Source organism: Methylobacterium sp. D54C (genome assembly GCF_053345595.1).
The window spans coordinates 1-54,834 of record NZ_JBKFAK010000019.1 but is presented as its reverse complement, the minus strand read 5'-3'; the positions used below and the strand labels follow the sequence as shown (position 1 = coordinate 54,834).

General features: G+C 73.6%; 52 protein-coding genes, 1 tRNA gene and 2 pseudogenes (1 of these 55 only partly in view). 21 read left to right on the top strand and 34 right to left on the bottom strand.

From position 1 onward, the window contains the following. A protein-coding gene (locus tag ACLBYB_RS25390; protein ID WP_447700438.1) for a DNA-3-methyladenine glycosylase family protein crosses the window boundary here: on the bottom strand, positions 1-108 show its 5' end (the start). The gene continues 594 nt to the left of window position 1, outside the view; 108 of the gene's 702 nt are visible here — the first part of the coding sequence; its start codon is at positions 106-108; its stop codon lies off the left edge, out of view. Between the two features lie 141 nt (positions 109-249). Between ACLBYB_RS25390 and ACLBYB_RS25385 the strand changes: the two genes are divergently transcribed. From ACLBYB_RS25385 to ACLBYB_RS25375, 3 genes are all read left to right on the top strand, one after another. Next, the gene (locus tag ACLBYB_RS25385) at positions 250-807 is read left to right on the top strand and encodes a metallophosphoesterase (protein ID WP_447700437.1); all 558 of its coding nucleotides are present in this window, start codon (positions 250-252) and stop codon (positions 805-807) included. Positions 808-874: 67 nt separating this feature from the next. Then, positions 875-1,201 carry a hypothetical protein gene (locus ACLBYB_RS25380; protein WP_020094807.1) on the top strand — a complete coding sequence of 109 codons (327 nt, stop codon included), beginning with the start codon at positions 875-877 and terminating at the stop codon, positions 1,199-1,201. Beyond that, positions 1,194-1,610: a hypothetical protein gene (locus ACLBYB_RS25375; protein ID WP_447700436.1), complete on the top strand. Its 417-nt coding sequence runs from the start codon at positions 1,194-1,196 to the stop codon at positions 1,608-1,610. The genes ACLBYB_RS25380 and ACLBYB_RS25375 overlap by 8 nt, the downstream gene beginning before the upstream one ends. A 236-nt stretch (positions 1,611-1,846) precedes the next feature. Here ACLBYB_RS25375 and ACLBYB_RS25370 read toward each other — a convergent pair whose 3' ends face one another. Beyond that, the gene (locus ACLBYB_RS25370) at positions 1,847-2,608 is read right to left on the bottom strand and encodes a sigma-70 family RNA polymerase sigma factor (protein WP_020094805.1); all 762 of its coding nucleotides are present in this window, start codon (positions 2,606-2,608) and stop codon (positions 1,847-1,849) included. 106 nt (positions 2,609-2,714) lie between these two features. Next, the gene (locus ACLBYB_RS25365; RefSeq protein ID WP_447700435.1) at positions 2,715-3,719 is read right to left on the bottom strand and encodes an SDR family oxidoreductase; all 1,005 of its coding nucleotides are present in this window, start codon (positions 3,717-3,719) and stop codon (positions 2,715-2,717) included. 130 nt (positions 3,720-3,849) lie between these two features. On the opposite strand from ACLBYB_RS25365, the gene ACLBYB_RS25360 reads away from it, so the two are divergent. The 6 genes from ACLBYB_RS25360 (at position 3,850) to ACLBYB_RS25335 (ending at position 10,166) form a co-directional block, all read left to right on the top strand. Continuing rightward, positions 3,850-5,034, top strand: a complete 1,185-nt coding sequence (locus ACLBYB_RS25360) for a YihY/virulence factor BrkB family protein (RefSeq protein WP_103985985.1) — start codon at positions 3,850-3,852, stop codon at positions 5,032-5,034. A 364-nt stretch (positions 5,035-5,398) separates the two neighbouring features. Further along, entirely contained in the window at positions 5,399-6,109 is a 711-nt protein-coding gene (locus tag ACLBYB_RS25355; RefSeq protein WP_042672072.1) for a Crp/Fnr family transcriptional regulator, read from the top strand. A gap of 113 nt (positions 6,110-6,222) precedes the next feature. Continuing rightward, a complete protein-coding gene (locus ACLBYB_RS25350; RefSeq protein ID WP_447700434.1) occupies positions 6,223-7,509 on the top strand; it encodes a LarC family nickel insertion protein in 1,287 nt (428 codons plus the stop codon). Beyond that, positions 7,506-8,324: an adenine nucleotide alpha hydrolase gene (locus ACLBYB_RS25345; RefSeq protein WP_447700433.1), complete on the top strand. Its 819-nt coding sequence runs from the start codon at positions 7,506-7,508 to the stop codon at positions 8,322-8,324. Before ACLBYB_RS25350 ends, ACLBYB_RS25345 begins: the two co-directional genes overlap by 4 nt. Next, positions 8,321-9,001 (top strand): nickel pincer cofactor biosynthesis protein LarB, encoded by a 681-nt coding sequence (gene larB, locus ACLBYB_RS25340; protein ID WP_082557874.1) that lies wholly within the window; start codon positions 8,321-8,323, stop codon positions 8,999-9,001. The genes ACLBYB_RS25345 and larB overlap by 4 nt, the downstream gene beginning before the upstream one ends. A gap of 55 nt (positions 9,002-9,056) precedes the next feature. Continuing rightward, on the top strand, positions 9,057-10,166 hold the full coding sequence (locus ACLBYB_RS25335) for an aldo/keto reductase (RefSeq protein WP_020094797.1): 1,110 nt from the start codon (positions 9,057-9,059) through the stop codon (positions 10,164-10,166). Positions 10,167-10,325: 159 nt separating this feature from the next. On the opposite strand, the gene ACLBYB_RS25330 is transcribed toward ACLBYB_RS25335, so the two are convergent. Then, positions 10,326-12,602 (bottom strand): xanthine dehydrogenase family protein molybdopterin-binding subunit, encoded by a 2,277-nt coding sequence (locus tag ACLBYB_RS25330; protein WP_447700432.1) that lies wholly within the window; start codon positions 12,600-12,602, stop codon positions 10,326-10,328. A gap of 241 nt (positions 12,603-12,843) precedes the next feature. Further along, positions 12,844-13,413 (bottom strand): PepSY domain-containing protein, encoded by a 570-nt coding sequence (locus tag ACLBYB_RS25325; protein WP_020094795.1) that lies wholly within the window; start codon positions 13,411-13,413, stop codon positions 12,844-12,846. Between the two features lie 236 nt (positions 13,414-13,649). Here ACLBYB_RS25325 and ACLBYB_RS25320 point away from each other — a divergent pair, with 236 nt between their 5' ends. After that, on the top strand, positions 13,650-13,898 hold the full coding sequence (locus tag ACLBYB_RS25320) for a hypothetical protein (protein WP_026605197.1): 249 nt from the start codon (positions 13,650-13,652) through the stop codon (positions 13,896-13,898). A 4-nt stretch (positions 13,899-13,902) separates the two neighbouring features. On the opposite strand, the gene ACLBYB_RS25315 is transcribed toward ACLBYB_RS25320, so the two are convergent. Continuing rightward, the gene (locus tag ACLBYB_RS25315) at positions 13,903-14,679 is read right to left on the bottom strand and encodes a 3-hydroxyacyl-CoA dehydrogenase (protein WP_091682588.1); all 777 of its coding nucleotides are present in this window, start codon (positions 14,677-14,679) and stop codon (positions 13,903-13,905) included. A 352-nt stretch (positions 14,680-15,031) separates the two neighbouring features. Between ACLBYB_RS25315 and ACLBYB_RS25310 the strand changes: the two genes are divergently transcribed. Further along, entirely contained in the window at positions 15,032-15,760 is a 729-nt protein-coding gene (locus tag ACLBYB_RS25310; protein WP_447700431.1) for an SGNH/GDSL hydrolase family protein, read from the top strand. Further along, on the top strand, positions 15,757-16,074 hold the full coding sequence (locus ACLBYB_RS25305; RefSeq protein ID WP_447700430.1) for a hypothetical protein: 318 nt from the start codon (positions 15,757-15,759) through the stop codon (positions 16,072-16,074). The genes ACLBYB_RS25310 and ACLBYB_RS25305 overlap by 4 nt, the downstream gene beginning before the upstream one ends. An 11-nt stretch (positions 16,075-16,085) precedes the next feature. Here ACLBYB_RS25305 and ACLBYB_RS25300 read toward each other — a convergent pair whose 3' ends face one another. Beyond that, a complete protein-coding gene (locus tag ACLBYB_RS25300; protein ID WP_132367844.1) occupies positions 16,086-16,859 on the bottom strand; it encodes a GNAT family N-acetyltransferase in 774 nt (257 codons plus the stop codon). A 341-nt stretch (positions 16,860-17,200) separates the two neighbouring features. On the opposite strand from ACLBYB_RS25300, the gene ACLBYB_RS25295 reads away from it, so the two are divergent. Then, positions 17,201-18,262, top strand: coding sequence for a GNAT family N-acetyltransferase (locus ACLBYB_RS25295; protein WP_447700429.1), 1,062 nt, complete (start codon positions 17,201-17,203; stop codon positions 18,260-18,262). A gap of 111 nt (positions 18,263-18,373) precedes the next feature. Here ACLBYB_RS25295 and ACLBYB_RS25290 read toward each other — a convergent pair whose 3' ends face one another. Further along, complete coding sequence (locus ACLBYB_RS25290; protein WP_447700428.1) at positions 18,374-19,036, bottom strand: sigma-70 family RNA polymerase sigma factor; 663 nt, start codon at positions 19,034-19,036, stop codon at positions 18,374-18,376. Positions 19,037-19,380: 344 nt separating this feature from the next. On the opposite strand from ACLBYB_RS25290, the gene ACLBYB_RS25285 reads away from it, so the two are divergent. Beyond that, positions 19,381-19,776 carry a DUF3307 domain-containing protein gene (locus ACLBYB_RS25285; protein ID WP_042671032.1) on the top strand — a complete coding sequence of 132 codons (396 nt, stop codon included), beginning with the start codon at positions 19,381-19,383 and terminating at the stop codon, positions 19,774-19,776. A 34-nt stretch (positions 19,777-19,810) separates the two neighbouring features. Here the strand turns inward: ACLBYB_RS25285 and ACLBYB_RS25280 are convergent, their stop codons facing one another. From ACLBYB_RS25280 to ACLBYB_RS25205, 16 genes and pseudogenes are all read right to left on the bottom strand, one after another. Next, complete coding sequence (locus ACLBYB_RS25280; RefSeq protein WP_447700458.1) at positions 19,811-22,066, bottom strand: cyclic nucleotide-binding domain-containing protein; 2,256 nt, start codon at positions 22,064-22,066, stop codon at positions 19,811-19,813. A gap of 281 nt (positions 22,067-22,347) precedes the next feature. Next, positions 22,348-22,617, bottom strand: coding sequence for a hypothetical protein (locus tag ACLBYB_RS25275; RefSeq protein ID WP_012318328.1), 270 nt, complete (start codon positions 22,615-22,617; stop codon positions 22,348-22,350). A gap of 141 nt (positions 22,618-22,758) precedes the next feature. Continuing rightward, entirely contained in the window at positions 22,759-23,934 is a 1,176-nt protein-coding gene (gene ssuD, locus ACLBYB_RS25270) for an FMNH2-dependent alkanesulfonate monooxygenase (protein WP_447700427.1), read from the bottom strand. Between the two features lie 117 nt (positions 23,935-24,051). After that, on the bottom strand, positions 24,052-24,939 hold the full coding sequence (locus ACLBYB_RS25265; RefSeq protein WP_447700426.1) for an ABC transporter ATP-binding protein: 888 nt from the start codon (positions 24,937-24,939) through the stop codon (positions 24,052-24,054). Beyond that, positions 24,939-25,721, bottom strand: a complete 783-nt coding sequence (ssuC, locus tag ACLBYB_RS25260) for an aliphatic sulfonate ABC transporter permease SsuC (RefSeq protein WP_020094782.1) — start codon at positions 25,719-25,721, stop codon at positions 24,939-24,941. The genes ACLBYB_RS25265 and ssuC overlap by 1 nt, the downstream gene beginning before the upstream one ends. Next, positions 25,721-26,764, bottom strand: coding sequence for a sulfonate ABC transporter substrate-binding protein (locus ACLBYB_RS25255; RefSeq protein WP_447700425.1), 1,044 nt, complete (start codon positions 26,762-26,764; stop codon positions 25,721-25,723). The genes ssuC and ACLBYB_RS25255 overlap by 1 nt, the downstream gene beginning before the upstream one ends. 18 nt (positions 26,765-26,782) lie before the next feature. Beyond that, a complete protein-coding gene (locus tag ACLBYB_RS25250; protein ID WP_447700424.1) occupies positions 26,783-27,754 on the bottom strand; it encodes an aliphatic sulfonate ABC transporter substrate-binding protein in 972 nt (323 codons plus the stop codon). An 8-nt stretch (positions 27,755-27,762) separates the two neighbouring features. After that, complete coding sequence (gene msuE, locus ACLBYB_RS25245) at positions 27,763-28,335, bottom strand: FMN reductase (RefSeq protein WP_234080845.1); 573 nt, start codon at positions 28,333-28,335, stop codon at positions 27,763-27,765. Between the two features lie 457 nt (positions 28,336-28,792). Then, complete coding sequence (locus ACLBYB_RS25240; RefSeq protein WP_447700423.1) at positions 28,793-29,038, bottom strand: hypothetical protein; 246 nt, start codon at positions 29,036-29,038, stop codon at positions 28,793-28,795. Between the two features lie 259 nt (positions 29,039-29,297). Further along, on the bottom strand, positions 29,298-30,338 hold the full coding sequence (locus ACLBYB_RS25235; RefSeq protein ID WP_447700422.1) for a sensor histidine kinase: 1,041 nt from the start codon (positions 30,336-30,338) through the stop codon (positions 29,298-29,300). After that, the gene (locus ACLBYB_RS25230; protein WP_447700421.1) at positions 30,325-31,833 is read right to left on the bottom strand and encodes an ATPase domain-containing protein; all 1,509 of its coding nucleotides are present in this window, start codon (positions 31,831-31,833) and stop codon (positions 30,325-30,327) included. The genes ACLBYB_RS25235 and ACLBYB_RS25230 overlap by 14 nt, the downstream gene beginning before the upstream one ends. A gap of 274 nt (positions 31,834-32,107) precedes the next feature. Then, positions 32,108-33,658, bottom strand: coding sequence for a carbohydrate porin (locus ACLBYB_RS25225; protein WP_447700420.1), 1,551 nt, complete (start codon positions 33,656-33,658; stop codon positions 32,108-32,110). Positions 33,659-33,729: 71 nt separating this feature from the next. Further along, entirely contained in the window at positions 33,730-34,656 is a 927-nt protein-coding gene (locus ACLBYB_RS25220; protein WP_447700419.1) for a Gfo/Idh/MocA family protein, read from the bottom strand. A gap of 1 nt (position 34,657) precedes the next feature. Then, on the bottom strand, positions 34,658-35,638 hold the full coding sequence (araD1, locus tag ACLBYB_RS25215) for an AraD1 family protein (RefSeq protein ID WP_447700418.1): 981 nt from the start codon (positions 35,636-35,638) through the stop codon (positions 34,658-34,660). 72 nt (positions 35,639-35,710) lie between these two features. Beyond that, positions 35,711-35,959, bottom strand: a pseudogene (locus ACLBYB_RS25210) (aldehyde dehydrogenase (NADP(+))); the annotation flags it as partial. Positions 35,960-35,980: 21 nt separating this feature from the next. Continuing rightward, positions 35,981-36,301: pseudogene (locus ACLBYB_RS25205) on the bottom strand (aldehyde dehydrogenase family protein); the annotation flags it as partial. A 147-nt stretch (positions 36,302-36,448) separates the two neighbouring features. On the opposite strand from ACLBYB_RS25205, the gene ACLBYB_RS25200 reads away from it, so the two are divergent. Then, positions 36,449-37,189, top strand: a complete 741-nt coding sequence (locus ACLBYB_RS25200; RefSeq protein WP_205833513.1) for a FadR/GntR family transcriptional regulator — start codon at positions 36,449-36,451, stop codon at positions 37,187-37,189. A gap of 66 nt (positions 37,190-37,255) precedes the next feature. Here the strand turns inward: ACLBYB_RS25200 and ACLBYB_RS25195 are convergent, their stop codons facing one another. Together ACLBYB_RS25195 and ACLBYB_RS25190 are read right to left on the bottom strand one after the other, a co-directional pair. Next, positions 37,256-39,055 (bottom strand): IlvD/Edd family dehydratase, encoded by a 1,800-nt coding sequence (locus ACLBYB_RS25195; protein WP_447700417.1) that lies wholly within the window; start codon positions 39,053-39,055, stop codon positions 37,256-37,258. Then, positions 39,052-40,215 (bottom strand): aldose epimerase family protein, encoded by a 1,164-nt coding sequence (locus tag ACLBYB_RS25190; protein ID WP_447700416.1) that lies wholly within the window; start codon positions 40,213-40,215, stop codon positions 39,052-39,054. The genes ACLBYB_RS25195 and ACLBYB_RS25190 overlap by 4 nt, the downstream gene beginning before the upstream one ends. 161 nt (positions 40,216-40,376) lie before the next feature. On the opposite strand from ACLBYB_RS25190, the gene ACLBYB_RS25185 reads away from it, so the two are divergent. Together ACLBYB_RS25185 and ACLBYB_RS25180 are read left to right on the top strand one after the other, a co-directional pair. Then, a complete protein-coding gene (locus ACLBYB_RS25185) occupies positions 40,377-41,702 on the top strand; it encodes a sugar MFS transporter (RefSeq protein WP_447700415.1) in 1,326 nt (441 codons plus the stop codon). Between the two features lie 26 nt (positions 41,703-41,728). Beyond that, positions 41,729-42,592: an SMP-30/gluconolactonase/LRE family protein gene (locus ACLBYB_RS25180; protein ID WP_447700414.1), complete on the top strand. Its 864-nt coding sequence runs from the start codon at positions 41,729-41,731 to the stop codon at positions 42,590-42,592. A gap of 253 nt (positions 42,593-42,845) precedes the next feature. On the opposite strand, the gene ACLBYB_RS25175 is transcribed toward ACLBYB_RS25180, so the two are convergent. Both ACLBYB_RS25175 and ACLBYB_RS25170 read right to left on the bottom strand, forming a co-directional pair. Further along, complete coding sequence (locus tag ACLBYB_RS25175; RefSeq protein ID WP_056527261.1) at positions 42,846-43,067, bottom strand: DUF6894 family protein; 222 nt, start codon at positions 43,065-43,067, stop codon at positions 42,846-42,848. Positions 43,068-43,765: 698 nt separating this feature from the next. Further along, positions 43,766-44,446, bottom strand: a complete 681-nt coding sequence (locus tag ACLBYB_RS25170; protein ID WP_091682655.1) for a DUF4142 domain-containing protein — start codon at positions 44,444-44,446, stop codon at positions 43,766-43,768. Positions 44,447-44,780: 334 nt separating this feature from the next. Here ACLBYB_RS25170 and ACLBYB_RS25165 point away from each other — a divergent pair, with 334 nt between their 5' ends. After that, a complete protein-coding gene (locus ACLBYB_RS25165; RefSeq protein WP_447700413.1) occupies positions 44,781-45,836 on the top strand; it encodes a LacI family DNA-binding transcriptional regulator in 1,056 nt (351 codons plus the stop codon). A 12-nt stretch (positions 45,837-45,848) separates the two neighbouring features. On the opposite strand, the gene ACLBYB_RS25160 is transcribed toward ACLBYB_RS25165, so the two are convergent. The 3 genes from ACLBYB_RS25160 to ACLBYB_RS25150 are packed head-to-tail and all read right to left on the bottom strand — an operon-like array spanning position 45,849 to position 49,685. Then, positions 45,849-47,597, bottom strand: coding sequence for an ABC transporter ATP-binding protein (locus tag ACLBYB_RS25160; RefSeq protein WP_447700412.1), 1,749 nt, complete (start codon positions 47,595-47,597; stop codon positions 45,849-45,851). Between the two features lie 13 nt (positions 47,598-47,610). Continuing rightward, entirely contained in the window at positions 47,611-48,417 is an 807-nt protein-coding gene (gene fhuF, locus ACLBYB_RS25155; RefSeq protein WP_447700411.1) for a siderophore-iron reductase FhuF, read from the bottom strand. Continuing rightward, entirely contained in the window at positions 48,414-49,685 is a 1,272-nt protein-coding gene (locus ACLBYB_RS25150) for an MFS transporter (RefSeq protein WP_447700410.1), read from the bottom strand. Before ACLBYB_RS25150 ends, fhuF begins: the two co-directional genes overlap by 4 nt. 225 nt (positions 49,686-49,910) lie before the next feature. Between ACLBYB_RS25150 and ACLBYB_RS25145 the strand changes: the two genes are divergently transcribed. Both ACLBYB_RS25145 and ACLBYB_RS25140 read left to right on the top strand, forming a co-directional pair. Then, the gene (locus ACLBYB_RS25145) at positions 49,911-50,129 is read left to right on the top strand and encodes a hypothetical protein (RefSeq protein ID WP_020094759.1); all 219 of its coding nucleotides are present in this window, start codon (positions 49,911-49,913) and stop codon (positions 50,127-50,129) included. A gap of 375 nt (positions 50,130-50,504) precedes the next feature. Continuing rightward, complete coding sequence (locus tag ACLBYB_RS25140; protein WP_447700409.1) at positions 50,505-52,253, top strand: HWE histidine kinase domain-containing protein; 1,749 nt, start codon at positions 50,505-50,507, stop codon at positions 52,251-52,253. Positions 52,254-52,432: 179 nt separating this feature from the next. Here ACLBYB_RS25140 and ACLBYB_RS25135 read toward each other — a convergent pair whose 3' ends face one another. The 3 genes from ACLBYB_RS25135 to ACLBYB_RS25125 all read right to left on the bottom strand — a co-directional run bounded on the left by ACLBYB_RS25135 (position 52,433) and on the right by ACLBYB_RS25125 (position 54,499). Then, complete coding sequence (locus ACLBYB_RS25135) at positions 52,433-52,822, bottom strand: phage holin family protein (protein ID WP_012318288.1); 390 nt, start codon at positions 52,820-52,822, stop codon at positions 52,433-52,435. 79 nt (positions 52,823-52,901) lie between these two features. After that, positions 52,902-53,321 (bottom strand): RNA polymerase sigma factor region1.1 domain-containing protein, encoded by a 420-nt coding sequence (locus ACLBYB_RS25130; RefSeq protein ID WP_447700408.1) that lies wholly within the window; start codon positions 53,319-53,321, stop codon positions 52,902-52,904. 86 nt (positions 53,322-53,407) lie between these two features. Continuing rightward, complete coding sequence (locus ACLBYB_RS25125) at positions 53,408-54,499, bottom strand: acyltransferase family protein (RefSeq protein ID WP_234080860.1); 1,092 nt, start codon at positions 54,497-54,499, stop codon at positions 53,408-53,410. A 177-nt stretch (positions 54,500-54,676) separates the two neighbouring features. Between ACLBYB_RS25125 and ACLBYB_RS25120 the strand changes: the two genes are divergently transcribed. Next, positions 54,677-54,753: transfer RNA gene (locus tag ACLBYB_RS25120), tRNA-Arg, on the top strand. Positions 54,754-54,834 lie beyond the last annotated feature (81 nt).

Sequence of the window (54,834 nt, the reverse complement as noted above, 5' to 3'; positions counted from 1 at the left end):
CGCCGGCGGCTCGACCCGGATCGGACCGGCCCGCTCCAGGGCGGCCCGCAGCGGCGGATGGGCGCGCGCCGCGTCCAGGAGATGGGCGTAGATGGCGGGATCCAGCATCGCCGCAGCCTTACCGGCCCGTGGGGCTTCCCGGAAGCGGGCCCGAGTCGGGCTGGAAGCGGGCCCGAAGCGGCGGTGCGGCCGCGCGCCCCGCGCCGGCCGGCCTGGACGGGACGCGCCCGCGGCCCAGGTCTCGACACCATGGCGATCTTCTTCACCGCGGACACGCATTTCGGCGACCCGCACATCCTCCGCCACCGCGGTGCTCGGTTCGGCAGCGTCGAGGCCCACGACGAGGCCCTTGTCGCCGGCTGGAACGCCGTGGTCGGCCCGGAGGACGTCGTCTGGCACCTCGGGGACTTCGCCGCGCATGCCAGCCGGGCGCATTGCGCGGCGATCTTCGCGCGGCTGAACGGCGCCAAGCGCCTCGTCCGCGGCAACCACGATTCGAACCGTGTCCTGGACCTGCCCTGGGCCGAGCCGCCGGTGGAGAGCGCCCGCCTCTCCGTCGCGGACGCGCGCGGGCGGCCGCACCGCCTGTTCCTGTCGCACTACGCGCACCGGGCCTGGCCGGGCCTGTGGCGGGAGACGCGCCACCTCTACGGGCACAGCCACGGCTGGCTCGCCGACACCACGCGCTCCTGCGATGTCGGCGTGGATGCCTGGGACGACCGCCCGGTCACCCTCGACGCGATCCTGGTGCGCCAGGACGCGGCCGCTTGCGTGCCGGAGGAACTCGCGGCCCACGGCCTGCGCTGATGGGCGGGGACCGGCGCGCTATATCGTGCGCCGGAGCATCGACAGCCCGGCAGGAGGCCGCATCGCCATGACCGACATCCCCGCCCCGCCGCCGGGCCCGGCCGACGCCGCGACCCGGGCCGCGACTCAGGCCGCCACCGAAGCCGCCACCGAACTCGGCCTCGGGACCGACTGGGCCGCCCTCGGCGCGCCGGACTGGGACCGGGTCTGCCGCCGGGCCGGCGCGATCCTCGCCGGGCAGGGCCAGGCGCCGGCGCCCGGCTGGGACGGGGCCCTGGCGCGGGCCCTCGGCCGCCCCGATCCCGCGGCCGCGCGGGACGAGCTGGCCCGCGACGCGGCCAACACCGTGCTGGCCGAGAAGGGCGAGGTCTTCGCCCCGGAGGACGATGCCTGAGGCGGACGACGAGACGCCGCCGGTCGTGCCGCCGGTCGTGCCGCCGGTCGTGCCGCCGGTCGTGCCGCCGGTCGTGCCGCCGGTCGTGCCGCCGGGCGGACCGGTGGTTGCCGCGGCGGGGGTGCGGGCCGATGTAGGAGGCATGCCTTATCCCGAACACCGGCCTGAACCGCGGCCCGAGCACCGGCGTGCCGCCCCGAGACCGACCGAGCGCTACGCCCCCGGCGCGGCACCCGCCGCCCTGCGGGTGATCCCCATCGCGGGCGGCCCGACCCTCGACGCGCAGACGCGCGTGCGGCTCGGCCACCAGATGCGGGCGATGTACGATCCGGTGATCGACGAGGCGTTGGATCCCCGGCTGGCGGAGCTGCTGCAGCAGCTCGATGCGGATCGGGGCGGCTCGACCTGAGATCGGGGGCGGGGGTGTCCGGCCCGCGCATCCGCTGCGGCTTCCGGTGAAGAGGCTCCCATCGGTGGATCGGGGGGGTGTCACACCGATGGGAGCCCGGCCGAGTCGACGGATCGACCCAACCCGCCCCATATCGCCCAGGCGGCGGCCCGGGCGCTTTCACCTAAGTCAATTTGCTTGCGAATACGGCCGTCGAAGTGTCGAATTGGCGTATTCGATCGTGAGAATCGTCGCGATCAGGCCGAGGTGCCGGTCACCGAGAGCATGACCCCGTCGCTGCCGATCTCGTCGCCGCCGTAGCCGAGCATGCGCGCGAGTTGCTCGCGGGCGCGCCAGACCCGGCTCTTCACGGTGCCGATCCGGCAGTTCATGACGACGGCGGCCTCCTCGTAGCTCAGGTTCTCGATCGCCACGAGGACCAGCGCCTCCCGCATCACCGGCGCGAGCCGATCCAGGGCCGCGCGCACGTCCTGCAGGTCGAGATGGCCCCCCTGCTCGGGGATGCTGGTCAGCCGGTCGGCGTAGCTGCCGTCGGTGTCGGCGACCTCGCGGCCCTGCTTGCGGTGCTGGCTGTAGAAGACGTTGCGGAGGATCGTGAACAGCCACGCCTCCAGGTTGGTCCCGGGGGTGAATCCGCCGCGGCCGCGCCAGCCGCGCAGCAGGGTGTCCTGCACGAGATCGTCCGCCGCGGCCGGGTCGCGCGTCAACGAGACCGCGAACCGGTGCAGCGCCGGCACCACCTGCAGCAGGCCCGCGCGGAACGTCCTGTCGCGCTCGCCCTCGGCCTGCGCGAGGGCGGTCTCCAGGCGCGCGAGCAGGTCGGCGAAGGGGTTCGCATCCCTGTCCGAGTCGAGGTCGATCCGGTCGTAGGCGCGACCGAGGAGCGTGCCGAGATGGGCGCGCACGGCCTCCGGCAGGCCGAAGCGGGTCTCGTCCCCGGCCTCCTCTGCGACATCCGCGATGGGATCGAGGAGCGATGGGCCTTCGGTGTCGGGCATTCGGTCCGGTCGTCGGCGGGCGGGCCGGTCAAGCCCAGAGGACCGGTTGTGGCGCGCCCCGGCCGCCCATGCCGCAACATGGGTTAACGCCTGTCCCGAACGGGGCTCAGCCGCGGGCGCCGAACCGCCGCGCCGCCGCGAGACCGGCGAGGACGGCCGCGCAGGCCCCTGCGGCGGCGAGCCCCGTGCCGAGGGCCGTACTCAGGGTTCCGGCATCGGGGACGCCCTTGCGCGAGCGCCAGCCGCCGTCGGCCCGCGTGCCCTCCGGCGTCGGCGCGCGCAGGGCCCCGTGCGTGCGCGGCCCGGGTTCGGCCCGGTCGAGGGCCCACCGGAACCCGGCACCCATCAGGTGCTCGGTCGGGTACGGAGCCAGCGCGTAGCCGACCTGCGCGAGGCGGGCCGGCCAGCCGACCGCGACCTCGTCGCGCGGGTGGCGCGTGAGGCGGAGATAGGTCTCCGCCACGGCCTCGGGCGCGTAGTACAGGTGCCCGGGATTGAGCCGCCGGCCGCTGACATTGGCGCCGTGCTCCAGGCCCGGCGTGTCGACGATGGCGGGAAATACGGCGCAGACGCGGATGTGGCGGTGCCGGGCGAGTTCCTGGCGCAGGCTCGCCGAGAAGCCGCGCAGGCCGAACTTGCTGGCCGTGTAGGCGGCGGCGAAGGGCGTCGGCGCCCAGCCGCCCATCGAGACCGTGTTGATCAGCGTCCCCCGGCCGCGGTCGAGGAAATGCGGCAGCACCGCGTAGGCCCCGTTCACGGCGCCCAGCAGGTTCACCGCGATCGTCTGCCGGTGCAGGTCCAGGGGAGCGTCCAGCAGGGGGCCGAATACCCCCACCCCGGCATTGTTGATCCAGACGTCGATGCCGCCGAAGGCCCGGAGTGCCGCCCGCGACAGGGCGTCCACCGCCTCGGGCTCTGTGACGTCGGTGGCGACCGCGACGGCCTCGGCGCCCGACGCGCGCAGGTCGCGGGCGATTCCGTCGAGCACGTCGGCCCGCCGCGCCGCCAGCACCACCCGGGCGCCCCGCGCCGCGAAGGCCTCGGCCGCCGCCCGGCCGATGCCGCTCGAGGCCCCGGTGATGACCACCGTCCCGCCGTCCAGGCGTGCCATGCCGGTTCTCCGCGTCGTGTGTCGTCGAGTTGCAACTGCACGGCGAACCCTTCCCCGCGCCGCGGCGTTCCCCCTCACAGCTGCGGCCATTCGGACGCGCCCGTCTGCCCGAACCCTTCCGAGGTCGCTGATGCCTGCCCCCGATTCAGCCCCCGCCAGGGCCGCCGCGCCCGAGGGAGGCGCCTCGACGGTCTGGACCCTCGCCCTCGCCACCGCGCTGATCGGCATCGTCGCCCTTCCCCGCCGGTCGGCGCGCGGCGCGGTCGGTGCCTCGGTCGACCGTGCGCCCGGCCGGTCCGCCGACCGGGACGGGGCGCGCCGGACGTCGCCTGCGCATGCGGGACGGGAGGCCCACGCCGTGGCCCGGGCCGAGGCCGATCGCGGGCGGCAGGCCTCGACGCCGACCGAGATCCCCGCCAAGGGCTGGAAGGACATCGCGCTGCGCGCCTATCACGACATCGGCGAGAACCGCCTGTCGCTGATCGCGGCCGGCGTCACCTTCTTCACGCTCCTGGCGATCTTCCCGGCGGTGGCTGCCCTGGTCTCCTGCTACGGCCTCGTGGCCGACGCCTCGACCATCAACGACCAGCTCGCCAGCCTCCAGGGCATCCTGCCCCAGGGCGCCCTGGAGATCGTCGGCGACCAGGTGAAGCGGCTGAACGAGCAGGGCAACACCACCCTCGGGTTCAGCCTGCTCATCAGCATCGCCCTGTCCGTGTGGAGCGCCAATGGCGGCGTGAAGCACGTCTTCGACGCCCTCAACCTCGTCTACAACGAGCGCGAGAAGCGCAACTTCCTCGTCCTCAATCTCGTCTCCCTCGCCTTCACGGCGGGGGCGCTCCTGTTCCTCCTCTTGGCGCTGGCCGCGGTGGTGGTGGTGCCGGTGGTGCTGGAATTCGTCGGGCTCGGCGCGGACGCGTGGTGGCTGGCGCTGCTGCGGTGGCCGGTCCTGCTCCTGGCAGTGCTGCTCGGCCTCGCCCTGCTCTACCGCTACGGGCCGAGCCGGGACGCGCCGCGCTGGCGCTGGGTCACGCCCGGGGGCGCCCTCGCGGCCGTGTTGTGGATCGTCGCGTCGCTGCTGTTCTCCTGGTACGTCGGCCATTTCGGCAGCTACAACAAGACCTACGGCTCGCTCGGCGCGGCGATCGGCTTCATGACCTGGATCTGGCTCTCGACCATGATCGTGCTGGCCGGCGCCCAGGTGAACGCCGAGATGGAGCATCAGACCGCCGAGGACACGACCGTCGGCGAACCGCAGCCCCTGGGCACGCGCCGGGCGCGCATGGCCGATACGGTGGGCGCCGCCGCGGAGTAGCGCGGCGCCCGGCCCTCAGCGGGGGCCGGCCTCCTGAGCGAAGGGGGGCTCGCGGAGCGCGTCGCCGGCGAGAACGCCGACTTAACACAGGTTGGCGCGCGTTTTTCTGCTGCAGGCACAAGCCGATCAAGAAGATCCGGACTTCGATGTTCGGGCGACGGTTTGGCCCCCTGCCGATAGAAATATCCGTGCCTCATTATTTGACCGATACCCATGGCGGCGCCGTCGTTCGGGACGCTTCGGATGGGCGCGACGTCGCCCGATCCCCCGCGGCCCCCCGCTTCGGCGACCTCCCCGGCGCCTGTCCCGGCGACTGCCCGGCCGCCGGCACGCCGGCGCCGCGGTGATCTGACCGGAGGCGGACGTGGACAACCCGTTCGTACGGAAGATGGAGCGGCATGTCCGGCTCGCGCCCGAGGACCGCGCGATCCTCGACGGGTTGGGGCGCCTGCATGTCCGCCACGTCGCGGCCCGGCAGGATATCGAGGGGCAGCAGAGCGACCCGTACCACACGCACCTGATCCTCGACGGCTGGGCCTGCCGGTACAAGCAGTTCCCGGACGGGCGGCGGGCGATCGTCGCGCTGCTCCTGCCGGGCGACCTGTGCGACCCGTTCGTGTTCCGCCGGGCACGCATGGACCACGCCATCGGCGCGCTGACACCCGTCACCGTCGCGCGGATCGCCCCGGAGCAGATCGGCGACGCGGTCCGCGGCCGGCCCGCCGTCGAGGAGTGCCTGTGGCGGGAGCTGCTCGCCGCCACCGCGATCCACCGCGAGTGGATCGCCAGCGTCGGCCGGCGCTCGGCGATCGAGCGGCTGGCGCACCTGTTCTGCGAGCTGCACCTGCGGTTGACGCGCGTCGGCCTCGCGGACGGGACGACGCTGCCAATGCCGGTGACCCAGCCCGACCTCGCCGACGCCCTCGGCCAGACGAGCGTGCACATCAACCGCACCCTGAAGGAGCTGCGCACCGGCGGCCTCGTCGCCCTGCGCAGCCGCCGCCTGACGATCCGCGATCTCGACGGGCTGCGGGAGCGCGGGCTGTTCGATCCGGCCTACCTGCAGCTCTCCTGAGCGGCGCGGGCGATACGCCGCGGCACCGGAGGCCGCGTGCGCCTTGCCGCGGGGCGGCCGCGGCCGATCTGAGGTGGACCCGTCACCCGCCACCGGCGCCCGCGCGACACACGATGCACATCCACCTCGACGCCCTCGGCGGCGTCGCCGGCGACATGTTCGCCGCCGCCCTGCTGGACGCCTTCCCCGAGCATCGGGCCGGCGTGTCCGCCAGCGTCCGGGCGGTCGACGCGCGCATCGCCTGCGCGGTCAGCGCGCACAACGATGGGATCCTCAGCGGCGCGCGCTTCACCGTGTCGGCGCCCGGGGCGGAGCCCGGGCCCGCGCCGCACCGGCACGCGCATACCGGGCAGCACGACCATCCGCATGCTCACGATCACAGCCACGATCACGGCCACGATCATGCCCGCGACCACGGCCACCGTCCCTGGTCGGAGATTCGCGCCGCGCTGGAGGCGGCGGATCTCGCGCCGGCGGTGCGGGCGCACGCGCTCGGCATCTTCGGGCACCTCGCCAAGGCGGAGGCCCGCGTCCACGGCATCGCGGTCGACGCGGTGGCGTTTCACGAGGTCGGTGCCGCCGACTCGATCGCCGACATCGTCGCCGCCGCCCACTTGATCGCCGCCCTGGAGGCGCGCAGCTGGAGCGTCTCGGCCCTGCCACTGGGCTCCGGCCGGGTGCGGACCCAGCACGGTCCCCTCCCCGTCCCGGCCCCCGCCACGACGCTGCTGCTGGCGGGCTTCGCGACCCTCGACGACGGGATCCCCGGCGAGCGCGTCACCCCCACCGGCGCGGCGATCCTGCGCCACCTCTGCGGCGACGATCCCAGGCGCGGTCGCCCCCGGGGGATCCTCGGGCGCACCGGCATCGGCTTCGGCACCAAGGTCCTGCCGGGCCTGAGCAACTGCCTGCGCGCCCTCGTGCTGGAGGACGGCGCCGCGTCCCGCCCGGGCCGGCGGGATCTCGCGGTGATCGCCTTCGAGGTCGACGACCAGTCCGGCGAGGATCTCGCCACGGGCCTCGACCGGCTGCGCGCCGAGCCCGGCATCGTGGACGTCGTGCAGATGCCGGTCATCGGCAAGAAGGGCCGGATGATGGCCCGGATCCAGGTCCTGGTCCGTCCGGAGAGCCTGGAGGCGGCGGTCGCGGCCTGCTTCCGGGAGACCACGACCATCGGCCTGCGTTACCACCCCGTGGAGGGCGCGGTGCTCGCGCGCGCCGCCCGCACGGTCGAGCACGAGGGCCGGTCGGTTCGCGTGAAGATCGTGGCGCGGCCGGGCGGGCGCACCGCCAAGGCCGAGGCCGACGACGCCCGCGACCGTCCGGACCACGCGGCCCGGGCCGCCCTACGCCGCGAGGCCGAGCGCCTCGCCCTGGAACAGGAGCAGGAGGAGCGGTGACGCGCCAGCATCTGGAATCCGTCCTCGCCGGGCTCAGCCCCGTCGCGGTGGCGGTGAGCGGCGGGGTCGACAGCCTGACGCTCGCCACCCTCGCCCACCGGCTGGCGCCAAGCGCTACTCTGGTGGTCCACGCGGTCTCGCCGGCCGTGCCGGAGGAAGCGACCGCGCGCGTGCGCGCCGAGGGCGCCCGCGAGGGCTGGTCCTTACGGGTGATCGAGGCCGGCGAGTTCGCCGACCCGGCCTACCGGGCGAACCCGGTCAACCGCTGCTTCTTCTGCAAGACCAACCTCTACGGCGCGGTCCGGCGCGTCACCGACCGCCAGATCCTGTCGGGCGCGAACCGCGACGACCTCGGCGAGTACCGCCCCGGCCTCGACGCCGCCCGGGAGCACGGCGTGCGCCACCCCTACGTGGAGGCCGGGTTCGACAAGGCGTCGGTCCGGGCGCTCGCCCGCGACCTCGGCCTCGGGGCCGTGGCGGAATTGCCGGCCGCGCCCTGCCTGTCGAGCCGGGTCGAGACCGGCATCGCCATCGAGCCGGAGACCCTGACCTTCATTCACGCGGTCGAGCGGCTGGTCGGCGGAGCGCTGGCGACCGACGGCGCCGGACGGGCCGTCCGCTGTCGGGTCCGCGCCGAGGGCGTGGTGGTGGAACTCGATCCGGCGAGTCTCGCCGCCCTCGACGCCGAGGATCGCGAGACGCTCGGGGCGGGCATCCGGGACATGGCGCCGGCCCGTCTCGCCGGCCCGGTCCGCTTCGCCCCCTACCGGGTCGGCAGCGCCTTCCTGGTCGAGCCGCGGGAGGCCCGGGCGTGAGCATCTCCGAAGAGTTCACCCTCGATTTCGCCCGGCCCGAGCGGATCGGGCTGGAGGAGGCGATCTTCTGCGCCGGCAAGAGCCCGGAGCAGATCGACGCGATCCTGGAGGCCGCCCGGGCGCGCGGCGCCTCGCTGCTCCTCACCCGCCTCGACCCGGAGAAGCGCGACCGGCTCCGGGACGCCGCGCGGCTCGATTACTGCCCGGTCTCGCGCACGGCGGTGTTCGGCGAGGCTCCCCGGATCACCGGCCCGGCCCGGGTCGCGGTGGTGGCGGCCGGCACCTCGGACGTGCCCGTCGCCCGCGAGGCGCTGCGAGTGCTGGCCTATGCCGGACGGGCGGCCTCGCTCTTCGCCGATGTCGGCGTCGCCGGCCTGTGGCGGCTGACGTCGCGGATCGAGGAGATCCGCGCGCACCCGGTGGTGATCGTCGCCGCCGGCATGGACGCGGCTTTGCCCAGCGTCGTCGGCGGCCTCGTGGCGGGCGCGGTGATCGCGGTCCCGACCTCCGTGGGCTACGGCGTCGCGGCGGGCGGGCGCGCCGCGCTCGATGCCGTGCTGGCGAGCTGCGCGCCGGGCATCACGGTGGTCAACATCGACAACGGCTACGGCGCCGCCTGCGCCGCCCTGCGCCTGCTCCACGCGGCGGGACGCCTCGCCACGGGGACCGAACGATGACGCGGCCCGACGCATTACCTCCCCTCACCAGGACATCCTCGAACGGAGACAGCCGATGGAACGCCGCAGCTTCCTCCAGGGCGCCGTGCTCGGCGCGGGCCTCGCGGGCGCCGGCAGCGCGGGTGCGGCCGTGAACGCCCCCGTCCTCCCCGGCAACCGCCCGCAGGACCCCGCGGACCTGCCCTTCGTCACCGATCCCGGCGAGCGCCGGGGCGAGATGCTCTACCGGTCGTTCGGGAAGAGCTCCGAAAAGATCTCGGCGATCGGCATGGGCGGGTTCCATCTCGGCAAGAGCGCCGTGACGGACGACGAGGCGACGCGGCTGATCCATGCCGGGATCGACCGCGGCATCACCTTCATGGACAATTGCTGGGACTACAACGAGGGGCGCTCCGAGCTGCGCATGGGCGCGGCCCTGGCGCAGGGCGGCTACCGCGACAAGGTCTTCCTGATGTCCAAGATGGACGGGCGGACCAAGGAGGAGGCGCTCAAGCAGATCGACCAGTCGCTCCTGCGCCTGCGCACGGACCGGATCGACCTCGTCCAGCACCACGAGATCCTGCGCTACGACGACCCGGACCGGGTCTTCGCCGAGGGCGGCGCCATGGAGGGCTTCCTGGAGGCGAAGAAGCAGGGCAAGCTACGCTACATCGGCTTCACCGGCCACAAGGACCCGCGCATCCACCTGCAGATGCTGGAGGTCGCCGCCGAGCGCGGCTTCCACTTCGATGCCGTGCAGATGCCGGTCAACGTGATGGACGCGCATTTCCGCTCGTTCAGCCACCTCGTCCTGCCCTATCTCGTGCAGAACGGCATCGCGCCGCTCGCCATGAAGACCTTCGGCGACGGGGTGATCCTGAAGGCGGACGCGCCGATCAAGCCGCTCGAGTACCTGCACTTCTCGCTGAACCTGCCGGTCTCGGTGGTGATCACCGGCATCCAGAACCAGCGCGACCTCGACCAGGCCTTCGAGGCGGTGAAGACCTTCAAGCCGATGGACAAGGCCACGGTGGCCGAGCTGCTGTCGCGCTCGAAGCCCTACGCGCTGGAGGGCAAGTACGAGCTGTTCAAGACGAGCGCGACCTTCGACGGCACCGCCAAGAACGCGGCGTGGCTCGGCGAGGACGTGGCAAGCGTGAAGAAGCTCGCGCCGACGATGGAGTAGGCGGCGGGCAAGCGTGTCCGATATTCCCCTCCCCCTTGCGGGGAGGGGTTAGGGGTGGGGATGGTTCAGAAGGAACCGCCGAGCCCTTTCCGGCCCCACTCCCACGCGGGATCTGCGATCCCCAAACTCCTCCCCGCAAGGGGGAGGAGAGTCAGCCCCTCACGCCACGTCCTCCAGCCGGATCGGCAGGCTGCGGATCCGGCGGCCGGTGGCGTGGTGGATCGCGTTGGCGATGGCCGCGTTCACCCCGATGATCCCGAGCTCGCCCAGGCCCTTCAGGCCCAGCGCATCGACCTGATCGTCGGGATCGGGCACCAGCAGCGCCTCCACCTCCGGCGCGTCGGCCGCCGTGGGGACAAGGTACTCGGCGAGATCCGGGTTGCGGTAGGCGGCGCCGTCCACCACCGTCTCTTCGAGCAGCGCCGAGCCGAGGCCCCAGATCATCCCGCCCATGAGCTGGCTCCGCGCGGTCAGCGGGTTGAGGATCCGCCCCGCCGCGAAGGCGCCGGTGAGCCGGGCGACGCGGATCTCCCCGGTCTCGGCGTGGACGTGGACCTCGGCGAACTGCGCGCCGAAGCCCCAGGAGACGGCCTTCCCGCCCCCACCGAGGGCGAGCCCGATATGGCCCTGCCGCAGGCCCGCGAGCGCCTTCTCCCGGTTGCCGCCCGCCGGCACGAACTCCGCGACCGTCTCGACGTCTTCCGGGCCGACGGCCTCGCCGAGCGCGATCCCGGCCCCGTCCGGCGCCGCGAGCCGGTCGCCCGCGAGGCGCAGGCTGCCCGGATCGCGGCCGGCGAGGCGCCCGCCCTGCCCGGTCGCGGCCTGCGCCAGGCTCTCGCGGATCTGGCGGCAGCCGAGCGCCAGGGCGCTCATCAGGCTGGTGGTCGTGCTCGACCCGCCCGAGATCCCCGCCGCCGGCAGGTCGGTGTCGCCGAGCCGGACGGTGACCCGCTCCACCGGCACGCCGAGCCCGTCCGCCGCGCCCATCGCCAGCAGCGTGGTGATGCCGTTGCCGATCTCGTGGTGCGCGCAGGCGACCTCCGCGGCGCCGTCCGGGCCGAGCCGGACCCGCAGGGTCGCGGCCGCGATCTTGGTGGGCCGCACCGAGGTCGCGCAGCCGAGACCCACCCGCCAGGGCCCGTCGCGCATCGCGCCCGGGCGCGGCACCCGGCGCGACCATCCGAAGGCCCTGGCGCCCGCGTCGAAGCAGGCCATCAGCGGCCGGGTCGAGAACGGTTTTCCGAAGACCGGATCGACCGCCGTGTCGTTGAGGCGGCGCAGCGCGATCGGGTCCATGCCGAGCGCGACCGCCATCTCGTCGACGGCGCTCTCCAGGGCGAACAGGAACGGCACCTCCGGGGGCGCCCGCATCGGCCCCGGCGTGTTGCGATCGACCCGCACGGCCCGCTCCTCGGTGCGGATGTTCGGGCAGGCGTAGAGGCTCGCCGTCACCTCCGCGCCCTCCATGACGAAGGGATCGAAGCGCGACGTCACGGTCTCGGCCTCGTGGACCAGGGCGGTGAACCGGCCCGTCCGGTCGGCGCCGAGTCGGATGCGGTGGCGCGATTCCGGCCGATAATTGGCGATGGTGAAGCACTGTCGCCGGCTGGGCACCAGCGAGACCGGCCGGCCGAGGTGCCGCGCTGCGAGCGCGACCAGCGCGGTGTGCTGCGACAGGGCGAATTTCGAGCCGAAATGGCCGCCGATCAGCCCCGCCACCACCCGCACCTGCGCGGGATCGAGCCCGAGCTGCGCCGCGAGCCCGTGCTGCACGGCGCCGACGTAGCGGGTCGGCTCGTGGACGGTGAGCCTTTCGCCGTCCCAGGCGGCCCGGGTGGTGAACAGCTCGATCGGGTTGTGGTGCTGGACCGGCGTCGCGTAGCGCGCCTCGACGCGGAGGGCCGCGTCCCGGAAACCCGCCTCGGCGTCGCCCCGGGCGATATCCTCGTGCTGAGCCTTCAGGTCGGCGAGGCGCACCGTCTCGGCGCCGGTGGCGTCGAAGCCGCCGGCGGCGGGCTCCTCCGCGTAAGCGACCTTCACCGCACCGGCCGCCGCTTCGGCGGCCGCCTGACTCTCGGCGACCACGAGGGCCACGATCTGGCCAGCATAGGCGACGGCGTCGGAATCGAGCGGACGGTGCGAGCTGTTGGCGTACCCGCCGGCCATCAGGTGCTTCACCGGCGCCACCGCGCCCGCGAGGTCCCGGTGGGTGAAGATCCGGAGGAGTCCCGGCACCCGCTCGGCCGCCGCGAGGTCGAACCCGGTGATGCGGCCCCGGGCGATGGTGCTGGTCACCAGGGCCGCGTGGGCCGTGTCGCGGTCCGGGCCGGTGAGGTCGGAGCTGTAGAGCGCCCGGCCGGTGACCTTGTCGGGTCCCTCGACCCGGGTGTGGGGCCGGCCGAGACGGCCGTCGGTGTCCTGCGCGCCGGCGTCCATGCCGCCCTCCCCGTTCGCGGCCGCTCGGGCCGCATCGCAAGGGGGAATCGCCGTGAGGGCTCGACGGCTCCCCGGACGGTGGAGCGACAGGATGCAGCAACCGACCCGGTCGTCCTCGCGAGCGCAGCGACGCGACCCAGGGCAGCGCGCCCTGGATAAGCGTGGCGCTGCCTGGATTGCTTCGCTCCGCTCGCAAGGACGGAGCGGGCTGCGGCAGCCTTCATCGCCGCAGCCCTAGATTTCAGTTCAGGACCTTGCCGTCCGGTCCGACCTTGACCTCCTGCTCCTTGTCGGCGCCGGCGACCTTGATCTCGTACTGGACCGAGGAGCCGTCCTTCTCGACCTCGGCCTCGTAGGCTTTGCCGCCGCCGGCCTTCTGCTCGGCGATGGCCAGCGCGTCCTTCAGCGAGGTCTTGGCGTTCTGGAAGTCGGAGGCCTTCAGCCGGGTGAAGTAGCGCTCGAACGGCTGGTTCTCGGTCTTGTAGAGGGCGCCGGTATCGGCGTTGATGCCGTACTCGACGAGCTTGCCGCTCGGGTAGACGACCTTGATCGCGTAGTGGGCCGGATCCTTGCTGCCGGCCTTCTCGAAATCGGCGTCGATGGCGCGGCCGCCCTTCTCGTCGCCCTGCGACTCGGCGGTGGCCAGCGCCTGGGCGAGGCCGACCTTGGCGACCTTGGCGACCTGCCACTCCTTCATGTTGCTGTCGGCCTTCGTGGCCGGCTCGGCGGGCGTCGCGGTGGGCGTCTGGGCCAGGGCGAGGCCGGTGGAGAGGGCGAGGAGGCCGGCTGCGGCGGTGAGACGGGTGATCATGGCGGTGTGTCCCTTCGCGGGTTCGTTCACGGATGCGTGAAACGTCGGGTCCGGAAATCCGGTTGCCCGCGATCGGGAAAAAATTCGGGTCCCGTCGCCCGGACGGGGCCGGGTCGGCGCCCGGGGCCGCGCGGGGCCGACGGCCCGGCGAGACGGACGGCCGGCGCCCCTGTATGACACGCGGGCGATCCGGCGCGCCCTCGGGGACGGCGGACGTCCCCCCGATGGAGCAGGCCATGACCGCGCACGAGCCCGAGCCCCTGGACGAGTTCACCCGCCTGCACGCCAAGCTGTCCGCCCTGGAGATCGTGCTCGGCGTCCTGATCGGTCGGCTCTCCGAGGAGAACCCGGAGATCCGCGAGGACGTGAAGCGCGACGTGGCGGCGATCCTGTCGGACCTGCCGATCGACGGCCCGAGCGAGGAGATGATCGCCGCCGAGGTCCGCCGCGCCGCCGAGGTGCTGACCAGCGTGTCGATCGGCTGAGCCGTCAGCGCGGCGGCATCCGCAGCGCCCCGTCGAGCCGGATCGTCTCGCCGTTCAGCATCGGGTTCTCGCAGATGTGCCGGACGAGGTCCGCGTATTCCGACGGGCGGCCGAGGCGCGGCGGGAACGGCACGCTCTGGCCGAGCGTGTCCTGCACGTCCTGGGGCAGGCCCGCCATCATCGGGGTCTCGAAGATGCCCGGCGCGATGGTCACCACCCGGATGCCGTGCCGGGCGAGCTCCCGGGCGATCGGCAGGGTCATGGATACCACCCCGCCCTTCGAGGCCGCGTAGGCGGCCTGCCCGATCTGGCCGTCGAAGGCCGCGATCGAGGCGGTGTTCACGATCACGCCCCGGGCGCCGGCCGCGTCCGGCGCCTCGCGGGCGATGGCGTCGGCGGCCAGCCGGATCATGTTGAACGTGCCCACGAGGTTGACCGAGACCGCCCGCGCGAAGGTCTCGAGCCGGTGCGGCCCGTCGCGGCCGACCACCTTCTCCCCCGGCGCGATGCCGGCGCAGTTCACCAGCCCGTGGAGGTGCCCGAACGCGTCGAGCGCCGTCCGGACCGCCGCCGCGCCGTCCGCCTCGCGGGTGACGTCCGTCTCGGCGAACCGGGCCTGCGCCCCGAGGTCCGCCGCCACCCGGGCGCCGGCCTCCCGGGCGATGTCGGCCACGACCACCCGCGCCCCCGCCGCCGCGAGGCCCCGCGCCGTCGCCTCCCCGAGGCCCGAGCCCGCGCCCGTGACGATGAAGACCCGGTCCCTGATCATCGCGCTGGCCATCCTGGCTCCCCGACGCTCCCGGGCGGCCGACGGCGCCCCGCGAGTCCCGAGGTAGCGCGGCGCCGCATCCGCCGGAAGGCGTCCGGCCCGGCAACGGCGCCCGTTCGGCCCGCGCGGTGATTGACGTGTGATTTTTTCCCACATATATGCAGTGAAGATGACCCAATGTATTGGGTCATAGAAATAAGTGTTTCTGAAAAGTTGCTCCGACGATCCATCGCGCGACGGCAAGTCGTTCGGCCGCGCATGGCCTGTCGTCCCCCGTATCCGGGCTGCGGGCCGGCCCGCCCCGTCATCCTCCGGTCCCGGCCGTCCGGGAGCGGCCGCTCCCTCACGCCTGATCAGGACAGCCATGGGCGCCCACTGGATCGAGAATGCGGCCCGGCACTGGCGGCACGGGCGGATCGTCGGGCACCGCTTCGCCGAGCGGCGTCCCGGCATCCGCGCGGCCCTCCGGGCGGCCGCGCCCGGCAGCGTGCTGCTCGCCGGCAATTCCCACGCGGAGCTCGTCGGCGCGCCGGATCTCGGCGGCCGGCCCTGCATCAACGTCGCGGTCGGCGGGAGCACCGCGGCCGATTGCGGCCGCCAGCTCGCGGCGCTGCGCGTCCCGGTCCGCTGCGCGGCCGCGGTGCTGATCATCGGCACCAACGACATCCAGCGCTGGCGCCATCCCGAGCGGGCCCGGGTGGTCGACCGGTTCGAGGCCGATGTCCGGGACATCCTGCGCCGCCTGGAGGCCTGGACCGCGCAGGTCTTCGTCGCCGCGATTCCGCCGATCGGTGCCGGGGCGACCGGGCGCGATCCCGCCGCCGTCGCGGTCTTCTCGGATCGCCTCGCGGCACTCTGCGCCGCGGGGGGCCGCACCTTCTTCGACCCGTTCGCGCCGTGGCGATCCGGCACCGGCGGCCTCGCCGGTCCGGGCCTCCACCGGGACGGCGTGCATCTGGCCGACTACGCGCCCCTGGCCGCGGCGCTCGCCGGCGCGGTGGTGCTCGATGCGCTCCCGCTCGCGCCCGTCCGGAGGCCCGTGACAGCCGCGCCCCTGCGGATCCTGCGCGCCGCCTGGATCGGCCGGCCGTGAGGCTCCGCGCGCGCCTCGCCGCGGCCCTGCGGCCGCCCGCGCGCGCCGGCGTGCAGCACCTGCCCCGGCGGGTCTGGCCCGGCGAGGAGGCGGCTTGGCGCGACGAGAACGGCGTCCGCCACCCGCGGGCGGTGCGCCGTGCCCTCGCGGCGCTGGCCGCCCTCGAACCCCGCGGTCGCTACGGCGCCCGGATCGAGGGACGGGGCAAGGTCGTGACCGGCCCGGCCAGCGCGCTCGTCCTGCGCGACGCGGATGCGGAGATCGGGTTCGTCCTCGGCCTCACGCCCGACGGGTACGGCGCGGAGCCGTTCTGAGCGGGTCCGGATCAGGGCGGGGTCGTGCACAGCAGGGTCGGCGCGCAGGCCGTCCGGAAGCCTGCCCGCGCGTAGAGGGCCTCGGTCCTGCCGTCGGCCGGGCATTGCAGGAAGACCTGAACCGCCCCCCGCGCCCGCGCCTCGCGCAGGGCCGCGACCGTCACGGCGGTGCCGAGGCCGCGGCGCTGCCGGTCGGCCCGCGTGCTGACATTGTACAGGCCCGCCGTCTCGCCGCGCAGGTAGAGGCTGGCGCAGGCCGCTGGGCCGGCGGCATCGCGCAGGACGAGGTGCAGGGTCACGAGGCCGTGCCGGCCCCGGGCCGCGCGCAGCGCCGGGATGTAGTAGCGGCGCAGATGCGTCCGCACGCCCGGCGCGTCGGACAGGTGGGCGAAGACCCGCTCGAAATCCGGCCCCGGCGCGGGCGTCGCCTGCACGGTGACGGCGCTGCCGGCCGGGGCCGGCGCCGGAAGCTCCCGCGCCACCATCCAGCGCGCCGGGTAGAGGATCGCGGGCTCGAACAGGGCGCGCAGCAGTGCGATCTCGCCGTCGTCCCGGGCCAGGAAGGCCGGCGCCCGCGCGCGCCCGAGGGCGGCCGCGCCCGCCCAGGCGAACTGGTCGGGACGGTGCACGCCGAAGGCGAAGTTCACGGTCGGGTCCGGGATGCTGCGCGACCAGACGTAGCCGGCGCCCCCGGGGCCGTGCTCGACGCCGTCGATCAGGGAGCCGGTGAGCGCCGCCACATGGGCGTCGCGCAGGGTCTCGAAGGTCGGTTCGGGCGCCTGCATGTCAGGCGGCCGTCCGAGCGGAGGCTCGCGCCGGGGACGGCGCCCGGGCCTCGGCAATGTCCCCGGCCGTGTCTCCGGCCGTGTCTCCGGCCGTGTCTCCGGCCGTGCCCGGACCTGCCTCCGCAGCCGTGTCCGCGCCCGCCTCCTGGCCGTGCCTGTCCATCCGCTCGCTCCTGCGCCGCTCGGGCTTCGACGGAGTGACGGTTGAGGCGGGGTGCCGTTCATGCTGTCGCACCCGGCGCCGGCGGACAGCGCCCGCACGAAACCTCTGAACGCCGGACGGGCCCATCCGTCAGGGAGGTGCCGGCGACGCGGAGGTGCCGGCGACGCGCGGAGGACGGATGACGGACGCTTCGAGCCAGCGGATGCGCGACGTGGGGGCGCATCCCCCGAAGCCGCGCGATGACGGGGCGCGGGAAACCGCGCGGGACGCCGCGCCGGTGTCCCTCACCCTGGAGGGGACCCGCGAAGTGCCGGTGATCCGCCTCGCCGAGCCGGTCGCGCCGGCGGCGGCCGCGGAGGCGATCCTGGCGCGCGCCGAGGCGCTGACCGCCCAGGACATGCAGGTCCTGCGCATCGTCGTCGTGGCCGATCCGGCGACGTCCGGACGGCTGCTCGACCTCGGCGCGGCCCGGGCCCTCGGTGACGGCGACGGGGTCGAGATCCTGCCGGGGCTCCTCTGGCAATGCGCCGCCCGCTGGCTCCCGCGGGCCCGGCCGCCCTTCCCCGAGCTGTTCACCGCCACGGCCGGCCGCCGCCACCCGCTGCGGCCCCGGACGCCGGCCGGCACGGTCTACGCACGGGCGATCCCCTGGCTCGACCGGCGTCTGAGTTTCCGCACGATGACGGAGCCCGGCGACGTCGCCCTGTTCTCGACCTGGATGAACGACCCCCGGATCGCCGCGATCTGGCAGGAGACCGGTACCCTGGAGGCGCACGCCGCCTACATCGCCGCGCTCCAGGCCGACCCCGCGACCCTGCCGCTGCTCGGCTGCCTCGACGGCAGGCCGTTCGGCTATTTCGAGCTGTACTGGGCGCGGGAGAGCCGCCTCGGGCCGCTCTACGAGGCCGGCCCCTACGACCGCGGCTGGCACGTCGCGATCGGCGACGCGTCCGTGCGCGGGCGGCCCGCGCTCTCGGCCTGGCTGCCGTCGCTGATGCACTACCTGTTCCTCGACGAGCCGCGCACGCAGCGCGTCGTCGGCGAGCCGCGGGCCGATCACGCCCAGCAGATCCGGAACCTCCACGGCTCCGGCTTCGCGACGATCGCGACCGTCGACTTCCCCCACAAGCGCGCGGCCCTGGTCGCGCTGTCGCGCGAGCACTTCGTGCGCGACCGGCTCTGGGTGCCGGGGGCTGCCGCCGCCGACGCCGCGCCGCGGCCTCCCGCGGTGCCCGCCTAGACCGCCCTCCGCGAACGGGGGGGGGGGCGCGTCCGGTGACGCCCCCGCCCCCGCCCACGGGCCCGTCGCCGGCGGGCTGATGATCGCCTGCGCCGGGCCGCGGCCGAGGTCCTAGTTGACGGGCGCGGTCCGGCGCCGCTGCCGGCCTGGGGCCTCGGCGCGCGCCGGGCAGGCGGCGCAGCGCCGGTCGAGGGCCGCGAGGCAGTGCAGGTGGCCTCGGCGTACGAGGCCGCACACCAGCGCGCGCGAGACCCCGAGCCGGGCCGCGATCTCGATCTGCGGCACGCCCTCGACCCGGTGGAGCTGGAAGACCGTGCGCACCGGCTCCGGCAGCTCGGCCACCGCGGCCTCCACCTGCCGCAGGGATTCCCGCGACGCCGCGGCCGCCTCGGGGGTCCCGGTGCCGGGATCGGCCGGGTCCGGCGCGGCGTCGAGGCCGGTGAACAGGCGCCGCTCGAGGCCCTGCCGCCGCGCCCGGTCCAGGGCGAGGTTGCGCACCATCCGCCCGACATAGGCGGCCTGGATCGCGGTCTCGGCCGGGGGCGGATCGGCGATCAGCCGGAGCAGCACGTCCTGGACCACGTCCTCCGCCTGGGCCGGGCAGCCGAGGATGCGGCGCGCCCGCGCCAGATAGGCGGCGCGATGGCGCTCGAACGCCGCGAGGTTCCATGACCCGCCGGGCGGAGGGCGGCCGGGCCGGCCCGGCGGGACCGCGGCGATCCCGTGGCCGGGGGGACCGGCGTCGCTGTTCCAGGTCGCCACTGTCCCGCTCACAATGTCCCATCGGCACGGCGCGTGCGGGCGGGACGCGTAACACGTGGCTGTTCTGTGTAACAACGTCTATCTTCGTGGATTGGAATTATTAAAACTCGACAGATTGCCGGATACCTGAGGGAATAGAGGAAACATCTGGTGGAGCGCCCGGCAGCAGGGCGGGAAGTCATTCCGGATCCCGAATCCTGCGGTGTCACGCCCGGGATCGGGCCGGCGGCCGCGCCGGATTTCCGCTCGCGCCAGGGTCCGTCGGCGCGTGTATGCTGGCGCTTCCTCGATTCGGCGCGCGGTGCGCGCGGCCGAACCCGTCCCCGCAGGATCGCGGCAGGAGAGCCAGCGCCGCGATGCCGTCCGTCGATACGCTCGTCCCGGTGGGTGCCTTCGCGCTGCTGGTCCTGGCGTTCGCCGTGAAGCACCTCGCGGCGGACTTCTTCCTTCAGACCAACTGGATGGCGCAGGGCAAGCAGCGGTCGTCCGCCTGGCTCGCCCCCCTCTGCGCCCATACCGGCCTGCACGGCCTCGGCACGCTGGCGATCGCGCTGGCGGTGAAGCCGGCCCTGTGGTGGCTGGCGCTCGTCGATTTCGCGATCCACACGGGGATCGATCGCGGCAAGGTGCTGGTCGGTCGGCGGACGAGCCTGCCGCCCACGGACGCCCGGTTCTGGTGGCTGATCGGCATCGACCAGTTCCTGCACCAGGTCACCCATCTGGGGCTCGCCGTGGTGCTGGCGGCGGCCTGACCCCTGACCGGGAGAGCGGGCGCCGCCGGGTGCCTCACTGCATCTCGGCCTCGAGCAGCCGGTTTGTGTCGGAGACCTTGCCGGCCAGTTCCAGGATCAGGAAGCGCTGGAAGGCGAGCGCGAGGTCCGGGCGCTCCCGCTCCATCCGCGCGAGGGCGGCGCGGTCGATGACGACCACCCGGCAGGGGCTCTCGGCGACGGCGGTGGCGGTGCGCCGCCCGCCCTGGACCAGCGCGATCTCGCCGATCACCGTGCCGGCCGTGGTGGTGCGCAGGCGCAGGTTGCCGCGGCCGGGGACCTCCATCTCGATGGAGACGAGGCCCTGCTCCAGGAAGTAGAGGGCATCGGCCGCCTCCCCCTGGCGCATCAGCGCCGCGCCCGCCGCGAGTTCGCGGACCGTCAGGTAGGGCGCGAAGTCGTCCGGGCCGAACGTGCTGCCGAGCCGGTCGGCCATGTGCCGGGCGAAGACGGCGACCTCCCCCGGGCCGGCGCCGCCGGCCTCCGCCAGGAGCGTCGCCTCGGCGGCGCGCAGGGCCTCGTCCAGCGTGTCGAGGATTCGGACACGCGGGTCGGCGGTGAGGCCGCTGCGGGTGATCAGCAGGCGCGCGATCGGATCCACGTGGACCAGCAGCACCTCGAAGCGCCGCTGCTCGGCGAGCTGGCCGACCTTGCGGAACGCGATCAGCGCCGAGCTGTCGAGTCCCACGGTCTCGCGGAAATCCAGGATCAGCACGCGCAGATCCCCGGCCTCCGCGGCGGCCCGGCGGAAGATCGCCTGCGCGTTGAGGAAGAACAGGTAGCCCTGCAGGGTGTAGATCCGGGTCCGGCCGCCGGCCGCCTCGAGCCGCGCGGCGGCGTCGGGGCCGCGGATCACGCTGCTGCGCCGGTCCGCCCCGGAGAGCGACCGGCGGATCGCGCCGATCTGCCCGTACTGGACCCCGAAGATCAGGATCGCCAGCAGGACGCCCACGAGGAAGCCCGTGGTGGCCCCGAAATACGCGGTGGCGGTGCACACGACCAGCGCGATGGCGATCTCCCAGCCCGGCAGCGTCCGGCTGGCGACGCCGAGGTTGAACAGGAGCCCGATGCCGATGGCGATCAGGGCGCCGCCGGCCAGCGGGCGGGGCAGCAGCGCCAGGGGACTCGCGCCGACGATGAGGAGCGCCGCCATGACCGCGAGGGTCAGCCACCAGCCGAGCCAGTGGCCGCCGCCGATGTTGTGCAGCAGCAGCGTCGAGGTCCGGCCGAAGCCCATCGCGGAGCTGCCGAACACGCTGCCGACCAAGTTGGTGGCGCCCGAGGCGACGAACATCCGGTCGATGTCGAGGTCGCGCCGGATCTCCAGCTCGACGCTCACCACGTAGAGGATCTGGATGATCACCGCCACGACGACCAGGGTGGCGATCTTGGGCCAGATCGGCAGGAGTAGGTGCGGATCGAAGGCCGTCAGGCTGCCGATGGCGGGCGGCCGCAGCAGCGTGCCCGTCGGCAGCGGCTCGATCAGCCATCCCGATGCCTGCCCGGCGGCGACGCTGGTGCCCGTCCAGGCCAGCCCGAGATGGACCACCGCGAGGCTCGACAGGATCACCGTCGGGTAGGTCCCCCAGTGCCGGACGATCCGGGGGAGGTAGAAGGCGCAGAACCCGATCACGAGGGTCAGGGCGATGCGCGCGAGCGCCCCGGCATCGATCCGGCCCGGATCGAGGTTCGCCGGATCGACGGCGCGGAGCAGGGCCGCGAGCGGGTCGTCGACATGGCCGCCGATCTGCACGCCGCTGCGCAGGAACAGCAGGCCGACGCCGCCGAGGAAGCCGGCGAGCACCGGGTAGGGCAGGAGCTGCACCAGCAGGGAGGCCCGCAGGGTGCCGAGCAGCGCGAAGATCACGCCGGTGGCGAAGGTCGAGACGCCGCAGGCGACGAGCACGAGCTGTCCGACCGTCTCCGGATCGGTGACGCCCGCGGCCTCGAGCTGCCCGGCGACCGCCGCGGCGATCGCCGCCTGCACGATCGCGGCCGCGCCGATGAAGGACAGCGAGATCCGCGCGGTGCGGCGGAGCGCGATGAAGACGAGGCTGCCCAGCACGTAGGCCGCGAGCAGCGCCGACAGGCCGGCCGCGCGGCTCTCCACCAGCGGCCCCGAGAAGATAAGCTGGGAGTAGCTGATGAGGTCGAGGAGCAGCACCATCACGGTGACGGCCGCCGCCGCTCCGATGCGGGCCCCGCGCAGGATCGCCGCGCGGCCGCCGGCCGGGGATGCGGTCCCGGCGGACGTCAGGTCGGTTGTCGTCATCGGCACGGTACCCGCGTCTCGAAATCCCGATGGGCGCGGAGATCGCAGATCCCGGGGCAGATCCCGTGCGATCACGTGCACGGATCGTCGCCGAATCGCAGGACCTGACCTTGGCCACGCCAGTTCTCAACCGATGGCAGGCGCCGGCTTAAATTATCGTGCAGGCCGCTTCCGCGCGGCAGCATTGTGGGATCGCCGCGGTGAAACGCGCGGCGGATCGGCCGATCCGCCGCGCCGTCGGGGGCTCCCGGGTCGCGGCCGCCGCGACGGGCGTTCGGCCCTCAGCGCGCCTCGCTGACGCGCTTGGTCGCCCGCTGCTCCTTCTTGTAGGCGGTGATCGCCGCCGAGCAGTTCGGGGAGAGCTTCTTGAGGTTGGCCTTGAAGCAGGCCTCGACCTCCGGGCCACCCGGCGCGTAGGCGCTGCAGAAATCCATGTAGTCGCCGGTGCAGTACTGCTTGAGGGCTTCCCGGGCCGGGGATTGCTCCGCGAAGGCCGCGGCGGGGCCGAGGCACAGACCGATGGCCAGGAGGGCCGTCTTGGTCGAAGTCATCGAAATCCTACGCTCGTCCAGGCCGCGCGAGCGGGTCGCGCGGCGATGGGCGGTGCGGATGGGCGCCAAGGATGGCATGACCATGACGCCCGGGCTGCCCGAACGCAGATCAGCCATGCCCCGTGCCGGCGGGGCCGCCGGTCAGTGCGCGCTGACGCGGCGGGTCGGCACGAGGTCGTTGGCGATGATCTCGCCGAACGGGCCGTCGTTGCGGGCATTGCCGGCCGGCCGCCCGGTCGTGGCGCGCAGCGGCAGCTTCGGGAAGACCAGCTCGGCGAACCGGTAGGCCTCCTCCAGGTGCGGGTAGCCCGAGAGGATGAAGCGGTCGATCCCGAGATCGATGTACTCCTTCATCCGGTCGGCGACCTGGTCGGCCGAGCCGACCAGCGCCGTCCCGGCGCCGCCGCGGACGAGGCCGACGCCGGCCCAGAGGTTCGGCGCCACCACGAGCTTGTCGCGGCTGCCGCCGTGGAGCGCCATCATGCGGCTCTGGCCGACGGAATCCTGCCGCTTCAGGGTCTCCTGCGCCGTGGCGATAGTGGCGTCGTCGAGCTTCGAGATCAGCTGCTCGGCGGCCTCCCAGGCCGCGGCCTCGGTCTCGCGGGCGATGACGTGCAGGCGGATGCCGTACGAGAAGGTCTTGCCCTTCGCCTCGGCGGCCTCCCGGGCGGCGGCGATCTTCTCGGCGACCTGCGCCGGGGGCTCGCCCCAGGTGAGGTAGACGTCGCAATGCTCGGCCGCGACCGCCATGCCGGCCGCCGACGAGCCGCCGAAATAGAGCGGCGGATAGGGCTTCTGCACCGGCGGGAAGATCAGCCGGCCGTTCTCGGTGCGCAGGTGATCGCCCCGGAAGGTCACGGTCTCGCCCGCGAGCAGGCCGCGCCAGATCGTCAGGAACTCGTCGGTGACGGCGTAGCGTTCGTCGTGGGACAGGAACACGCCGTCGCCGGCGAGTTCCACCGGGTCGCCGCCGGTGACGACGTTGATCAGGAGGCGCCCGTCCGAGATCCGGTCGAGGGTCGCGGTCATGCGGGCCGCCGCGGAGGGCTCCATCAGGCCCGGCCGCACCGCCACGAGGAAGCGCAGCTGCTTGGTCAGCGGCGCCAGCGCCGAGGCGACGATCCAGGAATCCTCGCAGGAGCGTCCGGTGGGCAGCAGCACGCCGTAATAGCCGAGCTCGTCCGCCCCCTGCGCGATCTGCCGGAGATAGCTGAGCGAGACGTCCCGGGCCCCCTCCCGCGCGCCGAGATAGCGGCCGTCGCCGTGGGTCGGCAGGAACCAGAGGACGTCGGCGCGTCCGTCATTGGCTGCTGTCATCGGAATCTCCTGTGCGGCCCGGTGGCCGGATGCGGAAAAGCCGGACCCGACTGCGCGGATCCGGTGATCGTCGAGAGCTAGGGCGGGCCGCCGCTTCCGGGAAACGGCGGCCCGCGTTCAGGCGGTCGGCTGCGATCCGAGCAGGTGATCGAGGATGCGGCCCTCGAGGCGGGCGAGGTCCGGATCCCCGCGCCGGCGCGGCCGCGGCACGTCGACCCGCAGGTCGAGGGCGATCCGGCCGGCCTCGACCACGAGGATGCGGTCGGCCAGCGCCACGGCCTCGGCGACGTCGTGCGTGACGAGGAGCGCGGTGAACCCCTGCCCCCGCCAGATCCGCTCGATCAGGTCCTGCATGCCGATCCGGGTCAGGGCGTCGAGGGCGCCCAGCGGCTCGTCGAGGGCGAGCAGGCCCGGCCGGCTCACCAGCGCCCGGGCCAGGGCCACGCGCTGGCGCTGGCCGCCCGACAGGGTGGCGGGCCACTGCCCGGCCTTGTCGGCGAGGCCGACCTCGGCGAGCGCCGCGAGCGCCCGCTCCCGGCGCTCGGCCCGGGAGCCGTGCCCCGACAGGCCGACCGCCACGTTGTCGACGACCCGCGCCCAGGGCAGCAGCCGCGGCTCCTGGAACATGATCCGCTTCGGCGGCTCGGACCGGCGCGGGGAGCGTTCCGGCCCCTCCAGGTCGATCCGCCCGCCCGTGGGCGTGTCGAGCCCGAGGATAAGGCGCAGCAGGGTGCTCTTGCCGCAGCCGGAGCGGCCGACCACCGCGGTGAACCCGCCGGCCGGCAGGAACAGGTTCAGGCCCTCGATGACGGCGGTGCCGTCGAAGCTCTTGTCCAGGTCGCGGACGGTGACGGCGATCCCGCGGGCCGGCGGTGACGGGGGCAGATCCGCGGGCGGCTCCGCGGGCAGATCCGCTTGCCTGTGCCCCGGGGCGGCGCCGGGCGCCGGGCGCGGATCCGTGCCCGGGTCGGGAAGCGCCTCGCGGCGGACGGCGTCGAGCAGCATCAGGCGCTCCTGTAGGCGGGGTTCCAGGCGAGGCAGGCGCGCTCGAGCTGGCGGGTCAGGGCGTCGGCGAACTTGCCGAGGGCGGCGTAGATCAGGATCGCCAGCACGACGACGTCGACCAGCATGAACTCCCGGGCCTGCATGGCCATGTAGCCGAGCCCCGACGAGGCCGAGATCGTCTCGGCGACGATCAGCGTAAGCCACATGATGCCTAGCGCGTAGCGCAGGCCCACGAAGATCGACGGCAGGGCGCCGGGCAGCACCACGCGGGTGAACAGCTCGGTGCGGGACATGCCGTAGACCCGGCCCATCTCCACGAGGCCCGGATCCACCGAGCGGATGCCGTGCAGGGTGTTGGCGTAGATCGGGAAGAACACGCCGAGCGCCACGAGGAACAGCTTGGCCTCCTCGCCGATGCCGAACCACAGGATCACCAGCGGGATCAGCGACAGGTGGGGCACGTTGCGCACCATCTGCACCGAGGTGTCGGTGAGCCGCTCCGACAGGCGCGACAGGCCGTTGGCGAGGCCGAGCCCGAAGCCGATGCCGCCGCCGATCACGAAGCCCGCCAGCGCCCGCAGGGTGCTGACGCCGAGATTGGTCCAGAGCTCCCCGGTCCGCCCGGCCTCCCAGCCGGCCCGGACCACGTCGAGGGGCGCCGGCATGAAGCGGTTGGAGACGAGGCCGGCCGAGACCGCGGCCTGCCAGCCCAGCAGGATGGCGGCCGGCAGCAGCCAGGGCACCGCGGAGTCGCGCAGGCGATCGAGCTTGGAGGGGCGCATCAGCGGTTCTCCGTCCGCTTCTCGGACTTGAGGGCGTCCGCGGGCCCGGGCGGCGTCCAGACCGCGTCGGCGACCCGGACGGGCTTCGGCAGGAGCCCGAGACGGTGGAAGCTGTCGGCGACCTTCTGCTGGTCGGCGATCGCGGCCGCGTCGAGGGGCGCGACGCCGTAGGACAGGCGGCCGAGCGCCACGGCGAGGACCGGCGCGGGGATGCCCACCGAGGGCGCCAGTTCCGCCGCCACGGCGTCGGCATGGCCCTCGGCCCAGGCGTCGATCTCCCCGATCGCCTTCAGCACGGCCGAGACGATCGCGGGGCTGGTGTCGGTGAAGCCGCGCCGGGACAGGTAGAACTGGCGGTTGGGGGCGAGCGCGTGCCCGTCGACCCCGCGCCCGTCGACCAGCACCCGGGCGCCCGTGGCGCGCTCGGCGGCGGCCTGGAACGGGTCCCAGATCACCCAGGCATCGACGGAGCCGCGCACGAAGGCGGCGTTGGCGTCGGCCGGCGCGAGGTAGGCGAGCGTCACCGCGTCGTAGGGGACGCCCGCCTGCTCCAGGGCGCGCACCAGCAGGTAGTGGACGTTCGATCCCTTGTTGAGGGCGACGGTCTTGCCGCGCAGGTCGGCGACGCTGCGGATCGGGCTGTCCTTGGGCACGAGGATCGCCTCGCCCCGCGGCGCCGGCGGCTCGGCGGCCACGTAGCGCAGCTCCGGGCTCGCGGCCTGGGCGAAGATCGGCGGCGCCTCGCCGGCCGAGCCGAAATCGATCGCCCCGGCATTCAGTGCCTCCAGGAGCGGCGGGCCGGACGGGAACTCGGACCACGCCACCGCGGTGCCGAAGGGCTGGAGGGCCTTCTCCAGGGTTCCGCGGGCCTTCAGCAGCACGAGGGACCCGTATTTCTGGTAGCCGATGCGGATGGTGCTGGCCGCGCGGGCCGGCCGCAGCAGCGCGGCCGCCGCGAGGCCGAGGCCGGCGGACAGGAGGAGGCGGCGGTTCGGGGCGCCGGCGGATGACAGGGACAGCGCGCGGGGCGATCGGTCGGTCATGGCTCTCTGCGGTCGGTCTCAGCCGTTGCGGGCGGGGGGCGTCCAGACCGCGTCGGCGATGCGGATCGGCTTGGGGATCAGCTTCAGGGCGTGGAAGCGGTCGGCGACCCGCTGCTGCTCGGAGGCGACGCGGTCGGTCATCGGTCCGATCACGTAGTCGGTCCGGTCCACCGCCCGCCGCGTCGCGGCCAGCGGCACGCCGGTGCCCTGCGACAGGAGTTCCGCCACCGCGCCGCGATTCTGCGTGCACCAGGCCGCCACCTCGCCCAGCGCGTCGATCACCGCCGTGAGGACCGGGGCCCGGCTCTCCGCGAAGGGCCGGCTCGCCAGGAAGAAGTTGTTCTGCGGGGTGACGTCGGTGGCGCGCACCAGCACGCGCACGCCCTCCCCCTGCTCGGCGATGGCGAAGTACGGGTCCCAGATCGTCCAGGCGTCGATGCTGCCCCGGGCGAAGGCGGCCGCGGCGTCCGCGGGCGCCAGCGTCACCGGCTCGATGTCGGCGTAGCTCAGGCCGGCCTTCTCCAGCGCCGCGATGATCAGGTTGTGGGAGCTCGACGCCTTGGCGAAGGCGACGCGCTTGCCCTTGAGCTCGGCGAGGCTGCGGATCTCGGAGCCTTTCGGCAGCAGGATCCCGGCGCCGGAGCCGCCGGCCTCCTGGGCGGCCGCGTAGACGAGGTTGGAGCGCGCGGCCTGCGCGAAGATCGGCGGGGCGTCGCCGGTCTGGCCGAGATCGATCCCGTCCAGCGACAGGGCCTCCAGCAGCGGCGGCCCGAATGAGAACTCGACCCAGCGCACCGCGTATCCGAGGGGTTCCAGGCGTTTCTCGATGATCTTCTGCTGCTTGGCGACGACCAGGATGCCGTTCTTCTGGTAGCCGATCCGCAGCACGCCGGGCTCGGCCGCCCGGGCGCCCGGGACGAGAGCCGGCGCGAGGGCCGGTGCTAGGGGCAGGGCCGCGAGGGCGGCCAGCAGGGCGCGACGGTCGAGCATCGGCCGGCTCACTCGGCGGCGGCGAGGGTGAGCGGCGCCGCGGCCGCCCGGTGCACGAGCAGCGCGGCGAGCTGCCCGCCGGCCTCGCGGGCGCGGGCGCGCACTCCGGCCTCGGTCAGCGCGCCGTCGCTGAAATCGGGATCGGAGGCGTAGACCGCGGTCGGGATCTGGAGCGCCCCGAAGAAGCCGAAGAGCGGCCGGAAGGCGTGCTCGACCACGAGGGCGTGGCGCGCGCCGCCGCCCGTGGCCACGATCGCCACGGGCTTCCCGGCGAGCGCCCCCGGATCGACCAGGTCGAACAGGTGCTTGAACAGGCCGGTATAGGCGCCCTTGTAGACCGGCGAGCCGACGACCAGCCCGTCCGCCTCCTCGATGGCCGCGAGCACGCCGCGCGCGGCCGGCGCGAGCTGGTCGCGAGTCCAGGCGGCGCCGAGGCCGGTCCCGGCATCGACGAAGTCGAGGATCTCCGCGTCGAGGGCAGCCTGGGCGCTGGCCTCGCGGAGTACGGCATCCACCAGCGTGCGGGTCTTCGAGGGCCGCTGCACGTTGGCGCTCAGCCCGACGAGTCTCGGTCGTGTCATTCCGGATGCCTTGCTGTGAGACAGGATGACGGACCGCCCCGTCTCCGAAGAGCGGAGGTTGCGCGGCCGGACATCCGAACAGGCCGCTAGAATTGATGGCTGCGACTTCCGCCGTCAATGAAACGGCGTTCCCAATTGCCCGGTGAAGGAAAAACGTTCTCCCCGAAATCGGGCGTCCAATATGGACTTTCATCTCGACCGCCGCGCGGGATGGGCGCGAGATCTTGCGTGTCGGCGGTTCATCGGCGCGAGAGACGGGGTTTTATTCTCTCAACGCGCCCGGCGGGAGAAGCGTGTTCTCGATACGTGGGCGGACTCGGAACCGAATCGCCAGCCCCGGGATCCGGGGCGGCGGGGGAGGCCGACGCGACCGGAACGCCGCCCGCGCTGACACCCTCGCGGTCGCCAGCGTCGTCGTCGTCGACCCGCCCTGCGGCTCCGGATCGGCAGGCGGTGCCTACTTGCGGACGAGGAGGTGCTGCACGGTGCCGTCGTCGCCGTACTTGGTCCACATCTGCGCGCAGGCCTCCTCCGGACGCTCCCGGAGCTGCGCCAACTCCGCGTCGAGGTCGTGCTGCAGGGCGACCGAGCGCTTCTTCGTGAAGAAGTCCGCGTGGTTCAGATGGTTCTCGCGCGAGAACTGACGGAAGCGCTCCGTGTCGATCCGGACGGCCGGACAGTTTCTCGCGGCCAGATCGGCCATGATCCCCGGGCGGAGCGCCGGAATATCCTTCTGCAAGGACGAGCGACGGGCTTCGGCCCAGGTACCGAAAACGGCCCAGGCCAGTGCGGCCGCCACGAGAGGAGCAAATCTATTCATCGCAAGACGTATCGCTGTGCTGCGACATCCTAAATCTCGCACCTGCGATAAGTTCGATCAGGACCGCAGAACGCAAGACACTTCTGTGTGAAAGCGCACACCCCGCGACAGGCGCGGCGTCGGGTCCGGAACACTGACCGCCTTAGTACGCCGGGACGACGCGCGTCTCGGGCAGCGGCGCCCGCATGGTGAAGTGCAGCCCGGCCGGCTGGAAATCGAAGGCGATGTCCGCCTGGCACTGGATCTTCAGGACACGCTGCAGCAGCGTCGAGCCGAAGCCCTTCCGCGTCGGCACCGCCGTGGCCGGACCACCCCGCTCGGTCCAGTCGAGGTGCAGCATGCGGGCGGCCGGCGTCTGCTCGATATCCCACCGGATCGCGATCCGGCCCTCCGGGACCGACAGGGCGCCGTGCTTGGCCGCGTTGGTCGTCAGCTCGTGGATGGCCATGCCGGTCGGGACCGCGAGGTCGCCCATCAGGTCGATCGCGGGGCCCTCCAGCTGGATGCGGGCGCCCTCGACGTCGTTGTAGGGCCCGAGCTCGTTCATCAGCATCTCGCGCAGGGGCGCCTGCTGCCAGTAATCCTCGGTCAGGAGATTGTGGGTCTTGGCCAGCGAGATCACCCGCGCCGAGAACGACGCGTAGAAGGCGTCGACGCTGGTCGCGGACCGGGCCGAGGCCCCGAGCAGCGCCTGCACGGTAGCCAGCGTGTTCTTCACCCGGTGATGCAGCTCGCGGATCAGGAGCGCCTGCCGCTCGGTCGTGCGCTCGCGCTCCTCGAGATGGGCGCGCGCCTCGAGCTGCCGGCGCTTGGCGCGGTGGGCGGAGCGGGCCGCCATGACCAGCGTCGCCGGGTGGAACGGGCGTTCCAGCACGCTGACGTTGCCGAGCATGTCGGTCAGCTGCGCGTTGGGCTCGGCGCCCCGCAGCCGCAGGAGGATGAACGGGAAATCGGACCAGGGCGGCTGCGCGGCGATCCAGTCCGCCAGGGCCTGGCGGTTCGAGGACAGCAGCGCCTCCTCGGTGAGCACCGCGCAGGCGGCCGCGTCGAGCCGGGAGACCACGTCCGCGAGGCTGGCGCACACCTGTGTCGCGATCCGCGCCTCGCCGAGGATCGCCGCGGCGACGGCGGCGTCGCGGCCACCCGGCGCGAAGATGAGAACCGGCAGTTCAGCCTCGGTCATCAGCCGCGCGGGTCGGCAGGAGCGACGACCGCTCACCCTCGAATGTCGGAACGCCGGTCATGATACCTCGGAACGCGCTGAGCGGTTCGCCAACGCGGATCCCGCCGGAGTCGATCCGCAATTCGCGGATCGTGTCCTCGTGGCTGCCGGTCCGCTTCTTCACGACCGAGATCGCGCGCCGCAGCCGCCCGTCTGCCTCGAAGGTGCGGAACAGCAGGATCGTGTCGCTGAGGTAGGTGAGGTCGACATTCGCGCCCATCGCCCCGATCATGCCGTGCTGGGCCAGGACGAGGAGCGAGAGCACGCCCTGCTGGTTCAGGTAGGTCAGCAGCTCGTGCATCTGCAGGAGCAGGTAATTCTCCTCCGGCATGGCGTTGTGATAGCCGGTCAGGGAGTCGATCACGACCGTCGTCACGCCCCGGTGCTCGACCGCGTTCTGGACGATGTCGGCGAGTTCGCCGGGCGAGACCTCGGCCGGGTCGATCTGCTCGACGATGAGCGATCCGGCGGCGATCGCGTCTTCGACCGGCATGGCGAGACCGCGGGCCCGGCGACTGAGGACGCCGGTGGTCTCGTCGAAGCTGAGGATCAGCGCGCGCTCGCCGCGGGCGATCGCCGCGGTGACGCAGGTGAGCGCCACCGTCGACTTGCCGACGCCGGACGGTCCGATCAGCATCGTGCTGGTGCCCCGGTCGAGGCCGCCGCCGAGCAGCTGGTCCAGTTCGGGGCTGCCCGTGCCGCACCGGTCGTCGGGGAAGGTGCCGAGATGCTCGGCCGCGACGAGGCGCGGGAACACCGTGAGCCCGCCGCGCCGGATCACGTAGTCGTGGAAACCGCCCCGGAACGGCGTGCCGCGCATCTTGATCACGCGCAGGCGCCGCCGCTCGCCGCCGTACAGGGGCGCGAGCTGCTCCAGCCGGATCACGGCGTGGCTGAGGCTGTGCAGGTTCAGGTCGTCCGTCTCGGCGGTGAGATCGTCGAGGAGCAGCGCCGTGGTGTTCTGGATGAGCAGGAAGCTGCGCAGGGCGTGGACCTGCCTGCGGTAGCGCAGCGATCCCTGCGAGAGCAGCCGGATCTCCGAGAGGCTGTCGAACACCACGCGCTGCGGCTTGAGCCGCTCGATCTCGGCGATCGCCATCCGGACGGTCTCGCCGAGCTCGAGGTCGGACGAGTGGACGAGGCTCTGCTGCTGCCCGGGGTCGAGGCTGAGTTCCGGCGCGACGAGCTCGCAGATCTCGATGCCGTCGAGGGACCAGCCGTGGCGCTCCGCGACGTTCAGGAGCTCGCGCCGGCTCTCCGAGAGCGTGATGTACAGGCAGCGCTCGCCCCGGCGCACGCCGTCGAGGAGGAACTGCATCGCCAGCGTCGTCTTGCCGGATCCGGGCCGCCCCTCGATGAGGTGCGAGCGCTGGGACGCGTAGCCGCCGGCCAGGATGTGGTCGAGGCCGGTCACCCCGGTGGAGACCGGTGCCGCGTCGTGATCGGTCACTGCCATGTCGAGGTCTCTGCCGTCGTCCCACGGGCGGGCGGCCCGTCGACCGCGCGACGGAACGCGGAGCCCGGTCTCGTACACGAAGCCGCGCGCGGCGCGAAACGCCGCCGCGCGGCCGGCACGGCGCGCCTGCCCGACGGGCGCGCGGCGAGGCGCTGCCCCCCCGCAGGTCCGGGAACCGGCGCGTACGGGCCTCGCAGCCGCGGGACGGCTCCTCCCCCGGTCAGGTCGGTAGGCCCGGCGTCCGCAGGGAGCGGGCGCCGGGGCGGTCAGGGCGTCACTGGCTGCCCGGGCCCTTCGCCAGGCCGGCCAGGGTGAACAGGTCCACCGACAGCTTCGCGCCGATCACGAAGGCGTCCGGGATCGGCTTCGGGCGGAACGGGAAGCGGGTCTGGTCCGGGTCGATCACGTATTGCAGGTTCGGCATCAGCCGCACCGCCGGGGTGAGCTGGATGCCGTAGCTCAGCTCCAGGATGGTCTGCAGGGACTCGACGTTCCGGGTGCCGAGCCCCAGTGACGCGCGCGCCGCCCGGATGTTGGCCGTGCCCAGGGGCGAGAGCTTCTCCATGGCGAAGACGAGGCCGAGGGTGTCGTAGGGCCGGCCCGGGAAGGTTCCGGTCAGCACGGCGCCGCCCTCCAGGAAGTAATCCTGGGTCTGCCGTCCGCCGGTCCCGCCGATCGCGACGCCGAACACCGACAGGCCCTGGACGCCGTTCGGATCCGGCCGCCAGACCATCTGGTCGAAGCGGGCGTAGACCGCCGACCGCCCGAACCGGGTCAGCGGATCGAGGCCGCTGAAGACCTGCGCGCCGCCCCGCCGGTCGAGCACGGGATCCGTGTAGTCCGACCGGTCGAACACGGCGCCGATGCTGTAGTTGCGCGGCAGCGGGTCGTTGCCGAAATTGGTCGAGTAGCCGACCTCCACCGGCACCAGGACTCCGGTGGCGCCGCTGGTCGACCAGTCGACGCCGTTCCGGGTCGGCAGCTGGTCGCGCGGGTTCACCTCGTAGATGCCGGCGTGCAGGAACACCTTGTCGTTGACCCAGGCCTTGGCGTGGCCGCCCCAGGTGGCGATCGGCCAGTAGGTGAAGTTCGTCAGCTTGAAGATGGACTTGGGCGCGCCGCAGGTCGCGTTGTTCTGGAAGTTGCAGTAGAGCGGCGAAGCCAGGAAGTTGGGGTTGGCGAGCAGGCGGCCCACCTCGATGTCGAGCCGGTTGTCGAACAGCTTCTGCTCGTAGGACAGCAGCGTCAGGTGGGCGGTCTGGCCGCCGCCGTAGATCTCCTGCACGCTGCCGTTGAAGCCGATGTCATCCTGCGCCAAGCTCCGGCCGTGGCGCTGGGTGACGATCGTGTGGACCGAGCCGCCGTCGATGCCGGCGAGGCGGCCGAGATCGGCGTCGAGGCCGAACGCGATCTGGCCCGCATAGGCCGATCCCTGCCGGATGCCGCCGGACGGGTTGGCGGCGAACTCGCCCGTGTAGTTCAGGACCATGCTGATCCCGTTGCCGAGATCGAGGGTGCCCGGCGGCAGGCTGGGCGGCGTCGCGCTGCTGCCCTGCACGTCGAGGCTGGCGGCGGCGCTGCTGGCGCCCGAGAAGCTCCGCGCCTCCCGGATGACCCGCCGCCGGGCGCGGTTCGCCCGATACCGGGCCTTCTGCGCCGGGCTCGCCTTCGGTCCCGGATTGACCAGGGACGGTCCCCCGTCCGGGGCCGTCGCCTCGACCTGCGCGACCGCCGGGCGCGCGCCCGCCGTGACCGACGCGGCGCAGAACGCGAGCGCGGCCCATCGCCAATGCTTTGCCCGATGCTTGCCCCGATGCTTTCCCATGTGTGACTCCCCCTTAACCGCGCGGCCTTGCCTGGCTCTGTCGCGTTCGTGTCCCGCAGGGGGCCTCCCGGTCAGTCCGTGAAGGCCTCCACCGTGCGGCGCTCGCCGCGCATGAAGGCGTCGGCGGCGTGGATCAGCGGATTCAGGTCGACGTCGCTGGTGCCGGAGCGGACCAGGGCGGCGAAGCGGTCGTAGAGGCCGCGGTACTCCGCCTCGGGCGGGAGCGGCTGGTCGCGGCCGGCGATCGACAGGGCGGCCCCGCCCCGCGACAGGACCAGGGGGCCGTCGTCGGTCTCGACGCGGATGTCCCAGGTCTGCGGCCCGGTCTGGCGCCAGTCGAACCGGGCGCGGATCGGGGTGCCGGCGACGTCCGCGAAGTGCAGGTCGGCGGCGATCGGCGCCTGCCGGTTCGCCGGCACCGACAGGGTCGCGCCGGTGAGGAAGAACGGCGGCAGGATGTGGGTGGCGATCGACAGGGCGTTGATCCCCGGATCGAACACGCCCATCCCGCCCGCCTCCCAGATCCAGTCCTGGCCCGGGTGCCAGTGCCGGACATCCTCCAGCCAGGCGATCGCCACCGACCGGATCCTGCGGCCCGACAGCCACCGGCGGGCGGGCTCCACCCCCGGCGCGCAGCGGGAGTGCCAGCTCGCGAACAGGCTCACGCCCCGGTCCCGCGCGGCCGCGACCAGGAGCCCGACCTCGGCCAGCGTCGCGCCCGGGGGCTTCTCGAGGAAGACGTGGCGTCCGGCCGCGATCGCCGCCAGGGCCGCCGCGCACCGCGCCTGCGGCGGCTGGCACAGGGCGACGGCGTCGAGGTCGCCGTGCGCCGCCAGCATCGCCTCCAGGCTGCCGTAGCTCGGCACCCCGTCGAGGCCGCCGTGCCGGCTCGCCACCGCCACGAGCGCGTAGTCCGGCGAGGCGGCGATGGCCGGAAGGTGCTGGTCGCGGGCGATCTTGCCGACGCCCACGAGGCCGATGCGGATCGGGGCCGCCATGTCAGAGCACCCGCACGGACGGCGCGTCCGCCGGCGCGATCGCCAGCGGGTTGCGCAGGGGCCGCGTGAACGGCGCCGCCGCGATCTCGAACACGTCGCCGGGCCGGGTCGCGACGCCGTCGCTGAACGACAGGGTCGCGGTCCCGAAGAAGTGGACGTGCACGTCGCCGGGGCGCCGGAACGGCGCGTACTTGAAGTGGTGCAGCTCCAGATTGGCGATGCTGTGGGACATGTTGGCCTCCCCGGACAGGAACGGCTTCTCCCAGAGCACGGCTCCGTCGCGCAGGATGCGGCTCGTGCCGCGCACGTCCGGCGGCAGGGCCCCGAGCCACAGCTCCGGGCCGAGGGCGGCCGGGCGGAGCTTGGAATGGGCGAGCCACAGGTAGTTGCCGCGCTCGGTCACGTGGTCGGAGAACTCGTTCGCCAGGGCGAAGCCGAGGCGCACCGGCGTTCCGTCGGCGTCGATCAGGTAGATCCCGGCGATCTCCGGCTCCTCGCCGCCGTCGCGGGCGAAGGCAGGCGAGACCAGCGGCTCGCCGCAGGCGACCAGGCTGGAGCCGTCGCCCTTGTAGAACCACTCGGGCTGCGCGCCGGCCTCGCCCGGTGCCGGCTTGCCGCCCTCGACGCCCATCCGGAACATGCGCATCGAATCGGTCGGCGCCGGGTCGGCCGCGTCCGCGCGGTGCATCGCGTCGCGGCCCTCGGCGGAGCCGAGATGCGTCAGGCCGGTGCCGCTCAGCAGGAGGTGCGCGGGATCGGCGTGATCGACGGGCGGCAGGAGCCGGACCGCGTCGAGATCGACGGGCGCGCCGAGCCCCGCGCGCTCCGCCGTCGCCGTCAGATCGTCCCCCGCCGCGAGGGCCCTGTGCGCCAGGGCGAGCACGCTGTCGACGCCGAGCACCCGCCGCGCCCGGCCGTCGGCGAGCAGCGCGACGGCCCGCTGCCCGTCGGCCGCGCGGAATTGTAGGAGTGATCGTCCCATCTGTGTCCTCCCGGGGATGCCCGCTTCGGGGCGTCCTGAACGCGCGGCCGTCGAGGGTCGCGCGGCGGCCTGTCAGCGGCCGGGTTGCGGGGCGCGAGCGCCGTCGATCCGGCGCGCGCGGTGCCGGGGATTGTCCGGGCGCAGGGGCGGCTGCGCGTCGGGCAGGTCCTGGGGGCGGACCGGGCGCAGGAAGCGCTCGATCGCCGGCGGTCCGACCGCGCTGCTGCGGCCGTCCGAGGTCGCCGGGAACGGGCCGCCCTGCACCATCGCGGGGGCGACCTCCGCGCCGGTCGGCCAGCCGTTCGCCAGGACCCGGCCGGACCTGCGGGCGGAGCGGACCGGATCCGCGAACAGGCGCGGCTGCCCGACCGCGCGGGCGCGCTCGCCCTTGACCGGCGCGCGCGGCTGGCCCGTCTCGGCCATCGCCCGCTCGATCGGCGGCGCGCCGTGTTCGGCGATGCCGTCGGCGACAGCCTCGCGACAGCGCGCGCGTGTTTCCAGGGGCGTCCCGGAGACGTGCGGGAACGCCGCCTCCGCCGGGGCGCAGGCGGCCTCGACCTCCGCGGGGCCGGTGGCCCGGAAGACCGCGGCCGTGGCCGATTCGGCGGCGCCGCTCGGGACGCCGCCGCGGACCGAGACGGGCCCTGGCGGTTCACTACTCATACAAATAAGCTAGAGCAGTTCGCTCCCGGCCGCAAGCGCGGCCGCGGTCCCGGTGCGGCGGGCGTTCCTCTTTGCGCTCCTACAACTTCAGGATACGATCACGCCGTTCCTGCCCCGACCCGGTGGCCCGGACCGGAGGTGGATGCGGTGAGGCAGGAGCGGGGCTCGGAGAACGTGACGCTGCCCCTCGCCTCGGGGTCGCGCCGCATCCACGGCTCGGTCGCCCGCGATCTGGGCGCGGCGATCCTCGGCGGCCGCTACGCGCCCGGGGACGTGCTGCCCGGCGAGATCGAATTCTCTGAGAAATTGAATGTTTCGCGCACCGCCTACCGCGAGGCGATCCGCATCCTGAGCGCGAAGGGGCTCGTGGAGAGCCGCCCGCGCACCGGCACCCGCGTCAGCCAGCGCAGCCGCTGGAACCTGCTCGATCCCGACATCCTGGCCTGGGCCTTCGAGTCGGAGCCGAGCGAGTCCTTCATCCGCGACCTGTTCGAGCTGCGGATGATCGTCGAGCCGGCCGCGGCCGCGCTCGCGGCCGAGCGGCGCTCCGGCCTCGACATCGCCCGGATGGGGCACGCCCTGGAGGAGATGGGCCGCCACGGCCTCGCCACCGAGGCCGGGCGGGCGGCCGACCAGGCCTTCCACAACACGATCCTGGAAGCGGCCCGCAACGGCGCGCTGATCGCCCTGTCGAGCTCCATCGCCGCCGCGGTCACGTGGACGACGATCTTCAAGCACCGCCGCCAGGGCCTGCCCCGGGATCCGATGCCGGATCACCGCGCCCTCTACGACGCGATCGTGGCGGGCGACCCGGACGCCGCCCGCGCGACGATGACCGAGCTGGTCCGCCTCGCCCTCGCCGACACCGAGCTGGCGATGCGGCCCTGACGGTGCCGGCGGCGGGGCGCCGCCGGCCCGGACATTGCCCGAGTGGCCCGAGTGGCCCCAGCGGCCTCAGTGGTTGTCGCGCGGCACGCCGCGCGTCTGCGCGATGCGCTGGAACGCCTCGGCGCCCTCCAGGATCGCCCCGGTGTGCATCTGCCCCACCGCGGCGCGCTGCATCGCCTGCCAGGGGGTCTGCGAGGCCGGATAGGCGTAGCCGCCGGCCGCCTCCAGGGCCGCGCGCCGCCGCGCGATCTCGTCGGCGTCGACCAGCATGTCGGCGGTGCCGCGGCGCAGGTCGATCCGCACCCGGTCGCCGGTGCGCAGGAGGGCGAGGCCGCCGCCGGCCGCCGCCTCGGGCGAGGCGTTGAGGATCGACGGCGAGCCGGAGGTGCCGGACTGGCGCCCGTCGCCGAGGCAGGGCAGCGCGTGCACGCCGGCCCGGATCAGCTGCGCGGGCGGGCGCATGTTCACCACCTCGGCCGCCCCCGGGTAGCCCACGGGCCCGGCCCCGCGCATGACCAGCAGGGTCTCCTCGGTGATGCCGAGGCTCGGGTCGTCGATCCGGGCGTGGTAATCCTCCGGCCCGTCGAACACCACGACGGGGCCCTCGAAGGCGTCCGGATCCTCCGGGTTCGACAGGTAGCGGCTGCGGAACTCCGCGCCGATGACGCTGGTCTTCATCACCGCGGCGTCGAACAGGTTGCCGCGCAGGACCAGGAAGCCCGCCGCCTCCTTGAGCGGCCGGTCGATCGGCCGGATCACGTCCTCGTCCTCGATCGCGGCGCTGCGGCAATTGTCGCCGAGGGTGCGCCCGTTCACGGTGAGGGCGCCCTCGCGGATCAGGCCGCGGCGCATGAGCTGCGCCACCACCGCGGGCAAGCTGCCGGCGCGGTAGTAATCCTCGCCGAGATAGGTACCCGCCGGCTGCAGATTGACGAGGAGCGGCACGTCGAGCCCGTGGGTCTGCCAGTCCGCGATGTCGAGCGCGACCCCCATGTGGCGCGCGATCGCCGCGAGGTGGATCGGCGCGTTGGTCGAGCCGCCGATCGCGGAATTGACCGCGATGGCGTTGAGGAAGGCGTCGCGGGTCAGGATGTCGGAGGGCTTCAGGTCCTCGGCCACCATGGCGACGACGCGCTTGCCCGTCAGGTAGGCGGCCTCCTGCCGGTCGCGGTAGGGCGCCGGGATCGCGGCCGAGCCGGGCAGCATCATGCCGAGCGCCTCGGCCAGCGTGTTCATCGTCGTGGCGGTGCCCATCGTGTTGCAGAAGCCCGTCGAGGGCGCCGACGAGGTCACCAGCTTGATGAAGCCGTCGTGGTCGATCTCGCCGGCCGCCAGCATCTCGCGGGCCTTCCAGACGATCGTGCCGGATCCGGTGCGCTGGCCCTTGAACCAGCCGTTGAGCATCGGCCCCACCGACAGGGCGATGGCCGGGATGTTCACGGTGGCGGCCGCCATCAGGCAGGCCGGGGTGGTCTTGTCGCAGCCCGTGGTCAGCACGACCCCGTCGAGGGGGTAGCCGTAGAGCAACTCCACGAGCCCCAGATAGGCGAGGTTGCGGTCGAGGCCGGCGGTCGGCCGCTTGCCGGTCTCCTGGATCGGGTGGACGGGAAACTCCAGGACGATCCCGCCCGCCTCGCGGATGCCCTCGCGGATCCGCTCCGCGAGGACGAGGTGGTGGCGATTGCACGGGGACAGGTCCGAGCCGGTCTGGGCGATGCCGATGATCGGTTTGCCCGAGCGCAGCTCCTCCAGGCTGAGGCCGAAGTTCAGGTAGCGCTCCAGGTAGAGCGCCGTCATGTCGATATTGTCGGGGTTGTCGAACCACGCGCGCGAGCGCAGGGGCCGTGCAATCGGTCGGTCGGTCATTTCTGGGTCCGGGGGGCGGGGCTGGTCGAGAAGCGGTAGGTGATCACGTTCCGGTAGGTCTTGCCGGGATCGAGCCGGGCCGAGCCGAAGGCCGGCTGGTTCGGCGTGTCGGGGAAGAGCTCCGGCTCCAGCGCCAGGGCGTCCGACTGGCGGTAGGCGAGGCCGGACTTACCGACCGCGGTCCCGTTGAGGAAGTTGCCGGCGTAGAACTGGAGGCCGGGCTGGTTGCTCGCCACGTCGAGGACGCGGCCCGATCCCGGATCCTCGACCCGCGCCACGGGGTGCGGCTCGGCCGTGGGCGCGTCGGTCACGACCCAGTTGTGGTCGTAGCCGCGCCCGCGCACGATCTGCGCGTCCCGCCCGTCGCGGATCCGCGCGCCGATCACCGCGGGCTCGCGGAAGTCGAAGGGCGTGCCGGCCACCGGCAGGTGTTCCCCGGTCGGGATCAGGGTGGCGTCGACCGGCGTGAAGCGCTCCGCCGGGATGGTCAGAATCTGGTCGAGGATCGAGCGTCCCGAGCCCTCGCCCGCGAGGTTGAAGAAGCTGTGGTTGGTCAGGTTGACGATCGTCGGCTTGTCGGTCGTCGCCTCGTAGGTGACCGTGAGGGTGTTCGTGTCGTCCAGCGCGTAGGTGGCGGTCGCCGTCAGCGTGCCGGGATAGCCCTCCTCGCCGTCCGGGCTGACGTAGCGCAGGGTGACCGAGGGGGCCGCGCCGCCCTTGACCGCGGTGATCGTCCAGAGCCGCTTGTCGAAGCCGGACGCGCCGCCGTGCAGGGCGTTCGGGCCGTCGTTGGTGGCCAGCGTGTAGGTCCGGCCGTCGAGGGTGAAGCGCCCGGCGCGGATGCGGTTGGCGTAGCGCCCGACGCTCGCGCCGAAATAGTTGCCCTTGGCCAGGTAGGAGGCGAGGTCATTGTAGCCGAGCACGACGTCCGCGGCCTTGCCGGAGCGGTCCGGCACGTCGAGCCTCCGCAGGAGCGCCCCCCACGACAGGATCCGCGCCGTGACGCCCTTGCCGTTCGTCAGCGTCACCTCCTCCACCGTCCGGCCGTCCGGCAGCGTGCCGAACACCGCCCGGGTCGGCTCGGCCGCCCGGGCCGGTGCCGGCGTCAGGCCCGGCAGGGCCGCACAGGCGCACAGCGCCAGGGATCCCACTCCACGCATCGCGCTCTCCCCCTTCGTGATTCCGCCCGCCGCGCCGGTCGTGCGCCGGACCGCGACGGGACTCGCGGTTGACGTCCGCGAACCCGGTATATACTCAGACAAATAAAAGGAACAACACGGGACCCCGACAAGGCGGCCCGAGAGGCAGAGGACGACGCCGGATGGCAGGACCGATCGCGACCGCGGGGACCGCGGCGCCCCGGACGGGGGCGGAGGCCGCGCGCGACCGGGGCGGCTACCGCCCGGCCCTGTCGCTGCTGGCGAGCCTGTTCTTCATGTGGGGCTTCATCACGGTCATCAACAACACGCTGCTGCCGCACCTGCGCAGCGTGTTCGACCTCGACTACACGCAGACCACGCTGATCGAGTCCGTCTGGTTCATCGCCTACTTCGTCGCCTCGATCCCGGCGGCCAAGCTGATCGAGCGCGTCGGCTACCAGCGCGCCCTGGTGACGGGACTGGGCATCATGGCGCTGGGCACGCTCGGGATGATCCTGGCCGCCCACCGGGTCTCCTACGCGATCACGCTCACGGCGCTGTTCGTGATCGCCAGCGGCATCACCCTCCTGCAGGTCGCCGCGAACCCCTACGTGGCGGTGGTCGGCCCGGCCGAGAGCGCCCCGGCGCGGCTCAACCTCGTGCAGGCGTTCAACTCCCTCGGGACGACCCTGGCGCCGCTGTTCGGGGGCTACCTGATCCTCGGCCGCTCGGCCTCGGGCAACGCCGCCGCCGGGGCCACCCTGACCCCGGCCGAGCGCCTGGCCGACGCGCAGTCGGTGCAACTGCCCTACCTGATCGTGGCGGTGGTGCTCGTCGTCCTCGCCGCGGTCATCGCCCGCTTCCCGCTGCCCGCCATCAGCGGTTCCGGCGGCGCCACGGCCCGGGCCGCCAGGGCCGAGCGCGCCGGCCTGTCGCTCTGGCGCCACCGCAACCTCGTGCTCGGCGTGCCGGCGATCTTCATCTACCTGATCGCCGAGATCGGGGTGTCGAACCTGTTCATCAACTTCGTGTCGCAGCCCGAGATCGGCGACCTGACCCACGCCCAGGCCTCGCGCTACCTGTTCCTGCTCTGGGGCGGCATGATGGTCGGCCGCTTCGTCGGCAGCTACCTGATGCAGCGGCGCCCGGCCGAGACCGTGCTGGCCGGCGCGGCGATCGGCGCCTGCGCGGTGATGCTGGTGGCGACCTTCGCGACCGGCCACCTCGCCCTGTGGGCGCTGATCTCGGTCGGCCTGTTCCACGCGATCATGTTCCCGACGATCTTCACCCTGGGCATCCGCGGCCTCGGTCCGCTCACCGAGGAGGGCGCCGGGCTGCTGATCATGGCGATCGCTGGCGGGTCGCTGGTGGTGGTGCAGGGCTGGGCGGCGGACCGGTACGGGCTGCAGCACTCCTTCCTGATCACCGCCGCCTGCGAGCTCTACGTCCTGTTCTACGCGCTCTGGGGCTGCCGGACCGGCGCCGCAGCGCGGCCGGCCGGCGCCTGAGCGTCGGCCAGATCGGGGAGCCCGCCATGGACCCGCGGATCCGCATCCTCGACCGGCCCCGGCGCGACCGGCTCGGCGAGGGCCCGGTCTGGGTTCCGGAGCGGGGCGCGCTGTTCTGGGTCGATATCGAGGCGCCGGCCCTGAACTGGCTGGACCTCGCCGACGGCGCGACCGGCACGCGCCCGTTCCCGGAACCGCTCGGCTGGATCATCCCCCGCGCGGGCCGGCGCGACTTCGTCGTCGGGCTGAAGAGCGGCTTCGCGACCTACGACCTGGAGGCCGACCGCCTCGCGCCGATCGGCGACCCCGAGCCCGACGATCCCGACAACCGCCTGAACGACGCCAAGGTCGATTGCGCCGGCCGGATCTGGGCCGGGAGCATGCACCAGGCCGAGACCGCGGTGTCGGGCGCCCTGCACCGGCTCGACCCGGACCTGACGTGGCGGCGGATGGATACCAGCTACGGCGTCGCGAACGGGCCGACCTTCAGCCGCGACGGCCGGATCCTCTACCACAGCGACAGCGCCGCCCGGACGGTCTACGCCTTCGACCTCGCCGCCGACGGGGCGCTGACGGGCAAGCGGCCCTTCCTCCGCTTCCCCGACGACTGGGGCTGGCCCGACGGCATGACCACGGACGAAGAGGGCTGCCTGTGGATCGCCCACTGGGGCGGCGGCCGGCTCAGCCGCTTCGATCCCGCGGGGCGCCTGCTGCGCGCGATCCCCCTGCCCGCCCCCAACATCACGAGCTGCGCCTTCGCGGGTCCCGGCCTCGACCGGCTGTTCGTCACCTCGGCGGCGCGGGGGGCCGAGCACGTGCCGGAGGCCGGCGCGCTGTTCGAACTCGACGTCGGCGTCGCCGGCCTGCCGCCCCGCGCCTTCGCGGGCTGACCGACCCGGCGCCGAGGACGTGAGTCCCCTGCGCAGATCTTTCCTCCAGCGGGGCGGGCCCTCCGGCGGCCGGGCTGCCGCGGCGGGCGGTCGCGGGTCGGCAGTCGCGGGCAGGCGGTCGCGGGATCGTGCGTCGGCGTCCTCCGGATGGGGGATGCGGCCGCCCTGTGGCGGGTCTACGGTCGGGCCTTCTCCGAGACGAGATCACCTTCAAGCCCGCCCGGCCAGGCCGCGGCGGGCTTCTTGTCGGGCGCTACCGCCGGATCGGCAGCCGGTGGCGGGCGTACCCGGCGGCGTCGCGCACGACCAAGCTCCAGGACCGGTCGGGATCGGCCGCGCAGACCTCGTCGGCCATCTCGGCGATCACGCTGCGCGCCTCGGCCATGGCCTCGGCCAGGCTGCCGACCTCCACGCCGTCGTCGTCCCGGATCGTCTCCTCGCCGCTCTCGAGGTCGAAGTAGAAGCGCTCGGACACCGACCTCCCCCCTGCTGCAGCCCCGCGGCGATCGTCCGGATATCTCTACGTAGTGCGATACACGACTGGGAAAGGTCTTCGGTCGGATAAACCTTAATGCATCTAAAACATGGAGTTTGCTCGGATCTGCGCCGTCCGCCCGAGATTCCGCTCACGTTATCAAGTACAAGAATCCCCAGCGTCCCCCCGCCGTCGTCCGACGGCCCGGAGCGGTGGCGCGCCTGAGCCGGGGCCCGTGACATGTCGACCTCCGCCAACCCGCCCGACCCGTGCGCCGAGACGGCCGCGCTCCGCAAGGACAAGCTGCGCGCGCACATCAGGAGCGTGTTGTCGACGATCCGGTCCCATCATACGGGCCGCGGGGCGCCGTCGATCCGGGCCACGGGCTACGTCCTTGGAGGGTGGTTCTGCGGCTCGGCCGCGGCAACGATCCCGCTTTTTACGTAGCAACGGTCCGTCCAAGGGATGTGTTTCTCGAGGCGCCGCGATCCGGCGCTTCGAACGGCGTCCCATGGCAGAGAACACCCAGCTTCGATCCCATATCCGCGGCGTGCTGCTCAGATTGGTGCGGCGCCTGCGCGATCGGGCCGGCTGACGGGGTCCTGTTCGAGGCCGGTGGGACAATTGCGAGACAACTACGAGACAACCGCGAGGAGGCCGGTGCGCCGCGCGGCGCACCGACCCCGTCGTCCGGCCGCTCACCCCGGCTGAGCGCCCATCATCGCCTGCATCCGATCGAGCCGGGCGATGTGCAGGTTGATCAGCGGCAGGGCGCCGCGGGCGATCGCGCGCAGGCCGGGATCCTCGCCCGACCGGGCGTAGGCGCCGTGGATGCCCAGCGCCTCCTGATGGCCCTGGAGCGAGGCGTTCACGAAGGTGGCGTCGTATTGCGGCCCCGGCGGCATGGCGCTGAGCTGCGCCAGGATCTGCGCCTTCTGCGCGTCGGTGGTCATGCCCTGGGCCGGAGCCGGTCCGCCGAGCACGCCGCCGACGACACCGCCGGCGACGCTGCCCGCCGCATTCACGGCCGTGCCGGCCACCGCCACCGGCGCCGCGACGAGGCCGCCGATCAGGCCACCCGGGCCCGCCGCGGCCGGGCCCGGGATCGGGGCGCCGCCCGTGTAGGCGCTGATCTTGCGGGCGAGGTTCACCTGTTCGACCACCTCCGCGCGGGCGAACTTCTTGACGGCGGGATTGGTGGTCTTCGCGTGGGCGTCGCGGGCCGTGTTCTCCAGGAACAGGCCGCCGCCGGTGGCCATCTGGAGATAGGCGCCGGTCGGAATCGCGCCGGCCGGCGTGACCTGCGCGAGGGCTGTGCGGGTGACCGCCAGGGCCGCGGTGGCGCCCAGCATCGTGGTGAGGAGAGCGCGTCTGTGCATGCGACGGTGCATCATGGGAGTGGCATCCGGATTGGGTGAGGCACCCGACGCCCCGATCATCGCTTGAGGTGCTGCCCGGCGAACCGCACAGGGGGGACAAGGTTCCTGCCCGGCGGGCCGTCCGAACGGCGGGATCGGGGCACCGAGAAACCGCAGGATGGATCGGATTTCGCGCGCGAATGACCGGTCCTGCGCAGCCTTTGCGCGGGAATACGCCGTCTTCGCCGCCCGGCCCGCGGCTTTATCTCCGATCGATACAGATCTAGATTGGCGCACCGAACGAGGCAGCGCCGCGCGGGGGGCGCGGCCATCCGGACCGGCTCTCGAGGTGACGATGGGCCAGACGACGATCAAGGACGTCGCCCGACGGGCCGGCGTGAGCTTCCAGACGGTCTCGCTGGTCCTGAACCACCCGCAGAAGGTCGCCCGGACCACGCGCGAGACCATCGAGACGGCCATGCGCGACCTGGACTTCGTGCCCAGCCTCGCCGCCCGGTCCCTGCGCAAGAAGCCCAGTCGCAGCATCGCCTGCGTGTTCGCTCCGGCGCCGGAGCCCGCCGCCGACGGGGGCCGCCCGGGGGAGACGGCCGATCACGGCCACGTCCTCCGGACCTTCGGCACCGTCACCGATCGGCAGGGCTACACCCTGGTCCACCGCTGCCGCCGCGCCGACGACCCGGACGGCCCGGGCCGGATCGCCGGCCTCGTCAGCGAGGCCCGGGTCGACGGCCTCGTGGTCTTCGCCGAGGATCGGGACGACCCGCTGATCGGCCTGCTCCAGGCCAAGCGATGCCCGTTCGTGGTGTTCGGCCTGGAGGTGCCCGGCACGCACTACGTCGCGCTGGCGGAGCGCGACGCGGTCCACGGGGCCGTCCGCCACCTGATCGCGGCGGGGAGCCGGTCGATCTGCCTGCTCGCGAGCGACGCGCGCCGGCCCGCCGCCGCCACCGAGCGGTTCCGCGGCTACCGGGATGCCCTCGCGGAGGCGGGGCTGCCCCTGCGCGACGCCCTCGTGGTCTCCTGCGACGGGACCGCCGCGGGCGGCTACCGGGCCGCGCGGGCTCTCCTGGAGGCCGGACCCGGCGCCCGGCCGGACGCCGTCGTGGCCGCCAGCGACCGGGTGGCGTTCGGCGTGCTGCGGGCGCTGCACGAGGGCGGCGTGCGGGTCCCCGCGGAGATCCGCGTCGTCGGCTTCGACAACCTCAGCCAGGGGGCCTACGCGGTCCCGAGCCTGACCTCGGTCGATGTCCCGGTGCTCGACATGGTCCGGTCCGCCTTCGCGACGCTGGTCGAACTGATCGAGGGGACACGGGCGCCGGACGACCTCGCCCAGACGCTGTTCCCCGCGCGCCTCGTCGTGCGCGAGTCGAGCGCGCCGGCGGCACCCTAGCGAGGCCGGCTCTCACTCCGCCGCGAGGACGCCCGCGCCGGCTTCGCCGCGCCCGAACTGCGCCGCGTGCAGGCGGCTGTAGGGGCCGCCGGCGGCGAGCAGAGCCGCGTGCCGGCCCTCCTCGACGACCCCGCCCTCCCCCAGGACCACGATGCGGTCGGCGTCCCGGATGGTGGCGAGGCGGTGGGCGATCACCAGGGTCGTGCGCCCGCGGGCGAGCTCGGCGAGCGCCCGCTGGATCTCCCGCTCGGTCTCGGTGTCGAGCGCCGAGGTCGCCTCGTCGAGGATCAGGATCGGCGGGTTCTTGAGGAAGACCCGCGCGATGGCGATGCGCTGCTTCTGGCCGCCCGACAGGCGCACGCCGCGCTCGCCCACCACGGTGTCGAGGCCCTCCGGCAGGCTGTCGATCAGCCCGCCGAGACGGGCGCGCCGCGCGGCGGCGTCGATCTCGGCCTCGGCGGCGTCGAGGCGGCCGTAGGCGATGTTCTCCCGGATCGTGCCGGCGAACAGGAACACGTCCTGCTGGACGATGCCGATCTGGCGGCGCAGGCTCGCCAGGGTGATGTCGCGGATGTCGATCCCGTCGACGGTTATGCGGCCCGCCTCGACCTCGTAGAAGCGCGGCAGCAGGGCGCAGAGGGTGGTCTTGCCGACCCCCGAGGGACCCACGAACGCCACCGTCTCGCCGGCCGCCACCGCGAGGTCGAGGCCGGCGAAGACCGGGCGGGCGGGCCCGTAGCCGAAGCCCACCCCCTCGAAACGGATGTCGCCGCGCAGGGCGCCGACCGCGCGGGCGCCGGGCCGGTCGGTGATGTCGGGCTCGGTGGCCAGCAGTTCCTGGTAGCGGCGGAAGCCCGCGACCCCCTTCGGGTACGTCTCGACCACGGCGCCGATCTTCTCCAGCGGCCGGTAGAACACGCCCACCAGCAGCAGGAAGCCCACGAAGCCCCCGGGCGTCAGGTCGCCCCGGACCACGAAGGCGGCGCCGCCGAGCAGCACCGCGATCTGGACGAGGCGCAGGCCCAGGTAGTTGATCGACAGGCCGGCCGCCATCAGCCGGTAGGCCTCGAGCTTGGTGTCCCGGTAGCGGGCGTTGTCGAGCGCGAAGAGGGCGCGCTCGTGGGGCTCGTTGGCGAAGGCCTGCACCACCCGCATCCCGCCGACATTCTCCTCGATCCGCGCGTTGAAGGCGCCGACCCGGCCGTACTGGGCCTGCCAGTTGCGGGTCATGCGGCCGCCGTAGCGGATCGACACGAAGGCGATCAGCGGCAGGATCGCCGCGGTGATCAGCGCCAGCGGCGCGTGGACGTAGAGCATCAGCGCGAAGGCGCCGAACAGCGTCATCACAGCGATGAACAGGTCCTCGGGCCCGTGATGGGCGACCTCGCCTATCTCCTCCAGGTCCTTGGTCACCCGGGCCACGAGGTGGCCGGTCTTCTGGCCGTCGTAGAAGCGGAAGGAGAGCTTCTGCAGGTGGTCGAAGGCCCGCGCCCGCATCGTGGTCTCGATGTTGATGCCGAGCACGTGGCCCCAGTAGGTGACCACCACCATCAGGCCGGCATTGGCGACGTAGACCAGCGCCAGCGCGGCCGCTGCGAGCAGGATCAGGCCCCAGTCCTGCCGAGGCAGCAGGCTGTCGATGAAGCCCTTCACGGCGATGGGGAAGCCGAGCTCCAGCAGGCCCGACAGCACCGCGCAGCCGAAATCGACCAGGAACAGCGTCCGGTACGGCCGGTAATAGGCGAGGAAGGCCTTCAGCATCGCGCGGCTCGGATCAACGTTGGGCTGCGCACTCGACGGGGCAGAGCGCGCCGCAGGACGGCACCCCCGGCAGGCGGTGGCGCAGGCAGCAGACGCGCCGCCGCCGGCAGCCCGAAGGTCCCGGGCAGAGCGCCTGCGCAAGAGGACTCTCGAGCGGGCTCCTAGCGCAGCCGGGGCCGGCGCGCCATCCGAGGCAGGCCGCGACGTCGTCACAGGCGGCGGCGCGGGCGGTAGGGCAGGTGGTGGAACAGGCGCTCGCGCAGGTGGTGCCGGCCCCCTCCCCGTCCCCAGCCAGCCCGGCGAGCGGGTCCCCGAGTTCCCGGGCGACGTAGTCGAGGATCACCGCGGCGTTGCCCCAGAGGACCCTGGGGGCGATCCCGCACCGGGCGTGGCAGAGCTCGACGAACGGGCGCAGATGCGCCTCCACCAGCCCGGTCAGGCCGGGCGCCGGGCAGGCCGCGCAGGCCGACCCGTCCGCGGGCAGGCGGAAGCGGCGTGGCCGGCCGGCCGCGTCGAGCTCGAGGCTGACCGCGTCGAAGGCGAGCGGCAGCGGCCGGCCGAGGCGCACCAGGGCGGTCAGCGCCGGCGTCGCCAGGGCCGCGAGGTAGAACTGGCTCCAGTAGGAGACCCGGACTCGCGGGTCCGCGGTCCGGAACGCCGCGCCGAACCCGGCCCCGAAGGCGGCCAGCGTCGCGTCGAACACGGCCTCGTCCCGCAGGGCGCCGAGGGGCAGCGCGTCCGGGCCGCCTGGGCCCTCGGCGACCCCGTCCCGGTAGGCCGCGAGCGTGTCGGGAACCTGGGCGGCGACCTCGGCGATCATCGCGTCGCCCCGTCGTCGCGCAGGGTCCGGTCCACGGCGACGGCGAGCCACGCCACCGCGGCGGCGTAGAGCGGCAGGGTGGTGGCGAAGTAGCCCGGCCAGCCGATCCAGCCGGCGAGCGCCGGGGCCGCCACCCGCAGCGGCATCGCGGCGAAGAAGGCGGCGCCGAACAGGAGCGCGTAGTCGGTGGCGGGCTTCGGCCCCTGGGCCCAGCGGTAGATCATGTTGAAGACCGGCACGCCCAGGAACCCGCCCGCGACGAAGCCCAGCACGGCGGCGGTGATGCCGAGATCCGGCACCCGGCCCGCGCAGGCGACGACCATCAGGCCCCCGGAGGCCAGGACGCCGAGGGCCCCCACGGCGATCAGCCGGACCGTGCCGAACCGCGCGGCCAGCCATCCGGCCGCCAGCGCCATGACGAGGTTCACGGCCGGGAGCACGGTGCCGGTGAGCGTGCCGACCTGCCCGAGCGGGACGCCGAGATCGAGGAGCGCCAGGGTGTTGGGCCCGCCCACGAGGTAGGAGGCGGCGAAGTAGGCGCCGAGCACCAGCACGCGACCGCCCAGGCGGCGCAGCCGCGCCAGGGAGCCCGACCAGCGTTCCGGGCCCGCACCGGCCGCGGTGCCGGCACCGGCGCTCCGGGTCTCGCGCAGGCGCGACTCCCGGTAGCCCAGGATCGGCAGCAGGCAGAGGGCGTCGAGGGCCGCGCAGGCCAGGACCGCCCCGCGCCAGCCCAGGCTGTCGTAGGAGCCGACCAGCACGCCGACCCCCAGGATCCCGCCGAGGGAGGCGCCGCACAGCTTGGCCGAGGCCACGAAGGCGCGCCGCTCCGCCGGCACGGTCTCGACCACCAGGGCCTCGAGGGCGATGTCCATGGTCGCCACGCAGGCGCAGGCGGCGATCGCCAGGGCGAGCAGCGCCGGGAGCGGCCAAGCCTCGCCGAGGCTCAGGACGACCAGCAGGAGCACCGAGGCGGCCTGCGCGGCCGCGATCCAGCCGATCCGGTGGCCGAGGATCGGCAGGCGGAGCCGGTCGAGTAGGGGCGCCCACAGGAAGGTGAGCCCGACCGGCAGGTTGATGAGCTGCAGCAGCCCGACCTCGGCCAGCTCCACGCCCCGCGCCCGCAGGATCAGCGGCGCCCCGCCGGACAGGAAGCCGAGCGTCGCCCCGAAGGTCACGTACAGGCAGAAGAACGGCGCCAGCGGCCGCAGGGCCGCCAAGGTGTCGACGACCCGGGTGCCGATGGCGGGTCCGGCGGAACCGGTCATCGCCCCCCGCACGCCGTACCTCGACCGGTGCCGCGATCCGGGCCGGTCCGGAGACCGCAGTTTATAATCACACTAATCTATTGATTTACCTCGGTTTTCGCTGTTTAGAGAGGCCTGTGCCGGGGATCAAGCCGGCGGGTATTCGCGGCGCGCCGCCCCGCCGGATCCGGCGTTAACCTTTCGTCAACCATGCCCCCGACAGAGTCCCCGGCGGAGGGCTGAGCCATGACCCGACGCCGGGATTTCGACGCGCTGAGCGAGGCGCAGATCGCCGCGGACCGCACGCAGGGACGCTGGGTCGAGCCGAGGGCGGGCTTCCGGCCGGCCGGGCCGCGGGCCGTGTCCGATCTGCTCGACACGATCCAGCACGTGGCCGAGGCCGCGACCGGCGAGCGCAGCTTCCTGCACCTGCGTCCGGAGGCCGGCCGGCCCCGCGGGCGCTGAGGCGAGCCGGCCCACGCTCCCGCCGCCCCGACCGCGCGGCGCACTGGCAAGGGCCGACCGGTTCTGCAACAACGCCGACATGAGACGGCGTCCGGCCCTCGAATCCGCCAACGCGCGCGCCGATCGCATCCGCCCGATCCGGCGCCGCCCCATGGGCGCGGACGCGGCGGCCGGGCGGCTGGTCGGCCATGGCGGCCTGCCCGGTGGCCGCGATCGCCGGATCCGAGGGTCCAGGTCATCACCGGCTCCGCCGAGAACGCGACCTTCGCCACCTGCGGACTCGAATCGGGGATGCGGATGATCACCGAGCCGTGCTCCGTGGAGACCCTGGCCGCGCGGGCGCCCGCGCCGATCGCCGGTCGCGACTGACCGCCGATGCCACCGCGCTCCCGTTTCCCCGTCCCGCTCCCGCGCGCTCTGCCACTGTCGCTGACGACCCGCATCCTGCTGCTCGTCCTGCTCGCCCTCGCCCCGGCGCTGGCGATCCAGGGCTACAACGAGGTCGCCCTGCGGGCGAGCCGCGACGCGGCCGTGCGGGCCGACGCCCGCGCCACCGCGCGGGACGTCGCGGAGGATTTCGCCCAGATCTCCGAGCGGATGCAGCAGGCCCTCGACCTGATCTCCGAGGATGCCACCGTGCAGGTGCGGGAGCCGGCGGCCTGCACCGCCTACCTGCGGCGGGCTGCCGCGCGGCTGCCGCACGTGCTGCTGATCGCCCTCACCGACCCCGACGGGGCCGTGATCTGCGACAGCGCCGGCGCGCCCGCGGGCTCCTACTCGAGCCGCGGCCGGGCCTATCACCGCCGCGCCCTGGAGCGGGGCGGCTACGCGATGGGCGGCTACGCGGTCGGCTTCCAGACGAAGCGGCCGTCGATCCACTTCGCCCGGGCCGTCCATGTCGGCGAGTCGGCGGGGGCCCCGGCGGGCGTCCTGCTCGCCGCCGTCGACCTCGACTGGCTCTCCGATCACCTGGAGCAGGCGCTCCATCAGCCGGAGACGGCGATCACCGTGACGGACCGGGACGGCCTGATCATCGCCCGCCGCCCGGACGAGGCGGCCTGGATCGGCAGGCCGATCCCGCCCGACCGGGCCGCCATGCTGGAGGCCCAGGGCAGCGACGTCCGCGTCGCCGCCGGCCTCGACGGCCGGAAGCGGATCATCGCCACCGCGATGCCGGACGGCCCGCTGGCCGGGGTGCGCGTCGTCGTCGGGCGCGACTACGCCACCGCCTTCGCGGATATCGACGCCGCCACCCGCCGCGGGCTGGTTCTGATCGCCCTGGGGGCGGCCCTGGCGCTCGCCGCCGCCCTCGTGGCCGGGCGGGTGTTCATCCGCCGCCCGGTCGACCGGCTCCTGCGCACCGCGGCGGCGTGGCAGGCCGGCGACCTCGCCGCCCGCACCGGCCTGCGCGGGGCCGCGGAGTTCGACAGGCTCGGCAGCAAGCTCGACGCCATGGCCGGCACCCTCCAGCGCAGCACCGCCGAGCTGCGCGCGGAGATCCAGCGCGGGCGCGCCCTGCAGGCGCAGCAGGGCACGATGCTGCACGAGCTGAACCACCGGGTGAAGAATACCCTGGCCACCGTCCAGGCCCTCGCCCGCCAGTCCCGCGGCTCCGCGGAGGTCCTGGAGGCGCGGATCCTGGCCCTGTCGAAGACCCACGACCTCCTGACCCGCGAGGACTGGAGCGGGGCCCCCCTGCGCGAGGTGCTGGAGAGCGAGCTCGGCCCCTACCGGACCGGCGACGACCAGATCCGCCTGGACGGGCCGGACGTGTCGCTGAGCCCCCGCGAGGTGCTGGCCCTCGGCATGACGGTCCACGAGCTGACCACCAACGCGGCCAAGTACGGCGCCCTCTCGGTCCGCGAGGGCCGCGTCCGGGTGGCGTGGTCGCTCGCCGCCGGCGCGGCCGGGGAGCGGCGCCTGCGGCTCAGCTGGGAGGAGCGCGGCGGTCCGCCGGTGCGGGCGCCGACCCGGGTGGGCTTCGGGACGCGGCTGATCGCCGGCGGCGTGCGGCGCGAACTCGCCGGCACCGTCGACCTCGCCTTCGAGGCCGAGGGCCTGCGCTGCCGCCTCGACGTCCCGCTCGATCCGGGTCTCGGCACCATGCTGGCGCCGACGGGCTAGGTGCGGCCCGGCTCGGGCGGATTCAGTCGTCGTAGCAGAGCTTTGAGCACGGATCCTGGCAGATCGGTTGAACGCGCCCCTCCGCACGCCGCGCGTGGCGCGCGGTCGATCCGCGCTCAGAGTGCGCGCGAGCATTCCTCTGAAACGCGTTGATACCTTTGGGTTTTCCGGTCCCGGGATCACGCGCCGGCGCGCGTCACCTCCCGGACATCGCGCTTCACCTGCCGCCACGTCCGCCAGGGCTCGAGGTTCGAGAGCGCCATCCGGCGGGCCCCCATCCAGCCGAGGCCGAGCGCGATGACGAGGAACGGCGCGGCGACGATCAGTGCGGCCGGCGCCTCGGCACCGAACGGCACGGCCAGCAGCTTCACCACGGCGTCGAGGCCGAGGAAGAAGGTGACGATCAGCAGCACCGGGATCGTGCCGACGATGGCGATCAGCGACACGATCGCCCGGAAATTGCCGTCGACCTCCGTCCGCGCCAGCGTGAGCAGCGCCTCGACATGCGCCGTGCCCTCGCGCAGGGCCGCGATCAGCAGGGCGAGGGTTCCGTCCGGGGTCTGACGCATGGATACGAGAATCCTCGGGGCCGTCACCGGCCGGCTCTCGCCAACGGAGCCGCGGCCCGATGCGTTCCGCGCCGGTGGCTCACAGCATCAGGAGCACGGCGCCGAGGATCAGCACGGTCGCCAAGCCTGCCAGGAGGACGGCCCGGCCGGCATCGGCGCCGTCGTCCGGGACCGGCTCCGGGGCGGCCGGCGCGGCGGATGCGGGCGCCGCGAAGGCCGCGCCCTGCCCCGCCTCCGCGGCCCGGACCGGCGGCGTGCCGAGCTGCGGCGCCGGGAGGGCGACCGAGACCGGGATCGCCCGGTCCGTCGGGGGGCCGAAGGCCTCCGGCTCGACGCTCACGCCCGCCGCCTCCAGCTCCAGCATCACGAGGACCAGGGCGTCGACGTCCATCCGCTCGACGGGCAGCGCGGCGCGCAGATCGTCGGCGGTGAGGAGGCCCCGGTCGCGGCCGAGGGCGACCAGCCGGTCGAGCGTCGCGCGATCCAGAGCCTGCGTCATGTCCCGCCTCCGCGGCCGCGTCCCGATGGTCCATCGAGAACGCGCCGGGGTGGCGCCGGTTACCGGCGGCCGCGGGTGTTCCGGCGCTAGGCCCCGAGGGCGGGCGCGGCCGCCGGGATCGCGCCGGGCTCCGGCCGCGCGCCGCCCGGTCCCGGCCGGAACCGGAGCATCGGCCGCTCGATGAGGTACCAGCTCAGAAGGCCGAGCGGGATAGCGGCCGCGAGGGCGAGGGCGGCGACCGTCCAGGGCGAGATGCCGGGGATCCGCGCGACCAGCAGGTTCTGCACCGGCCACGCGTAGAGGTAGAGCCCGTAGGACGGGTCGACCTGGGCGGTGGCGCGGCTGAGGGCGGTGGGGCGCACCGCGAAGGCGAACCAGAAGATCAGGTAGCCGCCGAGGATCGCGAAGGCAGGCTCGGCCAGCGGTCGGCTGAACATCAGCGGCAGGAGCAGCAGGGCGGCGCGGGTCGCGCCGCGCCGCGTGTAGGCGATCCGGTCGGCGAACAGCCGGAAGGCGCCGCCGCAGCAGAACACGAAGGTGAGGCGGATCATCTCCGACAGGGATCCGAGGGTGTCGCCCGGATGCCCGACGGGCAGGAAGAGCCAGCGCAGGGCGAGGAGGCTGCCGAGCCCCCCGAGCAGGCCGAGATAGCGCCCGCGGCGGCGCAAGGCGCGGGCGGTGCCGACGAGGCCGAGCAGCAGGTAGCAGCCGAACTCGCACGGAATGGTCCACATCGAGCCGTTGAGCAGCGGGTAGGGCAGCTCGGCGAAGGCGCCCGGGACCACCGGCATCAGCAGCAGCGACAGTCTCAGCAGCGTCTCGAGCGGCGAGGCGGCCGCGAGGTTGCCGCCGCCGAGGGGCGCGACGACGGCGATGCAGAGCAGGGACGCGACCACGAAGGCCGGGTAGATCCGCAGCGCCCGCCGCGCGAGATAGTCGCCGAAGGAGCGCTTGGCGCGGTAGCTCGCGGTGATCAGGTAGCCGCTCACGAGGAAGAAGCCGTCGACGGCTATCTCCCCCAGGGACAGGGTTCCGAAGACCTGCGTCAGCAACTCCCGAGACCGGTTCCCGTCCACGAGTTCGGGGGCGTGCGCGAGGATCACGAGGCCCGCGAACAGGAGGCGCAGGGACCCGAAATTGTTCGCCCGCGGATCCCGGCCGCCCGTCGTCTCCGCCACCCCTGCCCGCTCCGCGACGCCTCTGCCCGCCGCCCAGGGGCCGGGAAACGGCGCGCGAAGGCAAGGACGCTGGGGCAACACGCGCCGGAGATTTGGCCGCGTCGCCCGCGTCCGCACGCGACGGTGCGGGCGCCGTTGCGCTCCCGGCGCGGTTGGGCTAGGGAATGGCCACGGCCAGCACCCGTAGCTCAGCTGGATAGAGCGTTGCCCTCCGAAGGCAAAGGTCACACGTTCGAATCGTGTCGGGTGCGCCAATCTTCTCAAGACGTTAGCGGGGCTCGGCCCTCCCCCTCGGGCGGATCGTGTCGCCCGCTTGCCCTTCGGTGCGGGCGGCG

Bases quoted from the DNA above. Each gene is read 5' to 3' on its own strand.
- ACLBYB_RS25190 (WP_447700416.1), bottom strand. From the start codon at position 40,215: ATGCGTGGAGTGGGATCCCTGGCGCTGTGCGCCTGTGCGGCCCTGCCG.
- ACLBYB_RS25265 (WP_447700426.1), bottom strand. From the start codon at position 24,939: ATGCTGCTCGACGCCGTCCGCCGCGAGGCGCTTCCCGACCCGGGCACG.
- ACLBYB_RS25275 (WP_012318328.1), bottom strand. From the start codon at position 22,617: ATGACTTCGACCAAGACGGCCCTCCTGGCCATCGGTCTGTGCCTCGGC.
- ACLBYB_RS25160 (WP_447700412.1), bottom strand. From the start codon at position 47,597: ATGCTGAAGGCCTTCCTCGCCTATTACCGGCCGTACCGGACGCTGTTC.
- ACLBYB_RS25230 (WP_447700421.1), bottom strand. From the start codon at position 31,833: ATGGCAGTGACCGATCACGACGCGGCACCGGTCTCCACCGGGGTGACC.
- ACLBYB_RS25185 (WP_447700415.1), top strand. From the start codon at position 40,377: ATGGCAGGACCGATCGCGACCGCGGGGACCGCGGCGCCCCGGACGGGG.
- ACLBYB_RS25150 (WP_447700410.1), bottom strand. From the start codon at position 49,685: ATGACCGGTTCCGCCGGACCCGCCATCGGCACCCGGGTCGTCGACACC.
- ACLBYB_RS25255 (WP_447700425.1), bottom strand. From the start codon at position 26,764: ATGACCGACCGATCGCCCCGCGCGCTGTCCCTGTCATCCGCCGGCGCC.
- ACLBYB_RS25250 (WP_447700424.1), bottom strand. From the start codon at position 27,754: ATGCTCGACCGTCGCGCCCTGCTGGCCGCCCTCGCGGCCCTGCCCCTA.
- ACLBYB_RS25350 (WP_447700434.1), top strand. From the start codon at position 6,223: ATGCACATCCACCTCGACGCCCTCGGCGGCGTCGCCGGCGACATGTTC.
- ACLBYB_RS25315 (WP_091682588.1), bottom strand. From the start codon at position 14,679: ATGGCCAGCGCGATGATCAGGGACCGGGTCTTCATCGTCACGGGCGCG.
- ACLBYB_RS25320 (WP_026605197.1), top strand. From the start codon at position 13,650: ATGACCGCGCACGAGCCCGAGCCCCTGGACGAGTTCACCCGCCTGCAC.
- ACLBYB_RS25285 (WP_042671032.1), top strand. From the start codon at position 19,381: ATGCCGTCCGTCGATACGCTCGTCCCGGTGGGTGCCTTCGCGCTGCTG.
- ACLBYB_RS25385 (WP_447700437.1), top strand. From the start codon at position 250: ATGGCGATCTTCTTCACCGCGGACACGCATTTCGGCGACCCGCACATC.
- ACLBYB_RS25145 (WP_020094759.1), top strand. From the start codon at position 49,911: ATGACCCGACGCCGGGATTTCGACGCGCTGAGCGAGGCGCAGATCGCC.
- ACLBYB_RS25335 (WP_020094797.1), top strand. From the start codon at position 9,057: ATGGAACGCCGCAGCTTCCTCCAGGGCGCCGTGCTCGGCGCGGGCCTC.
- ACLBYB_RS25170 (WP_091682655.1), bottom strand. From the start codon at position 44,446: ATGCACAGACGCGCTCTCCTCACCACGATGCTGGGCGCCACCGCGGCC.
- ACLBYB_RS25220 (WP_447700419.1), bottom strand. From the start codon at position 34,656: ATGGCGGCCCCGATCCGCATCGGCCTCGTGGGCGTCGGCAAGATCGCC.
- ACLBYB_RS25365 (WP_447700435.1), bottom strand. From the start codon at position 3,719: ATGGCACGCCTGGACGGCGGGACGGTGGTCATCACCGGGGCCTCGAGC.
- ACLBYB_RS25300 (WP_132367844.1), bottom strand. From the start codon at position 16,859: ATGCAGGCGCCCGAACCGACCTTCGAGACCCTGCGCGACGCCCATGTG.
- ssuC (WP_020094782.1), bottom strand. From the start codon at position 25,721: ATGCGCCCCTCCAAGCTCGATCGCCTGCGCGACTCCGCGGTGCCCTGG.
- msuE (WP_234080845.1), bottom strand. From the start codon at position 28,335: ATGACACGACCGAGACTCGTCGGGCTGAGCGCCAACGTGCAGCGGCCC.
- ACLBYB_RS25325 (WP_020094795.1), bottom strand. From the start codon at position 13,413: ATGATCACCCGTCTCACCGCCGCAGCCGGCCTCCTCGCCCTCTCCACC.
- ACLBYB_RS25380 (WP_020094807.1), top strand. From the start codon at position 875: ATGACCGACATCCCCGCCCCGCCGCCGGGCCCGGCCGACGCCGCGACC.
- ACLBYB_RS25130 (WP_447700408.1), bottom strand. From the start codon at position 53,321: ATGACGCAGGCTCTGGATCGCGCGACGCTCGACCGGCTGGTCGCCCTC.
- ACLBYB_RS25165 (WP_447700413.1), top strand. From the start codon at position 44,781: ATGGGCCAGACGACGATCAAGGACGTCGCCCGACGGGCCGGCGTGAGC.
- ACLBYB_RS25195 (WP_447700417.1), bottom strand. From the start codon at position 39,055: ATGACCGACCGACCGATTGCACGGCCCCTGCGCTCGCGCGCGTGGTTC.
- ACLBYB_RS25225 (WP_447700420.1), bottom strand. From the start codon at position 33,658: ATGGGAAAGCATCGGGGCAAGCATCGGGCAAAGCATTGGCGATGGGCC.
- ACLBYB_RS25235 (WP_447700422.1), bottom strand. From the start codon at position 30,338: ATGACCGAGGCTGAACTGCCGGTTCTCATCTTCGCGCCGGGTGGCCGC.
- araD1 (WP_447700418.1), bottom strand. From the start codon at position 35,638: ATGGGACGATCACTCCTACAATTCCGCGCGGCCGACGGGCAGCGGGCC.
- ACLBYB_RS25140 (WP_447700409.1), top strand. From the start codon at position 50,505: ATGCCACCGCGCTCCCGTTTCCCCGTCCCGCTCCCGCGCGCTCTGCCA.
- ACLBYB_RS25295 (WP_447700429.1), top strand. From the start codon at position 17,201: ATGACGGACGCTTCGAGCCAGCGGATGCGCGACGTGGGGGCGCATCCC.
- ACLBYB_RS25135 (WP_012318288.1), bottom strand. From the start codon at position 52,822: ATGCGTCAGACCCCGGACGGAACCCTCGCCCTGCTGATCGCGGCCCTG.
- fhuF (WP_447700411.1), bottom strand. From the start codon at position 48,417: ATGATCGCCGAGGTCGCCGCCCAGGTTCCCGACACGCTCGCGGCCTAC.
- ACLBYB_RS25310 (WP_447700431.1), top strand. From the start codon at position 15,032: ATGGGCGCCCACTGGATCGAGAATGCGGCCCGGCACTGGCGGCACGGG.
- ssuD (WP_447700427.1), bottom strand. From the start codon at position 23,934: ATGACAGCAGCCAATGACGGACGCGCCGACGTCCTCTGGTTCCTGCCG.
- ACLBYB_RS25360 (WP_103985985.1), top strand. From the start codon at position 3,850: ATGCCTGCCCCCGATTCAGCCCCCGCCAGGGCCGCCGCGCCCGAGGGA.
- ACLBYB_RS25330 (WP_447700432.1), bottom strand. From the start codon at position 12,602: ATGGACGCCGGCGCGCAGGACACCGACGGCCGTCTCGGCCGGCCCCAC.
- ACLBYB_RS25240 (WP_447700423.1), bottom strand. From the start codon at position 29,038: ATGGCCGATCTGGCCGCGAGAAACTGTCCGGCCGTCCGGATCGACACG.
- ACLBYB_RS25375 (WP_447700436.1), top strand. From the start codon at position 1,194: ATGCCTGAGGCGGACGACGAGACGCCGCCGGTCGTGCCGCCGGTCGTG.
- ACLBYB_RS25180 (WP_447700414.1), top strand. From the start codon at position 41,729: ATGGACCCGCGGATCCGCATCCTCGACCGGCCCCGGCGCGACCGGCTC.
- ACLBYB_RS25370 (WP_020094805.1), bottom strand. From the start codon at position 2,608: ATGCCCGACACCGAAGGCCCATCGCTCCTCGATCCCATCGCGGATGTC.
- ACLBYB_RS25280 (WP_447700458.1), bottom strand. From the start codon at position 22,066: ATGACGACAACCGACCTGACGTCCGCCGGGACCGCATCCCCGGCCGGC.